The organism is Pseudoxanthomonas sp. CF125, from assembly GCF_900104085.1.
Classification (GTDB): Bacteria; Pseudomonadota; Gammaproteobacteria; order Xanthomonadales; family Xanthomonadaceae; genus Pseudoxanthomonas_A.
This window is the reverse complement of the sequence record NZ_FNLD01000001.1, coordinates 281719-339182: the sequence shown is the minus strand read 5'-3', so window position 1 is coordinate 339182 and position 57464 is coordinate 281719. Positions and strand designations below refer to the sequence as shown.

Annotated in this window: 53 protein-coding genes and 1 tRNA gene (2 of these 54 only partly in view); 30 read left to right on the top strand and 24 right to left on the bottom strand. The window is 62.3% G+C overall.

The window, feature by feature from the left end:
- The 8 genes from BLR66_RS01595 to BLR66_RS01560 all read left to right on the top strand — a co-directional run.
- Positions 1-600: the end of a S8 family serine peptidase gene (locus tag BLR66_RS01595; protein ID WP_143014521.1), read on the top strand. Its footprint begins 2193 nt before the window's first position; 600 of the gene's 2793 nt are visible here — the last part of the coding sequence; its start codon lies off the left edge, out of view; its stop codon occupies positions 598-600.
- Positions 601-763: 163 nt separating this feature from the next.
- Positions 764-1939 carry a thiolase family protein gene (locus BLR66_RS01590; RefSeq protein WP_093279881.1) on the top strand — a complete coding sequence of 392 codons (1176 nt, stop codon included), beginning with the start codon at positions 764-766 and terminating at the stop codon, positions 1937-1939.
- A 139-nt stretch (positions 1940-2078) separates the two neighbouring features.
- Positions 2079-2420 (top strand): hypothetical protein, encoded by a 342-nt coding sequence (locus BLR66_RS01585; RefSeq protein WP_093279880.1) that lies wholly within the window; start codon positions 2079-2081, stop codon positions 2418-2420.
- A gap of 152 nt (positions 2421-2572) precedes the next feature.
- The gene (locus BLR66_RS01580; RefSeq protein ID WP_093279879.1) at positions 2573-2929 is read left to right on the top strand and encodes a hypothetical protein; all 357 of its coding nucleotides are present in this window, start codon (positions 2573-2575) and stop codon (positions 2927-2929) included.
- 124 nt (positions 2930-3053) lie between these two features.
- Positions 3054-4661 carry a carboxyl transferase domain-containing protein gene (locus tag BLR66_RS01575; RefSeq protein ID WP_093279878.1) on the top strand — a complete coding sequence of 536 codons (1608 nt, stop codon included), beginning with the start codon at positions 3054-3056 and terminating at the stop codon, positions 4659-4661.
- Positions 4662-4905: 244 nt separating this feature from the next.
- The gene (locus BLR66_RS01570) at positions 4906-5427 is read left to right on the top strand and encodes a bactofilin family protein (protein ID WP_093279877.1); all 522 of its coding nucleotides are present in this window, start codon (positions 4906-4908) and stop codon (positions 5425-5427) included.
- Positions 5424-5798 (top strand): hypothetical protein, encoded by a 375-nt coding sequence (locus BLR66_RS01565; protein ID WP_093279876.1) that lies wholly within the window; start codon positions 5424-5426, stop codon positions 5796-5798. The genes BLR66_RS01570 and BLR66_RS01565 overlap by 4 nt, the downstream gene beginning before the upstream one ends.
- Positions 5799-5944: 146 nt before the next feature.
- Positions 5945-6457: an REP-associated tyrosine transposase gene (locus BLR66_RS01560; RefSeq protein WP_143014520.1), complete on the top strand. Its 513-nt coding sequence runs from the start codon at positions 5945-5947 to the stop codon at positions 6455-6457.
- 67 nt (positions 6458-6524) lie between these two features.
- On the opposite strand, the gene BLR66_RS01555 is transcribed toward BLR66_RS01560, so the two are convergent.
- From BLR66_RS01555 to BLR66_RS01545, 3 genes are read right to left on the bottom strand one after another with little or no spacing between them, the layout of a single operon-like run.
- On the bottom strand, positions 6525-6767 hold the full coding sequence (locus BLR66_RS01555) for a DUF6587 family protein (RefSeq protein WP_093279874.1): 243 nt from the start codon (positions 6765-6767) through the stop codon (positions 6525-6527).
- Positions 6764-8626, bottom strand: a complete 1863-nt coding sequence (gene feoB / locus BLR66_RS01550; RefSeq protein ID WP_093279873.1) for a ferrous iron transport protein B — start codon at positions 8624-8626, stop codon at positions 6764-6766. Before feoB ends, BLR66_RS01555 begins: the two co-directional genes overlap by 4 nt.
- Complete coding sequence (locus BLR66_RS01545; protein ID WP_093279872.1) at positions 8623-8871, bottom strand: FeoA family protein; 249 nt, start codon at positions 8869-8871, stop codon at positions 8623-8625. The genes feoB and BLR66_RS01545 overlap by 4 nt, the downstream gene beginning before the upstream one ends.
- Before the next feature lie 108 nt (positions 8872-8979).
- Between BLR66_RS01545 and BLR66_RS01540 the strand changes: the two genes are divergently transcribed.
- From BLR66_RS01540 to yeiP, 9 genes are all read left to right on the top strand, one after another.
- Positions 8980-9777, top strand: coding sequence for an enoyl-CoA hydratase-related protein (locus BLR66_RS01540; RefSeq protein WP_093279871.1), 798 nt, complete (start codon positions 8980-8982; stop codon positions 9775-9777).
- On the top strand, positions 9774-10166 hold the full coding sequence (locus BLR66_RS01535; RefSeq protein ID WP_093279870.1) for a VOC family protein: 393 nt from the start codon (positions 9774-9776) through the stop codon (positions 10164-10166). Before BLR66_RS01540 ends, BLR66_RS01535 begins: the two co-directional genes overlap by 4 nt.
- A gap of 4 nt (positions 10167-10170) precedes the next feature.
- Positions 10171-12171 carry an acetyl/propionyl/methylcrotonyl-CoA carboxylase subunit alpha gene (locus tag BLR66_RS01530; RefSeq protein WP_093279869.1) on the top strand — a complete coding sequence of 667 codons (2001 nt, stop codon included), beginning with the start codon at positions 10171-10173 and terminating at the stop codon, positions 12169-12171.
- Positions 12172-12268: 97 nt separating this feature from the next.
- Positions 12269-12886 (top strand): hypothetical protein, encoded by a 618-nt coding sequence (locus BLR66_RS01525; RefSeq protein ID WP_143014519.1) that lies wholly within the window; start codon positions 12269-12271, stop codon positions 12884-12886.
- On the top strand, positions 12883-13776 hold the full coding sequence (locus BLR66_RS01520; RefSeq protein WP_093279867.1) for a hydroxymethylglutaryl-CoA lyase: 894 nt from the start codon (positions 12883-12885) through the stop codon (positions 13774-13776). The genes BLR66_RS01525 and BLR66_RS01520 overlap by 4 nt, the downstream gene beginning before the upstream one ends.
- Positions 13773-16382 carry a sensor domain-containing protein gene (locus BLR66_RS01515; RefSeq protein WP_255402265.1) on the top strand — a complete coding sequence of 870 codons (2610 nt, stop codon included), beginning with the start codon at positions 13773-13775 and terminating at the stop codon, positions 16380-16382. Before BLR66_RS01520 ends, BLR66_RS01515 begins: the two co-directional genes overlap by 4 nt.
- Positions 16375-16875 carry a GNAT family N-acetyltransferase gene (locus tag BLR66_RS01510; RefSeq protein WP_093279866.1) on the top strand — a complete coding sequence of 167 codons (501 nt, stop codon included), beginning with the start codon at positions 16375-16377 and terminating at the stop codon, positions 16873-16875. The genes BLR66_RS01515 and BLR66_RS01510 overlap by 8 nt, the downstream gene beginning before the upstream one ends.
- 122 nt (positions 16876-16997) lie before the next feature.
- Positions 16998-17768 carry an SDR family NAD(P)-dependent oxidoreductase gene (locus BLR66_RS01505; protein ID WP_093284157.1) on the top strand — a complete coding sequence of 257 codons (771 nt, stop codon included), beginning with the start codon at positions 16998-17000 and terminating at the stop codon, positions 17766-17768.
- Positions 17769-17876: 108 nt separating this feature from the next.
- Positions 17877-18443: an elongation factor P-like protein YeiP gene (gene yeiP, locus BLR66_RS01500; RefSeq protein WP_093279865.1), complete on the top strand. Its 567-nt coding sequence runs from the start codon at positions 17877-17879 to the stop codon at positions 18441-18443.
- Positions 18444-18732: 289 nt separating this feature from the next.
- On the opposite strand, the gene BLR66_RS01495 is transcribed toward yeiP, so the two are convergent.
- From BLR66_RS01495 to BLR66_RS01485, 3 genes are all read right to left on the bottom strand, one after another.
- Entirely contained in the window at positions 18733-20478 is a 1746-nt protein-coding gene (locus BLR66_RS01495; RefSeq protein ID WP_255402264.1) for a DUF7844 domain-containing protein, read from the bottom strand.
- A gap of 146 nt (positions 20479-20624) precedes the next feature.
- Positions 20625-20924 (bottom strand): DUF2388 domain-containing protein, encoded by a 300-nt coding sequence (locus BLR66_RS01490; protein WP_093279863.1) that lies wholly within the window; start codon positions 20922-20924, stop codon positions 20625-20627.
- Positions 20925-21195: 271 nt separating this feature from the next.
- Complete coding sequence (locus BLR66_RS01485; protein ID WP_093279862.1) at positions 21196-22584, bottom strand: FAD-binding oxidoreductase; 1389 nt, start codon at positions 22582-22584, stop codon at positions 21196-21198.
- A 257-nt stretch (positions 22585-22841) separates the two neighbouring features.
- Here BLR66_RS01485 and serA point away from each other — a divergent pair, with 257 nt between their 5' ends.
- Positions 22842-24083, top strand: coding sequence for a phosphoglycerate dehydrogenase (serA, locus tag BLR66_RS01480; RefSeq protein WP_093279861.1), 1242 nt, complete (start codon positions 22842-22844; stop codon positions 24081-24083).
- A 101-nt stretch (positions 24084-24184) separates the two neighbouring features.
- On the opposite strand, the gene BLR66_RS01475 is transcribed toward serA, so the two are convergent.
- Entirely contained in the window at positions 24185-24748 is a 564-nt protein-coding gene (locus BLR66_RS01475) for an NUDIX hydrolase (RefSeq protein ID WP_093279860.1), read from the bottom strand.
- A 165-nt stretch (positions 24749-24913) separates the two neighbouring features.
- On the opposite strand from BLR66_RS01475, the gene BLR66_RS01470 reads away from it, so the two are divergent.
- The 5 genes from BLR66_RS01470 (at position 24914) to BLR66_RS01450 (ending at position 29531) form a co-directional block, all read left to right on the top strand.
- Positions 24914-26458, top strand: coding sequence for an amino acid permease (locus tag BLR66_RS01470; protein WP_093279859.1), 1545 nt, complete (start codon positions 24914-24916; stop codon positions 26456-26458).
- Between the two features lie 80 nt (positions 26459-26538).
- Positions 26539-27180, top strand: coding sequence for a methylthioribulose 1-phosphate dehydratase (locus BLR66_RS01465; protein ID WP_093279858.1), 642 nt, complete (start codon positions 26539-26541; stop codon positions 27178-27180).
- 211 nt (positions 27181-27391) lie between these two features.
- Positions 27392-27949, top strand: a complete 558-nt coding sequence (locus BLR66_RS01460) for a 1,2-dihydroxy-3-keto-5-methylthiopentene dioxygenase (protein ID WP_093279857.1) — start codon at positions 27392-27394, stop codon at positions 27947-27949.
- Positions 27946-28650: an acireductone synthase gene (gene mtnC / locus BLR66_RS01455; protein WP_093284154.1), complete on the top strand. Its 705-nt coding sequence runs from the start codon at positions 27946-27948 to the stop codon at positions 28648-28650. The genes BLR66_RS01460 and mtnC overlap by 4 nt, the downstream gene beginning before the upstream one ends.
- Positions 28651-28661: 11 nt before the next feature.
- Positions 28662-29531: an aromatic amino acid exporter YddG gene (locus tag BLR66_RS01450; RefSeq protein WP_093279856.1), complete on the top strand. Its 870-nt coding sequence runs from the start codon at positions 28662-28664 to the stop codon at positions 29529-29531.
- A 147-nt stretch (positions 29532-29678) separates the two neighbouring features.
- Here BLR66_RS01450 and BLR66_RS01445 read toward each other — a convergent pair whose 3' ends face one another.
- From BLR66_RS01445 to BLR66_RS01395, 11 genes are all read right to left on the bottom strand, one after another.
- Positions 29679-30254, bottom strand: coding sequence for a YdeI/OmpD-associated family protein (locus BLR66_RS01445; protein ID WP_093279855.1), 576 nt, complete (start codon positions 30252-30254; stop codon positions 29679-29681).
- 4 nt (positions 30255-30258) lie between these two features.
- The gene (locus tag BLR66_RS01440; protein ID WP_093279854.1) at positions 30259-31860 is read right to left on the bottom strand and encodes a calcineurin-like phosphoesterase C-terminal domain-containing protein; all 1602 of its coding nucleotides are present in this window, start codon (positions 31858-31860) and stop codon (positions 30259-30261) included.
- A gap of 121 nt (positions 31861-31981) precedes the next feature.
- Positions 31982-32587, bottom strand: coding sequence for a bifunctional phosphoribosyl-AMP cyclohydrolase/phosphoribosyl-ATP diphosphatase HisIE (hisIE, locus tag BLR66_RS01435; RefSeq protein WP_093279853.1), 606 nt, complete (start codon positions 32585-32587; stop codon positions 31982-31984).
- Positions 32577-33353 carry an imidazole glycerol phosphate synthase subunit HisF gene (gene hisF, locus BLR66_RS01430; protein WP_093279852.1) on the bottom strand — a complete coding sequence of 259 codons (777 nt, stop codon included), beginning with the start codon at positions 33351-33353 and terminating at the stop codon, positions 32577-32579. Before hisF ends, hisIE begins: the two co-directional genes overlap by 11 nt.
- Positions 33347-34084: a 1-(5-phosphoribosyl)-5-[(5-phosphoribosylamino)methylideneamino]imidazole-4-carboxamide isomerase gene (gene hisA, locus BLR66_RS01425; RefSeq protein ID WP_093279851.1), complete on the bottom strand. Its 738-nt coding sequence runs from the start codon at positions 34082-34084 to the stop codon at positions 33347-33349. The genes hisF and hisA overlap by 7 nt, the downstream gene beginning before the upstream one ends.
- Positions 34081-34683, bottom strand: a complete 603-nt coding sequence (gene hisH / locus BLR66_RS01420) for an imidazole glycerol phosphate synthase subunit HisH (protein ID WP_176943810.1) — start codon at positions 34681-34683, stop codon at positions 34081-34083. The genes hisA and hisH overlap by 4 nt, the downstream gene beginning before the upstream one ends.
- Complete coding sequence (gene hisB / locus BLR66_RS01415) at positions 34680-35753, bottom strand: bifunctional histidinol-phosphatase/imidazoleglycerol-phosphate dehydratase HisB (RefSeq protein WP_093279849.1); 1074 nt, start codon at positions 35751-35753, stop codon at positions 34680-34682. Before hisB ends, hisH begins: the two co-directional genes overlap by 4 nt.
- 160 nt (positions 35754-35913) lie before the next feature.
- A complete protein-coding gene (hisC, locus tag BLR66_RS01410) occupies positions 35914-36996 on the bottom strand; it encodes a histidinol-phosphate transaminase (protein ID WP_093279848.1) in 1083 nt (360 codons plus the stop codon).
- Positions 36993-38291 (bottom strand): histidinol dehydrogenase, encoded by a 1299-nt coding sequence (gene hisD, locus BLR66_RS01405; protein WP_093284149.1) that lies wholly within the window; start codon positions 38289-38291, stop codon positions 36993-36995. The genes hisC and hisD overlap by 4 nt, the downstream gene beginning before the upstream one ends.
- 26 nt (positions 38292-38317) lie before the next feature.
- Positions 38318-39232 carry an ATP phosphoribosyltransferase gene (hisG, locus tag BLR66_RS01400; protein ID WP_093279847.1) on the bottom strand — a complete coding sequence of 305 codons (915 nt, stop codon included), beginning with the start codon at positions 39230-39232 and terminating at the stop codon, positions 38318-38320.
- 10 nt (positions 39233-39242) lie between these two features.
- A complete protein-coding gene (locus tag BLR66_RS01395) occupies positions 39243-39569 on the bottom strand; it encodes a YerC/YecD family TrpR-related protein (RefSeq protein ID WP_093279846.1) in 327 nt (108 codons plus the stop codon).
- A gap of 283 nt (positions 39570-39852) precedes the next feature.
- On the opposite strand from BLR66_RS01395, the gene BLR66_RS01390 reads away from it, so the two are divergent.
- Both BLR66_RS01390 and BLR66_RS01385 read left to right on the top strand, forming a co-directional pair.
- Positions 39853-41616, top strand: coding sequence for a sensor domain-containing diguanylate cyclase (locus BLR66_RS01390; RefSeq protein ID WP_176943720.1), 1764 nt, complete (start codon positions 39853-39855; stop codon positions 41614-41616).
- A gap of 30 nt (positions 41617-41646) precedes the next feature.
- Positions 41647-42069, top strand: coding sequence for an LIC_13387 family protein (locus BLR66_RS01385; RefSeq protein WP_218119584.1), 423 nt, complete (start codon positions 41647-41649; stop codon positions 42067-42069).
- 9 nt (positions 42070-42078) lie between these two features.
- Here BLR66_RS01385 and BLR66_RS01380 read toward each other — a convergent pair whose 3' ends face one another.
- Both BLR66_RS01380 and hisS read right to left on the bottom strand, forming a co-directional pair.
- Positions 42079-43968: an HAL/PAL/TAL family ammonia-lyase gene (locus BLR66_RS01380; protein WP_093279844.1), complete on the bottom strand. Its 1890-nt coding sequence runs from the start codon at positions 43966-43968 to the stop codon at positions 42079-42081.
- Entirely contained in the window at positions 43968-45374 is a 1407-nt protein-coding gene (gene hisS, locus BLR66_RS01375) for a histidine--tRNA ligase (RefSeq protein WP_176943719.1), read from the bottom strand. The genes BLR66_RS01380 and hisS overlap by 1 nt, the downstream gene beginning before the upstream one ends.
- Before the next feature lie 140 nt (positions 45375-45514).
- Here hisS and BLR66_RS01370 point away from each other — a divergent pair.
- From BLR66_RS01370 to BLR66_RS18765, 4 genes are all read left to right on the top strand, one after another.
- A tRNA-Pro gene (locus BLR66_RS01370) sits at positions 45515-45591 on the top strand.
- Positions 45592-45815: 224 nt separating this feature from the next.
- Complete coding sequence (locus tag BLR66_RS01365) at positions 45816-47252, top strand: protein kinase domain-containing protein (RefSeq protein ID WP_093279842.1); 1437 nt, start codon at positions 45816-45818, stop codon at positions 47250-47252.
- A 2-nt stretch (positions 47253-47254) separates the two neighbouring features.
- On the top strand, positions 47255-48409 hold the full coding sequence (locus BLR66_RS01360) for a UvrD-helicase domain-containing protein (RefSeq protein WP_093279841.1): 1155 nt from the start codon (positions 47255-47257) through the stop codon (positions 48407-48409).
- Complete coding sequence (locus tag BLR66_RS18765; RefSeq protein WP_143014518.1) at positions 48406-49824, top strand: hypothetical protein; 1419 nt, start codon at positions 48406-48408, stop codon at positions 49822-49824. Before BLR66_RS01360 ends, BLR66_RS18765 begins: the two co-directional genes overlap by 4 nt.
- 65 nt (positions 49825-49889) lie before the next feature.
- On the opposite strand, the gene BLR66_RS01355 is transcribed toward BLR66_RS18765, so the two are convergent.
- Entirely contained in the window at positions 49890-52688 is a 2799-nt protein-coding gene (locus BLR66_RS01355; protein WP_093279840.1) for a hypothetical protein, read from the bottom strand.
- The gene (locus tag BLR66_RS01350) at positions 52681-53661 is read right to left on the bottom strand and encodes an SIR2 family protein (RefSeq protein WP_093279839.1); all 981 of its coding nucleotides are present in this window, start codon (positions 53659-53661) and stop codon (positions 52681-52683) included. The genes BLR66_RS01355 and BLR66_RS01350 overlap by 8 nt, the downstream gene beginning before the upstream one ends.
- 148 nt (positions 53662-53809) lie before the next feature.
- Here BLR66_RS01350 and BLR66_RS01345 point away from each other — a divergent pair, with 148 nt between their 5' ends.
- The gene (locus BLR66_RS01345) at positions 53810-54376 is read left to right on the top strand and encodes a recombinase family protein (RefSeq protein ID WP_093279838.1); all 567 of its coding nucleotides are present in this window, start codon (positions 53810-53812) and stop codon (positions 54374-54376) included.
- A gap of 560 nt (positions 54377-54936) precedes the next feature.
- On the opposite strand, the gene BLR66_RS01340 is transcribed toward BLR66_RS01345, so the two are convergent.
- Both BLR66_RS01340 and BLR66_RS19350 read right to left on the bottom strand, forming a co-directional pair.
- Positions 54937-55143, bottom strand: a complete 207-nt coding sequence (locus BLR66_RS01340; RefSeq protein WP_093279837.1) for a DUF4926 domain-containing protein — start codon at positions 55141-55143, stop codon at positions 54937-54939.
- Positions 55140-57464, bottom strand: partial view of an RHS repeat-associated core domain-containing protein gene (locus tag BLR66_RS19350; RefSeq protein WP_093279836.1) — the 3' portion only. It continues 861 nt past the right edge of the window; 2325 of the gene's 3186 nt are visible here — the last part of the coding sequence; its start codon lies beyond the right edge, outside the window — the gene reads right to left on this strand; its stop codon occupies positions 55140-55142. Before BLR66_RS19350 ends, BLR66_RS01340 begins: the two co-directional genes overlap by 4 nt.

Here is a 57464-nt window from a genome sequence, read left to right as displayed (position 1 = left end):
TGCACCAATGCCTGCTTCTTCGTGCGCACCGTCCGCAGCACCCTGCCCTACAAGCACCAGTGGCGCCTGAAGCTGCAGGGCTTTTCCGGCACCGTTGAGCCGGCGAGTCTGACCTTGAAGCCAGGCGAATCACGCGAGGTGCTGATCACGATCAAAAACACCACCGCACCTGCCGACGGCAGTTTCCGCTTCGGCTCAATCGAGATCGCCCCAAGCAACTCGGCCAATGGCAACTTGTCGCTGCCGTCACTGCACATGCCGATCGCACTGCGGGTTCCGCCGCCACCGCCGGCTTCGACGATTCCGCTCGCCAATGGCGTGCCGACTGCCGTGTCCGGCGCTGCGGGTAGCCAGACGTACTACAGCCTGGTGGTTCCGGCGGGCGCGGGCCAAGTCAGCTTCGTCATGCAGGGCGGTACCGGCGATGCGGACTTGTACGTGAAGTGGGGCGAAGCACCGACCTCCTCCATCGACTGCGGCTCGGAAACCGGCTCCAACAACGAGACCTGCACGCTGGTGGCCAAGCCCGGTACGTATTACGTACGGATCGCGGGCTTCACCGCCTATGCGGGCGCGACGCTCACGGGCAGCTACCAATAATCCAGAACATAACCAACATAACCAATGCGACACCCTTCAGGGCCCGGAGCAATCCGGGCCCTTTCTTTTGCGCACGACGTCCGCGGTCCGCATCCACGCCCGCGTACATGCGGGGTTGCGCCGCTTCCCGCATAATTAGACGTTCACCCCACTGGAGCTCCCCATGTCCGACATCGTCATCGCCGCCGCCAAGCGCACCGCGATCGGTTCCTTCCTCGGCCAGTTCACCGGCGTGCCCACGCCTACGCTGGGGGCCACCGCGATCAGGGCCGCGCTGGAGCAATCCGGCGTGCCGGCAGCGGACGTCTCCGAAGTGATCATGGGCTGCGTGCTGCCGGCCAACCTGGGCCAGGCGCCCGCCCGCCAGGCCTCGCTGGCCGCCGGCCTGCCGACTTCGACCGGCTGCACCACCATCAACAAGGTCTGCGGTTCGGGCATGAAGGCGATCATGCTGGGCCATGACCTGATCAAGGCGGGCTCGGCCAGCATCGTGGTTGCAGGCGGCATGGAATCGATGACCAACGCCCCGCACATGATCCCCAACTCGCGCACCGGCAACCGCTTCGGCAACTTCCAGGCCGTGGACCACATGTCCTGGGACGGGCTGGTCAATCCCTATGACGGCCAGGCCATGGGCGTATTCGCCGACGCCACCGCCGAAAAGCACGGCTTCACCCGCGAGGCGCAGGACGCCTACAGCATCGAATCGGCCACCCGCGCGCAGGCCGCGCAGAAGTCCGGCGCCTTCGACGACGAAATCGTTCCGGTGAAGGTCACCACCCGCAAGGGTGAGGTGGAATACGCCACCGACGAACAGCCAGGCAAGTCCGACATCAGCAAGATCCCGACCCTGAAGCCGGCCTTCAACAAGAACGGCACGGTAACGGCCGCCAGCTCCTCCAGCATCTCCGACGGCGCCGCCGCCACCGTGCTGCTGAGCGCCGAAGAAGCGGCCAAGCGCGGCATCGCCCCGCTGGCACGCATCGTCGGCCACAGCACCTTCTCCCAGGAGCCGCAGTGGTTCACCACCGCCCCGGTCGGGGCCATCGAAAAGCTGCTGAAGCAGGTGGGCTGGACAGTGGACGATGTAGATCTGTTCGAGATCAACGAAGCCTTCGCCGTGGTGGCCATGACCCCGATCAAGGAGCTGGGCATTCCCCACGCCAAGGTCAACGTCAACGGCGGCGCCACCGCGCTGGGCCACCCCATCGGCGCCTCCGGAGCCCGGCTGGTGGTCACCCTGGTCCATGCCCTGCGCAAGCGCGGCGGCAAGCGCGGTATCGCTTCGCTGTGCATCGGCGGCGGCGAGGCGACCGCCATAGCGATCGAAACGTTGTAAGAAAACCGCGGGTTATGTTACGTTTAACAAGGCGTTGACAAAAATAACTGCGCAACCGCTTGACAGCCCAATCCGGATTGTCATCATGTCACCGGCGCGCAATAGCGCGTTGCCAACTAAACGACGAGGAAATTCACAAATGACCATCAACAAGACGCTGATCGCGCTGGCTCTGGGCCTGGCCCTGGCTGCTTGCTCGAACAAAGAGCAGGCTGCTGACGCCGCGACCGACGCTGCCGCCACGGCTACCGAAGCCCAGGCTGCTGCCGACGCCGCCGCCGCTACCGGCGCTGCCACGGCCGATGCCGCCCAGACCTCCGCTGACGCCGCCGCTCAGGCTGCCGACGCTGCTGCCACTGCCGCTACCGACGCTGCCGCTGCTCCGACCGCCGCTGCTGCTGACGCCGCTGCCGACACGGCCGCTGCCGCTGCCGACACGGCCGAAGCCGCTAAGGACACTGCAGAAGAAGCCAAGAAGTAATACCGATAAGGTATCGCTTCAAGCTAGCGTAAAATGCGAAAGGCCGCCGGTGCATACCGGCGGCCTTTTTCAGTAACAGGCCGAGGGGATGGCTCACCAGACTCCGCCTGCATTGCCGATCTGTTGTACCCATCCACATCCGGAGATAAACCATGAAGACCAAGTTCATTGTCCTGCTCGCCGCTTCCGTTCTGGCCCTGAGCGCCTGCAAGAAGAGCGAATCGACCGACGCCGCCGCGACCGACGCCGCTGCCGCTGCCGACCAGGCCGCCGCTGAAGCCGGCGAAGCCGCGACCGCCGCTGGCGACGCCGCCACCGCCGCTGCCGATGCGACCGCCGCTGCCGCGACCGATGCCGCTGCTGCCACCAGCTCTGCTGCCGAAGCCACCGAAAACGCGGCGCAGGAAGCCACGGCGAAGACCGCCGACGCTGTTTCCGACGCTGCTCAGGCCACCGCCGACAAGGCAGCCGAAGTCGCCGACAAGGCCGAAGAAGCCGCCAAGAAGTAATCCGCCGGCTTTCGGCCGACGAACGCAACACCGACAAGGCCCGCTTCTGCGGGCCTTGTCGCACCTGGGGGTTTGATGGGAACGGGTTGTATCCTTGTGCCCTCTTTCCGCAGGCGTTGACGGCATGTCGGTACTGACTTCGCAACTCGATCCGCACTCTACCGAATTCACCGACAACGTCGCCTACCACCGCGCCCTGGTGGAAGAATTGGACCGCCGCCTCGCGCGCGCGGCCGATGGCGGCGGCGAGAAGGCCCGCAACAAGCACACCGAACGCGGCAAACTGCTGGCGCGCGACCGCATCACTGCCCTGCTCGACCCGGGCTCCCCTTTTCTGGAAATAGCTCCACTGGCCGCCGAAGGCATGTACGACGATGCGGCTCCGGGCGCCGGCATGGTGGCCGGCATCGGCCGCGTGCAGGGCCTTGAAGTGATGGTAGTGGCCAACGACGCCACAGTGAAAGGCGGCACCTATTTCCCGATGACGGTGAAGAAACACCTGCGCGCGCAGGAGATCGCGCGCGAGAACCGCCTGCCCTGCGTCTATCTGGTCGATTCCGGCGGCGCCTTCCTGCCGCTGCAGGACGAAGTCTTTCCGGACCGAGAGCATTTCGGGCGCATCTTCTATAACCAGGCGCGCCTGAGCGCCGAGAACATCCCCCAGATCGCCGTGGTCATGGGCAGCTGCACCGCCGGCGGCGCCTACGTGCCGGCGATGTGCGACGAAAGCGTCATCGTCAAGGAACAGGGCACCATCTTCCTGGGCGGCCCGCCGCTGGTGAAGGCGGCGACCGGCGAAGTGGTCGATGCCGAAGCGCTGGGCGGCGCCGACGTGCACACCAGCGTGTCCGGGGTAGCCGACCATTTCGCCGAGGACGACCGCGACGCACTGCAGATCGCGCGCAACCTGGTCGGCAACCTCAACCGCCGCAAGATCCTTCCGCTGGCGGTGCGCGAGCCGCAGGAACCGCTGTTCGCGGCGCAGGAGCTGTACGGCATCGTGCCGAAGGACACCCGGCGTCCGTTCGACATCCGCGAGGTGATCGCGCGCATCGTCGATGGTTCGCGTTTCGACGAATTCAAGGCGCGCTACGGCAAGACCCTGATCACCGGCTTCGCCCATCTGCACGGCTATCCCGTCGGCATCATCGCCAACAACGGCATCCTGTTCGCCGAAAGCGCGCTCAAGGGCGCGCACTTCATCGAACTGTGCAACCAGCGCGGTATCCCGCTGGTGTTCCTGCAGAACATCACCGGCTTCATGGTCGGCAAGAAATACGAGAATGCCGGCATCGCCAAGGACGGGGCCAAGATGGTCACCGCGGTGGCCTGCTCGTCGGTGCCCAAGTTCACGGTCGTGATCGGCGGCAGCTTCGGCGCCGGCAATTACGCCATGTGCGGCCGCGCCTACGGCGCCCGCTTCCTGTGGATGTGGCCCAACGCGCGCATCAGCGTGATGGGCGGCGAACAGGCCGCCAGCGTGCTGGCCACGGTCAAGCGCGACGGCATCGAAGCCTCCGGCAGGGAGTGGTCGGCCGAACAGGAAGAAGCGTTCAAGGCGCCGATCCGCGAACAGTACGAATCGCAGGGCAGCCCGTGGTACGCCACCGCGCGTCTGTGGGACGACGGCATCATCGACCCGGCCGACACGCGTCGGGTGCTGGGGCTGGCGATCTCCGCCTCGTTGAACGCGCCCATAGAGCCGGCCAAGTTCGGCGTGTTCCGGATGTAGGCGGATACGGAAAGTCCTGCTGGCAAACGGTCCTGTAGCCGTTGCCCAACGTGACTTCCTACTGCACCCGGTGCGTCAATCGATGAGGTCGGCCGAAGACATGCCGTTCAGATATCAGGCATTACCTGAGGTGTCGGACCCAACTGCGGACATCGCCGGGCATTTTGGTGAGCCAGATCACAGCAAAACCGTCATTTGACGGCGATAGTCTCAAATCCCCCGTACCTTGCTGGAGACCACGCCGATGTCTATTTGGAAGGATCAGAACCCCGCCCGAAAGGATTCGATCCCGCTGCCGCCCGAACCCGTGCGCGATGCGCCCGCCGTGGCCGACTTCTCCCCCACCACCACCGCGCCTCCGCGCGCCGTGCCTGCAGCGACCAATGAGCCGAAGGAATCGCTGATCGCCGCCGACCTGACCATCGAAGGCAAGATCGAAGGCACCGGCCATGTGCGCATCGCCGGCAAGTTCAAGGGCGACGTCAATGTGCAGGGCGACCTGACCATAGAATCCGGCGCCAAGTTGAACGGCGGCGTGCGCGCCAAGAAAGTCACCATCGCAGGCGAGCTGGAAGGCAACATCGAAGCCGCTTCGCGGGTCGAGCTGCTGAGCTCCGGCGTGATCATCGGCGACCTGAAGGCCGGCTCGCTGACGGTTGCCGCCGGATCGCGCATGCGCGGCCAAGCCGACTTCGGCTGGGACGACAGCAAGGCCGCTTCCAAGTCCGGCTCGAAGGATGCTGAGAAGACCGACGTCGCTTCATGAGCACCCCGCGCCCGGGCACCGCGGGCGCGACGCGCAGTTGCCCGCATTGCAAGACCACCATTCTGGAAAGCGCGAGCATCTGCCCGGCGTGCAAGCATCATCTGCGCTTCGATGAAGCGGCGGTCACCGCCAAGCGCGCAGCGGAAACCATCGTACCCCTGCGCGTGCAGGGGACGGTGCGGCATCCGGCCGAAGGCGCCGCATGGGAATACACGGTGGTGCTGACCATCAAGAACGACCGTGGCGACGAGATCGCACGCCACGTGGTCGGCGTGGGCGCGATGCAGGTCAACGAAGAACGCAGCTTCACCCTGGCGGTGGAAGCGGTGCCGCGCAACGACCTCAAAGGCCCTCGCGGCCGCAGCCACTAGCGTAGGTCGGGGCTACGTCCCCGACAACACGTAGCCCATCAGCATCCCGAGCGTCGGGGGCGTAGCCCCGACCTACGTGACCTCCTGACATGCAATCAGGACATTTTCTGATGTTCTGATGCGCCTTGGCTTGCAACGATGCGGACATGCCCGCGTATCGTCGCTACTACTCCGATGTAGATCAGACCTTGTTCCTCACCTTGGTGACGGCTGGACGGTCGCCCTGGCTGGCAAGCGAGGCGGCAAAGAGGCAGGTACTGGACGCATTGCGAGCGACCAAGGCTCTGCATCGGTTCCGCCACCATGGCCATGTGCTGCTCGACGATCACTTGCATTTGTTGATAAGCGTCAAGGTAGGCAAAAACATTCCTAGAATCGTCGGCAGCTTCAAGCAGGCCAGCCTCGCCCGCCTGGTATCGCTTCCGGAAATATTCGGGGAACGCGTATGGCAGCGCCGCTATTACGACCATATCATTCGCGACGAGGTCGATTTCTCCAGGCATCTGGACTATCTGCACTACAACCCGGTGAAACACGGGCTTGTTTCACTTGCCAGGAATTGGAAGTGGTCCAGCCTCTCCGCATGGCAGGCATGCGGTGCCTATCCATCCGATTGGGGACAGACCGAGCCCGACTCCATCCGCCACATGACCGAGTAGGTCGGGGCTACGCCCCCGACAACACGTAGCCCATCAGCATCCCGAGCGTCGGGGACGTAGCCCCGACCTACTGTTTTGGGCCGCAATTGTCGCAGCCGCCGCAGGCCGAATCGCCGACCTGGTTGACCGGCGAAACACGCAGGCCGATAGCGCGCATCCATGCCGGCTTGCCCTCGCGCAATAGCGGTAGAGCCAAGGAGACTCGCAGTCTGCGCACGCTGCCGGGAAACTGCTTCTTGGCCACCACCCAGACGCTGAGCAGCACCGCCAGCGCGATGATCAGGTATTGCAGCAGCAACGACGCGCTCACCCCGCCCCCAGCAGTACCGCGACCTGATAGGTCACGAACGAAGCGCCATACGCCAGCGCGAACAGATAGAGCGTGGCGAAGGACATCTTCTTCCACGAGTTGGTCTCGCGCTTGATCGTGGCCAGGGTGGAAATGCACATCGGCGCATAGATGAACCACACCAGCAGCGACAACGCGGTGGCCAGCGACCAGCCGTCCGAGATCAACGGCGTCAGCGCTTGCGCCGCGGCCTCGTCGTCGGCCGCGGACAAGGCGTACACCGTGGCCAGCGAAGACACCGCCACTTCGCGCGCAGCCATGCCGGGGATCAGCGCGATGCATATCTGCCAGTTGAAGCCGATCGGCGCGAAGATCGCGGTCATCGCATGGCCGATGCGTCCGGCGAAGCTGTAGTCGATGGCCGGCATGGTCGCATCCACCGGTGCGGCCGGAAACGACAGCAGGAACCACAATAGGATGGTCAGCGCCAGGATGATGCCGCCGACCCGCCGCAGGAAGATCCAGGCGCGCTCCCACAAGCCGATCAACAGATCCCGCACATGCGGGATGCGGTAGGAAGGCAGTTCCAGCAACAGTGGATGTTCGCTCTTGTCGCGACGCCACTTCTTCATTACCCACGACACGATCAGCGCGCTGACCACACCGGCGAAGTACAGACCGAACAGCACCAGCCCCTGTTGGTTGAACACTCCCCATACCTGCTTCTGCGGGATGAACGCACCGATCAGCAGCGCGTACACCGGCAGGCGCGCCGAACAGGTCATCAGTGGCGCCACCAGGATCGTGGCCAGCCGGTCGCGCGGATCCTGGATGGAGCGCGTGGCCATGATCCCGGGAATGGCGCAGGCGAAGCTCGACAGCAGCGGGATGAAAGAACGCCCCGACAATCCGGCCGAAGCCATCATGCGGTCGAGCAGGAAGGCCGCGCGCGGCAGGTACCCGGATTCCTCCAGCGCCAGGATGAAGGCAAACAGGATCAGGATCTGCGGCAGGAACACGATCACCCCGCCCAGGCCAGCGATGATGCCATCGACCAGCAAGCTGTTGAGCGGCCCTTCGGGCAACGCGCCGCCAACGACTCCGCCAAGCCAGCCGGTCGCCGCCTCGATGGCGTCCATCATCGGCGTGGCCCAGGCGTACACCGCCTGGAAGATCAGGAACATCACCACCGCCAGCGCCAACAGACCGAACACCGGATGCAGCAGCCAGCGATCCAGCGTGTCGTCCACCTTGGCCGTGCGCGTGGGCATGCCGACCGCGACGGAAAGCAGGCGGCGGGTTTCCTGGTGCATATCCGTGCCTTCGGCCAGTTGTTTGCCGGGCAGGTGCGGTTCGGCGGCCAGGCGGTCGATCTGTTCGACCAGCGCCCTGGCGCCGTTGCGCTTCACCGCCACGGTTTCCACGACCGGCACGCCGAGTTCGCGCTCCAGTACTTCCAGATCGACAGTCACGCCACGGCGCCGCGCCACATCGGCCATGTTCACCGCCAGGATCATGGGCCTGCCCAATTCGCGCACTTCCAGCGCGAAACGCAGATGCAGGCGCAGATTGGTCGCGTCGACCACGCACACCAGCACATCGGGCACGGGCTCGCCCGGCAGGAAACCGCGGCACAGATCGCGGGTAATGGCTTCATCCAGGCTGGCCGCGTGCAGACTGTAGGCGCCAGGCAGATCCAGCACGGCATAGCTGCGCCCGCTGGCGGCGCTGTGCAGGCGGCCTTCCTTGCGTTCGACGGTGACGCCGGCGTAATTGGCCACCTTTTGGCGGCTACCGGTCAGCTGGTTGAACAGCGCGGTCTTGCCGCAGTTGGGGCTGCCGATCAAAGCCAGGCGCAGGGGCACGGCGGCGGCGTTCATGCCCCTGCCTCCGGCCCACGCAGCTGCACGCGCGAGGCCTCGGCGCGGCGCAGGGCAAAACGGGTGAAACCCACCTGCACCAGCAGCGGCTCGCCGCCCATCGGGCCCTCGGCCACGATTTCCACCTGCTCGCCGGCAACGAAACCCAGCTCGCGCAGGCGGCGGGCGATGTTGTCGTTTGGGCTCTGATCGTTCACGGATTCGACAATGGCAGGGGTACGTCGGGGCAGGTCGTTCAGCGTCACGAAACGCTCTCAAATACGAATTATTCTCATTCTACCACCGCTATGGCGTACGAACGCCTGGCCCGACCGACCGGCTATCATTCAGCCTCGCCGCCGGGAAGGTTTGTGATGTCGGACATGCTGGAACAGCAAAGGGAAGGCGCCGTCCTGCGCCTGCGATTGAACAGGCCGGCCCTGCACAACGCCTTCGATGCCGAACTGATCGCCGAACTGACCGCCGCCCTGGCAGCGGCCGGCGCCGATGCGGGCATTCGCGTGGTGGTGCTGGAAGGTTCGGGAGCCTCGTTCTCCGCCGGCGCCGACCTGAACTGGATGCGCGGCATGGCCGCCGCCAGCGAGGCGGAGAACCGCCAGGACTCGCTCGCCCTCGCCCGCCTGATGCGCACCCTGGACGAATTGCCCAAACCCACCATCGCCCGCGTGCATGGTGCGGCCTTCGGCGGCGGCGTCGGGCTGGTGGCGTGCTGCGATATCGCCATCGGCGTACCCGAAGCGAAGTTCGGCCTGACCGAAAGCAAACTCGGCCTGCTGCCGGCAGTGATCTCGCCTTATGTCATCGCCGCGATCGGCGCGCGCCAGGCGCGGCGCTGGTTCGCCAGCGCGGAAATATTCGATGCCCAGACCGCGCTGCGGATAGGGCTGCTGCACGAGGTGGTCGCGGCGGAACAGTTGGACGCGACCGTGCAGCGCCAGATCGATCTATTGCTGAAAGCCGGCCCGTTGGCCGCCGCTGGCGCGAAATCGCTGATCGCCCGCGTCATCGCGACGTCTGATGGCCAAGCGCAGGACCAGGCCAACGCCACGCTGATCGCCGGTTTGCGCGTGTCGCCGGAAGGACAGGAAGGCCTTTCCGCCTTCCTCGACAAACGAAGCCCTTCATGGGCGCACAAGGGAGAAAAACCATGATCGACCATACCGGCGTTCCCGTCTCGGATTACGCGCGCAGCAAGGCGTTCTACGGACAGTTGTTCGCCCCCATCGGCGCATCGCTGCTGATGGAAGTCACTCCCGAACAGACCGGCGACGGCACTTGGGCGGCGGGGTTCGGGCGCGACGGCAAACCCAGCTTCTGGATCGGCAGCGACGCTCGCGGCGTCGCCGCTCATACCCACATCGCTTTCGTCACCGACAGCCGCGCCAAGGTGGACGCTTTCCACGCCGCCGGGCTTGCCGCCGGCGGCCGCGACAACGGCGCGCCGGGTCTGCGCCCGCACTACCACGCCAACTACTACGGTGCCTTCATCACCGACCCCGACGGACACAACGTTGAGGCGGTGTGCCATTCGCCGGAATGAGCTGATGTTCTCCAAAATCCTCATCGCCAATCGCGGCGAAATCGCCTGCCGCGTAATCCGTACCTGCCGCAGACTGGGCATCCGTACCGTCGCCGTCTATTCGGAAGCCGACGCCGACGCCCAGCACGTGCGCCAGGCCGACGAGGCCTACCCGATCGGCGGCCCCCGCCCTGCGGAAAGCTACCTGCGCGGCGATGCGATCCTGGAAGTGGCCAAGCGCAGCGGTGCGCAGGCGATCCATCCCGGTTACGGTTTCCTGTCGGAAAACGCCGACTTCGCCGAGGCCGTGGAGAACGCCGGCATCGTCTTCATCGGGCCCAAAGCCGCTTCCATGCGCAAGATGGGCAGCAAGGCCGGCGCCAAGGACCTGATGATGGCGGCCGGCGTGCCGGTGGTGCCCGGCTATACCGGCGAAGACCAATCGCCCAGCGGGTTGTCGCGCGAAGCGGCGCGGATCGGTTTTCCATTGATGATCAAGGCCGCCCACGGCGGCGGCGGCAAGGGCATGCGCATCGTGCATCGGCTGGACGACTTCATCGCCCAGCTGGAAAGCTGCCAGCGCGAAGCCAGCAACGCCTTCGGCCGCGACCGCGTGCTGTTGGAACGCTACGTGCAATCGCCGCGGCATATCGAAATCCAGGTCTTCGGCGATACGCACGGCAACGCCATCCATCTTAACGAGCGCGAATGCTCCGCCCAGCGCCGCTACCAGAAGGTGCTGGAGGAATCGCCTTCCACTTTCCTGACGCCGGAACTGCGTGCGGCGATGGGCGAGGCGGCGGTCAAGGCGGCGCACGCCATCGATTACGTGAATGCGGGAACGGTGGAGTTCATCGTGGATCCCGGCGGCGCGTTCTATTTCATGGAGATCAACACGCGCCTGCAGGTGGAGCACCCGGTCACCGAACTGACCACGGGCCTGGACCTGGTGGAATGGCAACTGCGCATCGCTGCCGGCGACGCGTTGCCGATCACCCAGCAGCAAGTGCCGCAACACGGCCATGCCATCGAAGTGCGGCTGTATGCGGAAGATCCTGAAGCCGGTTTCCTGCCGGGCTCGGGCAAGCTGGAGAAGCTGGCGCTGCCCACGCCTTCGCCGCACGTGCGCATCGATTCGGGCGTAGTGGAAGGCGATACCGTCAGCATCTTCTACGATCCCATGATCGCCAAGCTGATCGTCTGGGACCAGGACCGCAGCGCCGCCCTCGCCCGCCTGCGCGATGCGCTGGCCCAATGCGAGATCGTCGGGCCGAAATCCAACATCGAATTCCTGGAACAGCTGGTGCGCCACCCGTCGGTCGTAGAGGGCAGCATCGATACAGGTTATCTGGACCGGCATCTCGACCAATTCATGCCGGCCCATGCGGTGGACTCTTCCCTGCTGCTGGCCGCGGCCACAGCGACCTTGCTGACGCAGGAAGCCGACGCCCGCCAACAAGCCGTGCTTTCCGCGGATAGCGGCTCTCCCTGGGCGATCGCCGATGGCTGGCGCCTGGGCCATGCCGGTCGGCGGCCGCTGGCCTTCCTGCATCGCGGCGATGATCTGGCCCTGGTCGCCCACGGCGCCAATGGCCAATACGGTATCGAAACCGACGACGGCAACATCCATACAGTCGATGGCGCACGCCTGCACGCGGGAGAACTGAGCCTGCGTCTGCAATCGCAGGCGCGCCGGTTTCTGGTCCGCATCGGTCCGCGCAAAGTCACCGTGCACGATGGCGACAAACGTCTGGATCTAACGCGGGTATCGGCCTACCGGCCGAAAAACGCCTCGGTTTCCGGCAACGACGGCCGCATCGTGGCGCCGATGCCGGGCCGCGTGGTCATGGTCAAGGCCAAACCCGGCGAAACGGTCGCCGCCGGCCAGGAACTGCTGGTGATCGAGGCGATGAAGATGGAGCTTGCGATCAAATCGCCGCGTGCCGGCGTGATGGCCGAACTGCGTGCGGCGGCAGGCGATTTCGTGGAAGCCGATGCGGTACTGGCCACCCTGGAACCGCAATGACGCAATATTCCCCCGCGACACTGCCTGCAGCCGTTCGCCGGCAGTCCTGGGCCGCCGGCTTTTTACGTTCGCCTCAATCAGGAACCACGCCGACCCCATGAGCCCACGCCTCCGACCTCTGTTGATGCTGCTGCCGCTCTTGCTGGGCGGCTGCGTGGTATTCGAACGGCCTCCCGCTCCGCTGGCATGCGATGCGCGGCTGGAGGGCCGTTGGCTGCCGATCGCCAACACCCCTGAGGAAGCGGCGAAACAGACCGCAGAGGACTACGCCCTCGTCAACGCGCAATGCCATGCGACGGTCTCGATGAGCCAGATCGGCAGTAACCCGGCAAGCAAAGCCGAGATCGAGGTATCCGGCTTCGAACTCGGCGGCGAACATTACTTCGTCCTGACTGAGGAAAGCGTCGCCCAGCTGTTCGCTCGAGGGTCGGCGGGCCTGGCGCAGGGGGCCAGATTGCCCTCCACCGCCGTTACCCTGGTCAGGTACCGCATCGAAGACAATGTGCTGACCCTGGCCACGGTGGATGCCGATACCGTAAAGAAAATGAGCGAAGCGCGCGGCCTGCGGGCGAAGGCGCTCGATGAGTTCAACTACCTGATCCCGGGCGACGAAGCGACTTTGCGCAAGGTCTTGCTGGCCCACCCCGAACTTTTCGAGAACAGCGACTCTCCGCCGATGAGGATGAAGCGGGCCGCCGGGGAACCCGCTCCATGACCGATTCCGTCCGTATCGTCGAAGTCGGTCCGCGCGACGGCCTGCAGAACGAAAAGACCATCATCGCCACCGCCGACAAGGTGGAGCTGATCGACCGCCTGTCGCGGACCGGGTTGCGCAGCATCGAAGCCACCAGCTTCGTCAGCCCCAAGTGGATCCCGCAGCTGGCCGATGCGGCCGAAGTGTTCGCCGCCATCGACCGCAAGCCGGGTATTTCCTATCCGGTGCTGGTGCCCAACGAAAAGGGCTACGAACGCGCACGCGAAGTCGGGGCGCAGGAAGTGGCCGTGTTCACCGCCGCTTCGGAAGCCTTCAACCAGAAAAACATCAACGCCAGCATCGACGAATCCATCGAACGCTTCCGGCCGGTGCTCGAACGCGCCCGCGCCGACGGGGTCAAGGTGCGCGGCTACGTGTCCACCGTGCTGGGCTGTCCCTACCAGGGGCAGGTGCCGGTGGCGGACGTGGTGCGGGTTGCGGCGCGCCTGCACGCGCTAGGCTGTTACGAAATCTCGCTGGGCGATACCATCGGCGTAGGCACCCCCCACAAGGCCCGCGCAATGCTCAAGGCCGTCGCCGCCGAAGTACCGATGCCCGCGCTTGCGGTGCATTTCCACGACACCTACGGACAGGCGCTGGCCAATATCCTGGCGTGCCTGGAAGAAGGCGTGGCGGTAGTGGATTCGGCCGTGTCCGGTACCGGCGGCTGCCCCTATGCCAAGGGCGCCAGCGGCAACGTCGCCAGCGAAGATGTGGTGTACCTGCTGCATGGGCTGGGCGTCGAAACCGGGATCGACCTGGACAAACTGAGCAAAACCGGCCTGTGGCTGTCGGCCCTGCTCGGCCACGAAACGAGCAGCAAAGTAGCGAGGGCCATGTCGGCCGCATGAACGGAAAGCCGCCAGCGGATGGGGATTCGCCCGACGCTGGCGCAACGGGCTTTCTTTCCAGTCGATCGCTGCAAGAGGATGCGGCCAAGCTGCTGGAATCGCTGCGCCATGCCAGCACCGACCCTTCGCTGGACGCTGAAACCCGCCAGCTGATGAGCCACGCGCTTGAGCTGCTGCGCGCGACCACCACGCAAAAGGACTGGGCGTTGCTGCGTTACCGCGCCCTGTTCGACGCGGTCCCCGATCCGGTCAGCATCCTGGCCGAAGACGGTACCGTGCTGGATCTCAACAAAGCCGGCATGGCCGCTTACAAACGCCGGCGCGAAGAGATCGTCGGCCAGAACATCAACGTGCTCAATCCCGAATTGCCGCACGACCACATGGATCCGGTCTGGGAAAGCCTCAACCGCGGCGATAGCTACGTGATCGAAGTCACCAACATGCGCAGCGACGGCACCCGCTTCCCGGTGGAGGTGCATTCGGCCAACTTCGTCTTCGACGGGCGCAAGAGCCTGGTGGCGGTGGCCCGCGACCTGAGCAAGCGGCACGAAGCGGAAATGCGCTACCGCGAGCTGATGGAAGTGATCGACAAAGGCATCGTGGTGCAGAACGCCGCGCGCGAGATCGTCTACGCCAATCGCGCGGCCCTGCGTATCTTCGGAGTGGGCGAAGGCAAGCGCGGCAACGATCTCGATCTGGCGCACTGGCGCATCGTCGACCAGAACGGACGCGAGATGGGCAGCGACGCGCTGCCCGCGCATCGCGCCCTGGCCACCGGCCAGGTCATCGAGAGCATGCTGCTGGGCCTGTACCACCGCGAGCACAAACAGCTGCTCTGGCTCACGGTCACCTCGGTGCCGCAATTCGCGCCCGGCGGCAGCAAACCGGCGCAGGTCACTTCGCTTTTCAGCGACGTGACCGCGCTCAAGCGCGACAGCGCGCTGTTCGATCGCGCCCAGTCGCTGGCCCATATCGGCGGGTGGGAATGGGACGCCGGCCGCGACCGGGTCTACCTGACCGAGGAGGCCGTACGCATCCTGGGGCCGGCGCAGACCCCGGACAACATCGAAGCCATGCTGGCCAGCCTGCGCGAACCGGACCGGCGGCGCTTCCGCACTGCGATGGAGAATGTGGTGCAAACCGGCGGCGGATTCGACCTGGAACTGCAGGGCAGCCGCATGGACGGGCATCCTTTCTGGATCCGCGTCATCGGCGAAGCCGAAGCCAGCGATCCCACCGCTTCGCGCATCACCGGCACGCTGCAGGACATCTCGCTGGACAAGCGCGCCGAGGAAACCCTGCGCATCCAGGCGCGCACCGATCCGCTGACCGGACTGATGAATCGCGACGCCGTGCTCAACGAACTGGGCGCGCGCCTGATCGATCCGGTGCATGCGCAGGTCGCCGTGCTGTACATCGACCTGGACCGCTTCAAGACCGTCAACGACGTGCTGGGCCACAGCGCCGGCGACGAACTGCTCATGCAGGCCGCCGGCCGCATCCTGGACGCCGTAAGCACCGAAGGCCTGGTGGCGCGTTTCGGCGGCGACGAATTCCTGGTGATCTGCGACGCCAGCGGCGACCCGGCGCAACCCGAACGCCTGGCTGATGCGGTGCTGGGCGCTTTCAGCGAGTCCTTCCGCTTCGGCAAGGACGAGTTCGCCATCACCACCAGCATCGGCATCGCGCGCGCGCCCGAAGACGGGCTGCGCCCGCAGCAATTGATACAGAACGCCGACATCGCCATGTACGACAGCAAGCACCGCGCACGCAACGCGTGGCAGGCGTTCACTCCCGAGCTCGCACGCCGGCAGCAGGACCGCCTGCAGATCGAGACGCAGCTGCGGCGGGCGGTGGACAACGAGGAGTTCCGCCTGGTCTACCAGCCGCAGGTCGACCTGCGGCGCGGCCGCATCGTCGCCGCCGAAGCGCTGATCCGCTGGCAGAACCACCAGCTGGGCGAACTGCGCCCGGATCTTTTCATCAGCCATGCCGAAACCACCGGCGACATCGTACGGATCGGCAGCTGGGTGCTGCGCGAAGCCTGCCGGCAGGTGCGTGAATGGCACGACCAGGGGCTGGGTATCGTGCGCGTGGCGGTCAACGTTTCCTATCGCCAGTTCGCCGGCGATGAACTGGCCGAGAACGTGCGCGCGGTGTTGGCCGAATACGAACTTCCCGGCTCGGCGCTGGAACTGGAATTCACCGAACGCGTGCTGATCGAGGATGCTCCGGCCACGCTCAAGACCTTCGCCGAACTGCGCGAGCTGGGCGTGGTGCTGACCATCGACGATTTCGGCGAAGGCTACAGCGCGCTCAACTATCTGCGCCGCCTGCCCATCCATGGGCTCAAGCTCAGCCAGCTGTTCACCGAGGGCGTACCCAACAACCGTTCCGACGTGGCGGTATGCCAGGCGGTCTCGGCGATCGCGCGCAGCCTGGGCCTGGGGCTGGTGGCCGAGGGCGTGGAATCGGAAGCGCAGCGCCAGTTCCTGCTGCAGCTGGGGGTTCCGGTCGGCCAGGGTTTCCTGTTCGCGCCTGGGCTGTCGCCGGACGAATTCGCAAGCCGCTTGCGCGCGCGAGAGGATCGGGTTTCGAATGGCTGAAGCTGCACAGGAAAGTTATGTATTGCGTCCGATCGAAACGCGCGACGACGCGGCGATGGCGCGGATCATCCGCACAGTGATGCCGGAATTCGGCGCCACCGGCAGCGGTTTTGCCATCAACGATCCTGAAGTGGATTGGATGAGCCGTGCTTATGCGGAACCGCGTTCGGCCTATTTCGTGGTCGAACGCGATGGCCAGATCATTGGCGGCGGTGGCGTGGCGCCGCTGGTCGGCGGCGAAGACGATACCTGCGAGCTGCGCAAGATGTATTTCCTGCCCGAAGCGCGGGGCATCGGCGCAGGCGCGGCGATGATGGCCCGCTGCCTGCAGGCCGCACGCGAATTCGGTTTCAGCCGGTGCTACCTGGAAACCCTGCGCGGCATGGACGCGGCCATGCGTCTGTACGAGCGCAGCGGCTTCGAACGCCTGCAGGCACCGCTGGGAGCCACCGGCCATGGCGGCTGCAACACTTTCTACCTGCTGAATCTGTAGGAGCGGGCCCTGCCCGCGACCGGCCTTACCGATAAAGCCTCGTCGCGGGCAGGGCCCGCTCCTACAGAAGGACGCCCGGACATCGCGTAAAATGCGTGCCACCACAAGCGATGGACTTCCGCATGCAGCTTTCCGACACCCGCGCCATCGTCACCGGCGGCGTTTCCGGCCTGGGTCTGGCCGTGGCCCAGCGCCTGGTCGCCCAGGGCGGCAAGGTCGCGCTGTTCGACGTCAACGACGACAAGGGCGCGGCGGCGGTCGCAGCTTTGGGCGACGGCAACGCGCGTTACTTCCGCACCGATGTCACCGATGAGGCTGGAGTGGCGGACAACGCCGCGACCGCCAGTGAATTCCTGGGTGGGCTGAACGCGGCGATCAATTGCGCCGGCATCCTCGGCGCCGGGCGCGTGCTTGGCAAAGAAGCGCCGATGCCGCTGTCCAACTTCCGCACTACCGTGCTGGTGAACCTGGTCGGCAGCTTCAACGTGGCCAAGGCCGCCGCCAACCTGATGCAGCACAATGCGGCTGGCGAAGACGGCGAGCGCGGCGTCATCGTCAACACCGCCAGCGTGGCCGCCTACGAAGGCCAGATCGGCCAGGCCGCCTACTCGGCATCCAAGGGCGGCGTGGTCGGCATGACCTTGCCCATGGCGCGCGAGCTTTCCCGCTTCGGCATCCGCGTGATGACCGTGGCGCCGGGCATCTTCTGGACGCCGATGGTCGATGGCATGAGCGAAGAAGTGCAGAAGTCGCTCAGCGCTTCGATCCCGTTCCCGGCGCGCCTGGGCAAGCCGGAGGAATTCGCCGATACCGTCGCCTTCATCCTGCAAAGCCGCTATTTGAACGGCGAGACCATCCGCCTGGACGGCGCGGTGCGGCTGGCGCCGAAATAGTCCCTGTAGGAGCGGGCCCTGCCCGCGACCGCTCTACGCTAAAAGCGGTCGCGGGCAGGGCCCGCTCCTACAAGAAACCCTTCTTTTTATTACTATTCCCGGTCTCTCATGAAAGCTCACGAAATCAAGAAAGGCAACGTCGTCGACCACAATGGCACCGTGTACCAGGTGCGCGACATCGAGCGCAGCTCACCGCAAGGGCGTGGCGGCAACGTGAAGTTCCGCTTCACCCTGTACAGCGTACCCGGCGGCATCAAGTACGACCTGAGCGTCGGCGGCGACGATGAATTGAAGGAAGTCGAACTCAGCCGTCGTCAGGCCACTTACTCGTACAAGGACGGCGACGCCTTCGTGTTCCTCGACGACGAGGACTTCACGCCCTACACCTTCGATGCCGACGTGATCGGCGACGACGCCGGCTACATCGCCGATGGCTTGACCGGCAGCTACGTGCAGATCATCGACGACCAGCCCGTCGCCCTGCAGCTGCCGCAGCATGTGACGCTGGAAGTAGTTGAAACCCCTCCGGAGCTCAAAGGCGGCAGCGCCACCAAGCGTCCCAAGCCGGCCAAGCTCAGCACCGGCCTGGAGATCATGGTGCCGGAGTACATCGTCAACGGCGAGCGGGTGCTGGTGAACACGACCACGGGCGAGTTCGGTGGGCGCGCGGATTGATTGTGTTTCCCTTTTCCTCGATGCGAGCGGGTGGCCGAAAGCCGCTCCACGTTCCCCTCTCCCTTGATGGGAGAGGGTGGCCGGAGGCCGGGAGAGGGTGAGCCGGAGCCATTGACAATGAATTGCTGCAGGGCATCGAGTGATGCGAAGCCAAAGCACGCATCGCTCCGCTCGCACACCCTTCCCCTGCCCCCGTATCAAGTACGGGGCAGGCTCTACGGGCATCCTCTCCCACAAGGGGAGAGGAGAAAAGCATCATTTCAATCTCGTCGAGCAGCCTGTCATTCGTTCACTGCAACTGCAGTCCACCCTGTTCCTTATGCAACCGCCGCAGTCGCCCGCCCAGTGCGGCGATGTTGGCTTCGACTCCCTCAAGGGTCGATCTGCGCTCTGGCGACATCCAATTGCGCGCATCGATACGCAAGGCCGCACCCTGCCGCTTACGCTGCGCTGCATACCGTTCGCCTTCCAACTCCAACGCCTTCCGTTCGTTCGTCTGCGGCAATCCATAGCCGCCGTTCTGTAACAAGGCCGCTGGGCGGCTGAGGAAACCCTCCACACGCAGAAAATCGCGAAGCGCGGCCTCCCCATCGAAGCCATTCCCACCTTGTTGCGCCCCCTGCCCCAGATAACGGCGCTTGAGTTCGTCGCGCACCAACAACTCCTGTTGCCGCAACGCCGCTTCTTCGAGCAACAGCAATGCGGCGCTTGCGCGCAGAACCTGCGCCGGACTTGATCCGGAGTCGTCCCGCTCCAGCCATGGCGCGCGTTGCGCCGGTGCAAGTTCCAGCCATTCCTGCACACTTTGCTGCGGCAGCGACAATCCGCTGCGGGCCACCTCGAACATGGCCTGATAATGCACACCCGCCGATTCGAAGCGATAGCCCAGGCGCAAGGCCTCCGCCGGATCGTCCAGCACCGAGGCATCGGCGATGCCGGCCCTCTTCAATCGCCGCAACAAACCGGTCGGAGTGATGCTGGCCAGCGCTTCGCCGGCCAGGCGCGGTACGCCGTCGTGCAGCAGCTTGAAGGTCTCCACCGCACAGTTGTTGCTGAGGAAGTAGTAACGGCCGTCGTAGGTCCAGTGGGCTTGCGCGGCGTGTTCCAGCAGGCCGGCGATTTCCGCCCGATCCAATCGCAGCGGAATCGACTGCAGGCCACGCAGTTCGACCTTGGTGTATTCGTCTATCACCTGCCCCAGCGGCAACAGGAACAGACGCGACGGATAGGAACCGGCGAGTCCGCGCCAGCTGGAAATCTGCACGTCGTCGACGAAAGCGCGGAACGACAGCACGCGGTGATAACGCAGATCCAGACGGCAGTCCGGCCCTGGCGGACGGTCCGGCGCGCAGATCACCAGCCGCAGCATGCTGTGGCCCCAACGGCTCATCGGCTGCTGGTTGGGTTCGGCCAGCAGGTAGTCCACCGCGTACACCCGCGACGGTTCCAGTTGCAGCAATGCCGGCTCGCCCTCATCGGCATCCGCCTGCAGGAACACCTGACCCGGCGCGCAATCAATGCGAGCGGGCGCCCAATCGAAATGCTCGGAGAAATAGCGATACAAGGCCGGCCGCCTGCATGCGTAATCCGGATCCAACAGGAAATGCTCGAGGTTGACGGCAACGAATTCGGACGCGCGGCTCAACTCGTACGGGTCCGGACTGCGATCGCTGAAAGCATTGCGGGAAGTCCGCAAGCCCAGTCGCAAGGGACTCACCTGCCAACCCGCCAGGTCCAGCAGGCGCGGAGCCCGCGACAATCCGCCCTGCTTGGTGCGATCGTAGAAATGCGCCAGCTCGTGGAGCACGGCCGATAGCGCTGCGCGCGTGGCCGGCTCATCGATCCCCGCGCCCGCCGGGCGCGCCATCCAGCCATCGAGCAACGCGCGATTCAGCAGCAATCGCTTCGCCTTTGCGCGTCCGTGGATCTGCGCGGGAAGATCGTCACGCCAAGCCACTGGAATAGGGCCCAAAGCAGCCACCCAGGCCGGCGGCAACCGCTGCACTGCCGAGGCCAGCAGTTGTTGCGTGGCCAAGGCTTGTTCCGATGTCAGCGGTCCGGTCTCAGGCTGCAACTGCAATCCGGCCTGCGCGTTCCCGGCACAAGCCAACAGGCACAAAGCCAGCCATCTACCCGGCCCGCGAAGCGAGCCCCTGCAAAGCGAGCCCCTGCAAAGCGAACTCACAAAGCCAGGATGGCCTGCGCGAGTTGCATGTCGCTGGCTTCGCGCGCGGCCGGGTCGCGCTCGCGCAGCTGACGCAGAGCCGCCTCCAACCGGGCACCGCGGATACGTCCTTGGCTGGCGACGAAACTGGCGGCGTCATCGCGCGCCTGCCGCACTACTTTGTCGTCGCCCGAGGCGCTGCCGGAAGAAGCCGAGGAGCCGGCCGAGGACGCGCCAGCGGATGAGCCGGCGAAACTGGAAGCTAATACCGGAACAGAAACCGCGAGCAACAGGCACAGCGTGACAATTCGGATCATGGTGGGATTCCAGATAAAAACGGAGAGGAAAGAAACGACGCTCCGCAAGATTAACCGCCTGCGTGCCCGGCAAGCTGAATCGTCGCAGCACGCGACCAACGCCAACGCCAGGAATCCAGCCTCCCCCTTTGAAAAAGGGGGATCGAGGGGGATTTGCTCTTGCTCTAGTGCAAAAACAAAAGCAAAAGCAAAAGCAAATCCCCCGTAGCCCCCTTTTCCAAAGGGGGCAAAGCAACGGCCGTGCCGCCATAGCCCGACCGCATGACCATGCTCAACTATCGAACAGCTTGCCCGGATTCATCAGCCCCTTCGGATCCAGCACCCGCTTGATGCCGCGCATCATCTCGATCTCGGCCGCACTGCGCGTGCTTTCCAGATAACCCTTCTTTACCAGACCGATACCGTGTTCGGCGGAAATGCTGCCCTGGTGGCGCTTCAACGACTCGGCCAGCAGCTTGGTCACCTGCTCGCACTGGCCGACGAACTCCGCATCGCCCAGGTCGTCAGGCTTCAGCACGTTGATGTGCAGGTTGCCGTCGCCGATGTGGCCGAACCAGACCACGTCGAAATGCGGGTAGGCCTCGCCCAGCAGTTTCTGGGTTTCCTCCAGGAATGCCGGCATCGCCGAAATACGCACCGACACGTCGTTCTTGTACGGCTTGTAGCGCGCCAGGCTCTCGGTGATGCCTTCGCGCAGCCGCCACAGCTGCGCGGCCTGCGCATCGCTCTGGCTGATCACGCCATCGCTGACCCAACCGTTCTCCATGCAGGCCTCGAAGGCAGCCATGGCGGCCGCTTCCTGCGCGTCGTCGCCGGAAGCGAACTCGGTCACCACGTAGTAGGGATGCACTTCCTCGAACGGCCTCTGCGCGCCATGCGCCAGCACGTGGTGCAGCGCGCGGTCGGTGAAGAATTCGAAGGCCTCCAACTGCAATCTTTCGCGGAACGCGGCGAATACCTGCATCAGCACTTCGAACGAAGGCAGCGCCAGCAGCATCACGTTGGAAGGCGGCGGCGGGTCGGTCAGGCGCAGGGTCGCTTCCACCACGATGCCCAAGGTCCCTTCCGAAGCGATCATCAGATGCCGCAGGTCGTAGCCGCTGGAGTTCTTGATCAGGCCGCGATTGAGGTCCAGCAGTTCGCCGGTGCCGGTCACCACCTTCATGCCCGCGATCCATTCGCGCGTGTTGCCGTAGCGGATCACGCGGATGCCGCCGGCATTGGTGGCGATGTTGCCGCCGATGGAACACGAGCCCCGCGCGGCGAAATCCACCGGGTATTCCAGCCTATGTTCGCGGGCCGCGTTGTGCACCGCTTCCAGGGCGATGCCCGGCTGCACGGTGAGGGTGCGGTCCACCGCATTGAAGTCCAGCACCCGGTTCATGCGTTCCAGGCTCAGCACCAGCTCTCCGTTCGCCGCCACCGCGCCGCCGGACAGGCCGGTACGGCCGCCGGAAGGCACCACCGCGACCCCATGTTCGTACGCCCAGCGAACGGTCGCCTGCACCTCCTCCACCGATCCCGGCAGCGCTATCGCCAGCGGGGCCGGCGTCCAGCGCCGGGTCCAGTCGCGGCCGTAGTGCTCCAGGTCGGCGGGATCGGTTTTCAGGCGCAGCGCCGGCACGGCTTGCAACAAATCGGTCAGGCGCGGATCGCTCATGGGAGGCCGGTATGTGAGGGGCTGCCAGCGTGCCAGCGATGCCGCCGCGCGTCCAGAAGCCTGGCGTCGCTTGGCTTCCCCCTTTGTAGAGGGGGATTGAGGGGGATTTGCTCTTGACTCTTGCTTCTTTCGAAGATCAAACCGAATTCCGAATAGCCCCCTTTTTCAAAGGGGGGCAAACGCAACTACCGCAGCGCAGCAAAGCCCCGCCCCTTCTGGCATAGTGACCGCCCCGCCACCGGACGCCCGCCTGCCGCATGTCGAAGAAGAAGACCTCGTACCCCAAGCAGGACATCCGCATCCTGTTGCTGGAAGGCGTGAGCCAGACCGCCATCGACACTTTCAAGGCCGCAGGCTATTCGCAGATCGAGCTGCACGCCAAATCGCTGCCCGAGGACGAACTGAAACTGCGTATCGCCGATGCCCATATCGTCGGCATCCGCTCGCGCACGCAACTGACCGAAGAAGTGCTGGGCGGCGCGCGGCGGCTGATGGCCATCGGCTGCTTCTGCATCGGCACCAACCAGGTCGACGTGGACGCCGCGGAGCTGGCCGGCATTCCGGTCTTCAACGCGCCCTACTCCAACACCCGCAGCGTGGCCGAACTGGTGATCGCCGAGGCGATCATGCTGATGCGCGGCATTCCGCAGAAGAGCGCCGAATGCCATCGCGGCGGCTGGTCCAAATCCGCCGCCGGCAGCCACGAGGCGCGCGGCAAGACCCTGGGCATCGTCGGCTACGGCCACATCGGCACCCAGGTGGGCGTGCTGGCCGAGGCCATCGGCATGAACGTGATCTTCCACGACATCGAAACCAAGCTGTCGCTGGGCAATGCGCGTTCCTCGCTGAGCCTGAACGATCTGCTGGAACGCTCTGACGTGGTCACTCTGCACGTGCCCGAGACTGCGGCGACCAAGGACATGTTCGGCGCAGCGCAGATCGCGAAGATGAAGCGCGGCGCGCACCTGATCAACGCCTCGCGCGGCACCGTGGTGGACATCGACGCGCTCAGCGCGGCGCTGGAATCGGGCCAGATCGGCGGCGCCGCCGTGGATGTGTTCCCGGTCGAACCCAAGGGCAACGACGATGCTTTCGTTTCGCCGCTGGCCGGCAAGGACAACGTGATCCTGACCCCGCATGTGGGCGGCAGCACGCTGGAAGCGCAGGACAATATCGGGATAGAGGTTGCGGCCAAGCTGGTGCGCTACAGCGACAACGGCTCGACCCTGTCGGCGGTCAACTTCCCGGAAGTGACCCTGCCCGAGCACGCCGCCAGCCACCGCCTGCTGCACATTCACCGCAACGTGCCGGGCGTTCTGTCGCAGATCAACGATATCTTCGGCAAGCACGGCATCAACATCGACGGCCAGTTCCTGCGCACCGACGCCAAGGTGGGCTACGTGGTGATCGATGTGTCGGCCACCGACCTGCAGGCGGTGGACCTGAAGGAAGCACTGATGGCCATTCCCGGCACCTTGCGCACCCGCGTTTTGTATTGAATGCGGGGGCGTGCGGGCGGGATGGCGTAGGAGCGACGTGAGTCGCGACTAATATTCGCCGGCAATCTTCCATCGCGACTCACGTCGCTCCTACGACCCTCCTACGCGGCTCTCACGGTGCCTAACCACTTCCTGGCCATGCGGCTCAGGGATTCGTCGGGGTCCTGCGCTACTTCGGCGATCGGCCGCCAGGCCAGATCGTGCGATTCGTCGCTGACCGAGTAATTTTCGTCGCTGCCGGCGCGCACCACGTAGCGCACGTCGTAATGCCAGTGGCCCGGTACGTCCTTGCGCTCGGGAATCCAGTGCCGGTCCAGGTCGAAGATCGCATCGGCATCGACCGACAGCCCCGGCAAACCGGATTCCTCCTGGGCCTCCTTCAGCGCCACCTGGGCCATGTCGCGGTCGCCGTCGGCATGCCCGCCCAATTGCAGCCAGCGTTCCAGTTTGCGGTGATGGGTCAGGAGGATGCGGGCACCATCGGCGCTCACCAGCCAGGCCGCGCCGGTGAAGTGGCCCTGCAGGCGTTCGCGCAGAAAGGGATCCTGTGGCTCATTAAGCAGAGCACGGAACGATTGCACTGTCTCGGCCTCGCTGGGCCAGCATCGCAAGTAATCGGCGAGCTGCTGCGCCAATAAAGGCGCGGCCTGTGTCGGTTGCGGCATGAGTGGACCCCGCTCTCTCTATCCCTATTCAGGCTGGCATTATCGCCTGCCACGGGCCCGTGGCGCTTGTGCGACTAAAGTGTGACGGGTAAGGTTCGGCAAACCCGTTCCGGCCATTCGCTGCCGGTCACGGCCTGCAGATCAACGGCACTGGGGAATCACCGAATGTCATCTTGGCGTGTAAAACCGCTCGATCAAATCCTTGCCACCGCCGAGAAAAAGTCGCTCAAGCGACAGCTCGGCGCCTTCCAACTGACCATGCTCGGCATCGGCGCCATCATCGGCACCGGTATCTTCGTGCTGACCGCCGAAGCGGGCCAGAAGGCGGGCCCGGCCATGATGGTCGCATTCGTCATTGCCGCGGTGGTCTGCGGTCTGGCCGCATTGGCCTATTCGGAACTGGCCGCGATGGTTCCGGTCTCCGGTTCCGCCTACACCTACACGTACGCGGTTCTGGGCGAGGCGCTGGCCTGGTCCGTGGGCTGGGCGCTGGTGCTGGAATACGCGATCGCCGCGGGTGCGGTGGCAGTGGGCTGGTCCGGCTACATGAACGGCCTGCTGATGAGCGCCGGATATCCCATTCCCGAAGCGCTGCGAACGGGTCCTTACGCCGGCGGCACCTTCAACCTGCTCGCCTTCCTGATCTCGCTGGTGGTCACGTTCCTGCTGGTCATCGGCACCTCCAAGTCGGCCAAGGTCAACGCGGTGCTGGTGACCATCAAAGTGGTTGCGCTCACTGCCTTCATCATCATCGCGGTGCCCGCCGCGCAAGACGCCAACTTCAAGCCGTTCTTCCCCACCGGCTGGGGTAGCCCGCTGGGCGGCATCGGCGTTCTTGGCGCAGCCGCGTCGATCTTCTTCGCCTATGTGGGCTTCGATGCGGTCTCCACGGCGGCCGAAGAAACCAAGAATCCCAATCGCAACATCCCGATCGGCCTCATCGCCTCGCTGGGTGTGTGCACAGTGTTCTACATGCTGGTCAGCTACGGCGCAGTGGGCGCCGGTGGCGCGCAGCCGATGATGGGCGCCAACGGACTCGCATTGCATCCGGGCACGCCCGAACTCGCCGCGGCCTGCAAAGGCAGCACGGAACTGGTCTGCAGCAACGAGCCATTGGCACACGTGTTGCGCATGCTTGGGTTCGCCAAGTGGGGCAATGCCATCGGCATCGCTGCTGCGCTGGCGCTGCCGTCGGTCATCCTGATGATGATCTTCGGCCAGACCCGCATCTTCTTCACCATGTCGCGCGACGGCCTGCTGCCGCAGATCCTGTCCAAGGTGCATCCGCGTTTCCACACGCCGCACGTGGTCACCATCATCACCGGCCTGTTCGTGTCGCTGTTCGCGGCCCTGTTCCCGGTCGGCATCCTGGCCGACATCTCCAACTCGGGCACGCTGTTCGCCTTCATGATGGTTTCCATTGGCGTGCTGGTGCTGCGCAAGACCCAGCCCGACCGTCCGCGCCCGTTCCGTACGCCCCTGGTGTGGGTGGTCTGCCCGCTGGCGGTGTTCGGCTGCATCCTGCTGTTCCTGAACCTCTCCACGTACACCATCAGCTTGTTCCTCGGCTGGGCCGTGATTGGCGCGCTCGTCTATGCGTTCTACGGCTACCGCAGGAGCGAACTCGCGCCCGGCAGCGTTGCCTACAAAGCAGCGGCGGACGCCAAGCTGGAGCCGGAACCCTCGTTCCACGAAGGCCCACAGGCCTGAGTCGATCCTGCAACAACAAGAAAACGGCGCGGACTTCCGCGCCGTTTTCGTTTGTCTTCCCGATTTTGTAAACTCGGCGCATGAGCGCACTGCCGTACAACCCCGCCCGCCTGCAGGAACTCGCGCAGGAAATCATCGCCAACGTCCGCGAGCTGTCGCAGGCCGGCTGGACGCCTGCGACCAGCAGCAATTTCTCCGAACGGCTGGACGAGCGCCATGCGGCGATCACCGTTTCCGGGCGCGACAAGGGCCGGCTTACGGTCGAGGACATCATGGTGGTCGACTTCGACGGTCAGGGCGTAGCCACCCAGCACCGCCCTTCCGCCGAAACCCTGCTGCACACCCAACTCTACCGCCGGTATCCGGAAATCGGCTGCGTGCTGCACACCCACTCCCCGGTGCAGACCATCGCCTCGCGCCTGTATGCAGGCGCCGGCCACATCCGGCTGGAAGGCTACGAACTGCTGAAGGCCTTCCAGGGCAACACCACCCATGACGACACCATCGATGTGCCCGTGTTCGCCAACACCCAGGACATGCACACCCTGGCGGCCCAGGTCGATGCCCTGCTCGACCAGAAGACGCTATGGGGCTACCTGATCGACGGACACGGCCTGTACGCCTGGGGCCGCGACATGGCCGAAGCGCGCAGGCACCTGGAAGCGTTCGAGTTCCTGTTCCACTGCGAGCTGGAACTGCGCAAGCTGGGCTGCCGCGGCTGATCCAGAGCCCCTCTCCCCTCGGGAGAGGGGTTGGGGTGAGGGTACGGCGAAGTAACTACGTCTGAACTATGGCTACTTCGCCGCACCCTCATCCACCCTACGGGCACCCCGTATCAAGTACGGGGCGAGCCCTTCTCCCGTAGGAGAAGGGCTCTGGTTTCCTCTTCGTTTGCTACGCTAAACCCCTTCCACGACACTCGAGCCCCCCGCCATGAGCCGTCTGCGCATCTTCGACGAAAAAAACCCGCATACGCCGGAATTCGCCAGCTTCGACCCCGACTTCATCGCCACCGAGCTGTACAAGATCGGCGTCACTTTCGAGCGCTGGAAGGCATCTCACCCGCTCGCGCCCGGCGCCAGCCCCGAGGAGGTGATGGCCGCCTACAAGACCGACATCGACCGCCTGATCGCCGAACGCGGGTTCAAGACCGTGGATGTGGTCAGCATCGCGCCGGACAATCCGCAGCGCGAAGCCATGCGCGCCAAGTTCCTGGACGAGCACTACCACAAGGAAGACGAAGTGCGCTTCTTCGTCGCCGGCTCGGGCCTGTTCACCCTGCACGTGGGCGGCAAGGTCTACGAAGTGGAATGCGTGCAGGACGATCTGATCGCGGTGCCCGACAGCACCTTGCACTGGTTCGACATGGGCGAAGAGCCCAGTTTCATCGCCATCCGTTTCTTCACCGAGCCCGACGGCTGGGTGGGCCATTTCACCGGCGAGGAAATCGCCAAGAAATTCCCCCGCTACGAACCGAGCAAGCCGTCCTGAACACTCCACGCGCCATCCTCACCGATATCGAGGGCACCACCAGCAGCATCTCCTTCATCAAGGATGTGCTGTTCCCGTACGCGCGCGAAGCCCTGCCCGGCTTCGTCTCCAGACACGGTAAAGAAGAAGAGGTGCGGCGCTGGCTGGACGCGGTGGCGATCGAACAAGGCAGCATCTGCAGCGACGCAGTGATCGTGGAAACCCTGCAGGGCTGGATAGACCAGGACCGCAAGCACACCGCGCTCAAGGCCTTGCAGGGCATGATCTGGGAAGCGGGCTACCGCGATGCCGAGTTCACCGCGCCCATCTATGCCGATGCCGCGCCCGCCTTGCGCCGCTGGCACGATTCGGGATTGCCGTTGTACGTGTACTCGTCCGGTTCGGTGCCGGCACAGAAGCTGTTCTTCGGCCATAGCGACGCGGGCGATCTGACTCCGCTGTTCTCCGGCTGGTTCGACACCGAAGTGGGCGGCAAGCGCGAAGCGGGCAGCTACGAGACGATCGCCGAACGCATCGGCCTGGACGCCACGGAAATCCTGTTTCTCTCCGACGTCGTCGAAGAGCTGGACGCCGCACGGATCGCCGGTATGCAGACGGTACTGGTGGATCGGCGCGAGGACTATCCGCAACCGCGCGAAGGCGCCGCCGCGCACGACCATCCGCGCGTTGACAGTTTCGCCGACGTCCTGCTTCCCTCTTGAATTCGCCCCCGATGGCGTCCCCCAAGGCGGCGACGCTGAGCGGCTTGTTGGCCATCGTCCTGTGGTCGTCGCTGGCGCTGCTGACCACGGCGACCGAAGGGTTGCCGCCTTTCGAAGTCCTGGCGCTCGGTTTCGGCTTCGCGGCCCTGTTCGGCTTCGTGCGTATTGCGCTTGGCGGTCGCGATGGCTGGCGGGAGCTGCGGCAGCCGTGGTCCGCGCTTGCGCTCGCTACCGCGGCGCTGTTCGGTTATCACGCGCTCTACTTCATCGCGCTGAAACGCGCACCGGCGGTGGAAGCCAACCTGCTCAACTACCTGTGGCCACTGCTGATCGTTGCATTCGCCGGCTTCCTGCCGGGCGTGCGCGTGCGTGGCGTGCAGATCGTCGGCACGCTGCTGGGATTGGGCGGCGCTATCGTGCTGGTCACCCGCGGCGGCGGCATCGACATACAGCCGCAGTACCTGCCCGGATACCTGGCCGCCTTGAGCGCGGCGGTGGTCTGGGCCGCCTATTCGGTACTCAATCGCCGCCATGCGCAGGTGCCGAGCGAGGCGATCATCGTGGCCTGCGCATTGGTCGCGGCGTTAGGATTGTTGGCGCACGTTGGCTTCGAACAGACCATCGTGCCGAACCTCAAACAGTGGCTGGTACTTGCAGCGATGGGCATCGGCCCGGTGGGCGCCGCGTTTCTGCTGTGGGACCACGGCACCAAGCATGGCGACATCGCGGTGCTGGGCAGTTTGTCCTACCTGGCTCCGTTATTGTCTACGTTGTTGTTGGTGCTGGCCGGGCGCGCCCAGCCGCATTGGTCGCAAGCGGTCGCTATCGGCCTGCTGATGGTGGGGGCGTGGCTGAGTCTGCGCAAGTCGAATCCGGCCTAGAGCCGACGCCATTTATTCCGTTCGTGGTGAGCTTGTCGAACCACGCTTCTTGCATGTCGCCGTGAACGGCCTACAGCTGAAGTAATTCGCGAAAGGCGTGGTTCGACAAGCTCACCACGAACGTAATCCTCATATCGGCATCGATCCTCAATGAATTTTCTCGCCTTTGGCGAGCATCTCGACGAATTTCTCCGCACGCGCCACACGCGTTTCCGGCTTCTTCGCCGTGTGCACGCGCCAGCAGAACGAATAACGGTTGGTCTTGTCCAGCTGATCGAAGAACGCTTTGGCCTTCTTGTTCTTGTCCAACGCGGCGGCGAGCTCGACGGGCACTTCCATATTGGAAAAGCTGTGATAGGCGGCCTCCCAGCGGCCATCGGCCTTCGCCGCTTCGATCTCGCGCAGGCCGCCGGATTGCATGCGGCCCGCGGCGATCAACCGTTCGGCATGGTCTATGTTGATCTTCGACCACAGACTGCGCGATCTGCGTGGCGTGAAGCGCTGCAGGAAGAATTGCTCGTCGTAGCCGCGCTTTTGCCCATCGATCCAACCGTGGCACAAGGCTACCTCCAGAGCCTGGGCATAATTCACCGAAGCGATGCCCGAATCCTTCTTGGCGATCTGCAGCCAGATCCCCTTCCCGCCCGCGTTGGCGACCAACCACTTCTCCCAGGCTTTCTGGTCCTCGAAATGCTGGATGGGTAAGTCATCGGGCATGGGCATGGCGTTACTCCACAGCTTCCTGCAGTCGATAAATGGTGGTGGCCGTCTGTTCGCCGCGCCCTTGATCCTGCAGGCGTACTTCGACTCGATGTTCGCCCACGGTCAGTTCGGTAGGCAAGGCGCCGCGCCACAGGTGCCGTGACGGTACGGCTTCGGGGGAACGATCATAGCCGCGCAGCGCGTCGGCGCTGTCGTCGCGGATGTTTTCCGCCAGCAGACCCGGATCGGGTTGGCGCACCTGCGACATCGGTTTCCATTGACCCGCATCGACCCGGTATTCCACCTTGCTGTCGTCCTGGCCCATGAACACGTTGGCGTAGATCGCGAACGCGGGATAGGCGCCCCTCCTCAGCACCTTGGGCGCGTACAGGGACAGGGCGCGGCCGGGGTCGCGGGCGGGATGCCAGGCCAGCGAATAGGCGCCTGCCGCACGCAACTGCAGGCTGGCGTAGCCGTTCGGCGTGCCATCGGCCATGGTGGCATCCGGGATGCCTTGCGCATCCTTCACGCCCGACCAGAACGCCCCGCACACCGCGCCGACGTTGTATTCGTGCAGCGGGGCGCTGCCGTGCCAGCCGCTATCGGCGCCGTGATACACGTGCTGCTGGGTATGGCTGTGGCCGCTGAGCAGCAATACGTGCGGGAAATCCTTGAGCAATGCGAACAATCGCGCACGATCGGCATGGCGAAAGGTTTCCGTATCGGGTTTGGCGTCGAAGAACGGGATATGCACGCCGAGCACCAGCAAGCGGTCCTTCGGCACCGTGGGCAGATAGGCTTCGAGGAAGGCGAACTGGTCCTCGCGCAGGCCGCCGATGTAGGACGGCTTCTGCCCCGGCTGATGGATCACATCGTCCAGGCCGACGAATACTGCTTCTCGTTCCTCCCAGGCGAATGTGTCCGGGCCGTACGTGTTGCGGAAAGTGAGCAGCGAATCCTCGTCGCGTGCGGCATCGAAATCCAGGTCGTGATTGCCGGCGATATGCAGCCAGGGCACGCCCAGCTGCCGGGTGACCTCGTTCAAGGCGGGATACAGCGACAGGTCGTCGTTCACTACATCGCCCAGGGTCAGCCCCAGCGTCGCTGCGTGCTTTCCGGCCAGGGGTTCGACGATGTCGCGCCGGTAGTAACCGATGTCGGCGACACTCTTGGTCTGTGTGTCGGCGAACAGCAGGACTTCCAGCTCGCCCTTGTCGCGGCGGGTCTTTTGCCGAAGCAAGGGAAAACCCATGCAGCGCGGAACGCCGTGCGCCGAAATCGGAATGCCGCCGTATTTCAGTTTCGGCTGCAGCGAAGGCGGATCGTTGATCCAGAACGAGGGCAGACCGTCGCTGCGCGCGGGAAAGTCGTAACCGGGCGGTTTGATCACGAACAACGTGCGCCCTTCGCCGGCCGGCAGGGGCAGATCGTATTGGCCATGCGCATCGGTAACCACTACGCGCCGCCCATCGGAAACCTTCACCCCAGACAGTCCTTTCTCACCGTCGTCCCGCTGGCCGTTGCCGTTGCTGTCCACCCAGACCACGCCGCCCGTGCAGGCGTTGTCCTGTGCATTGGCAGGCAGGACGAAGGCGAACAGAAGCGGCAACAAGCAGAGGTAATGCATGGCTATGTTCCGGTGGGGATGACCGATTGTAGGCCGGACCCGCGTCGTAGATCGTGTCGTAGGTCGGGGCTACGTCCCCGACGCGCATCGCGTCTCCCGTCGTCGGCCACGTAGGGCCGACCTACATCACGTTGTGCCGTTCCTGTAACAACGACGACACATCCTGCAACGACAGCCCTCTGGCTCGCAGCAACACCAGCAAATGGAATACCAGATCCGCTGATTCGCCGAGCAAACTCGCGTCGTCCTGGATAACCGCAGCCAACGCGGTCTCCACACCTTCTTCCCCCACCTTCTGCGCGATCCGGCGTATGCCTTCCTCGAACAAACCAGTCGTATAACTTCCAGAAGGACGTTCGCGCTCGCGTTGCGCGACCAGAGCATCCAGGTCGGCAAGGAACGAAGCCGGGGCGTCGGAGAAACAGCTGTCGCGCTGCAGGTGGCAGGTAGGCCCATGCGGATGTGCCAGGACCAGCAGAGTGTCGTTATCGCAGTCGGCCTGGAGGGATACCAGTTCCAGCACGTTCCCGGAGGTTTCGCCCTTTCTCCACAAGCGCTGCTTGCTGCGGCTGTAGAAGGTGACGTGGCCGCTGGCTCGCGTGGCCGCCAGCGCCTCCGCATTCATGTAGCCCAGCATCAGCACGCGCAGGTTGCTGGCATCCTGCACGATCGCGGGCAGCAGGCCATCGCCCTTGGCCCAGTCCAGCGATTGCAATTCATCCGACATCGCGCACCTCTATTTTCTGCGAACGCAAATAGCGCTTGAGTTCCGGGATTGCGATCTGGCCGCTGTGGAAAACACTGGCCGCCAGCGCGCCATCGGCATCGGCCTGCTGGAAAACCTGTGCGAAGTGCTCCGGTTCGCCTGCGCCTCCGGACGCCACCAGCGGCACCGCGCACAGCGCCCGCGCCGCTTTGAGCTGCTCGACATCGTAGCCCCGTCGCACGCCATCGCTATCCATGCAGTTCAGCACGATCTCGCCAGCGCCCAGGCGTTGCGCCTCGACCACCCAGTCCAGGGTGCGTATCGATAGCGCTTGCGTCTTCGATGGATCGCCCGTGTTGCTGCGCACCCGCCATTGGCCGTCGGCTTCGCGGACCGAATCGATACCGACCACGATGCATTGCACGCCGAATGCGTCGGCCAGTTCCGAAATCAAAGCAGGCCGCTCGAGCGCGGGACTGTTGATCGATATCTTGTCCGCACCCGCATAAAGCACGGCACGCGCGGTCTCCACATCGCGGATGCCGCCCGCGACGCAGAACGGAATATCCAGCAATGCGGAAACGCGATTGACCCAGGTCCGGTCCACCGAACGTCCTTCCGGACTGGCGCCTATGTCGTAGAACACCAGTTCGTCCGCGCCTTCGTCGCGGTAGCGCAGCGCCAGTTCAGCGATGTCGCCCATGTCTACGTGATCGCGGAAGCGCACGCCTTTGACCACGCGGCCGTCGCGCACGTCCAGGCAGGGGATGATCCGACGGCTCAGCATGCCAGCGCCTCGGCCAGATCGAGCTTGCCTTCCAGCAAGGAGCGCCCCAGCACGATGCCCGCGCAACCCTGGTTCTTCGCCGCCGCGACGTCGGCGACTTCGCGAACGCCTCCTGAGGCTTGCACCCGCAGCGAAGGCGCGATTGCCTGAAGATGCGCATAAAGCACTGCGTTGGGTCCGGACAACATGCCGTCGCGGGCGATGTCCGTGCTCAACAGGTGCTTGAGGCCGCCGTTGGCGAAGCGCACCGCAAGCTGATCCAGAGTGGAGGCCGCGGTTTCGGTCCAGCCATGGACCGGCAGCCGCCACACGCTTTGTTCGTCTTGGCGCGCGTCGAGCGCCACGGTGATCCGCTCGACGCCGAATTCGGCGACCCATTCCAGCACCTGCTCCGGCTGCTGCACCGCCAGCGACCCCACCACCACGCGCGACGCGCCCGCCGCTAGTATGCGGAACACGTCGTCGCGCGAACGCACGCCGCCACCGGTTTGCACCTTCAAACCCGTGAAAGCGCAGATCTCCCGCAGAAGCGGCGAAAGCGTGTAGCCTCCGGCCTTGGCGGCATCCAAGTCGACCAGGTGCAACCACTGCGCACCTTGCGCGGCATAGCGGACCGCCGTATGCAGCGGGTCGTGTCCGTAAGTGGTTTCCCGCGCGTAGTCGCCCTGCTGCAACCGCACCACGCGGCCTTCGCGCACATCGATGGCCGGGTAGACAGTGAATCCGTTCATGCCACCCCCCGCTCAAGGAAATTCCGCAGCAGCCGCGCACCGACCTTGGCCGACCGCTCCGGGTGAAACTGTGCGCCGGCGACGCGGCCACGCTGCACCACCGCGGCGAAAGCGAGGCCGTGGTCGCTGGAAAGCACGCAGTCCGCAGTCACCGGCGCCGCATAGCTGTGCACGAAATAGGCGCGGTCGCCCGCTTCGATTCCCTCGCTCAACGCGCTGGCGCGCAGCGGCTGCAGGGTGTTCCAGCCCATGTGCGGGACGCGGATCGCGCTGCTTGCCGGCAGCTTCATGACCTTACCGGGAATCAGCCCCAGGCATTCCACATCGCCTTCTTCCGAGCGTTCGTACAGCAACTGCATGCCCACGCAAACGCCCAGCAGCGGCCGCTCCAGCGTACGCAAGGTTTCCACCAGGTCGAGTTCGCGCAGCCGGCCCATCACCATCGCCGCGGTGCTGACGCCGGGCAGGATCACGCGATCCGCCTCACGGATAAGCTGGGCATCGCCGGTCAGCGTCGCTTCCACGCCAAGGCGCTGCAGGGCGAACAGCACCGAACCGATATTCGCCCCACCGGCATCGACCAGCGCCACCCGCATCAGAGCGCGCCCTTGGTGCTGGGCAATTCGACGCCTTCGCGCCGGATCGCCTGACGCAGCGCGCGGGCGAAGGACTTGAAGCAGGCTTCGACCTTGTGGTGATCGTTCTCTCCGTTTACCTGCAAATTGAGATTCAGGCCGGAGGCGTCGCAGACGGAGCGGAAGAAATGCGGCACCAGCTCGGTGGGCAGATCGCCGACGCGCTCGCGTTTGAACTCGCCGGAGAACACGAAGTACGGCCGGCCGCTGAAATCCAGCGCGGCGCTGGCAAGGGTCTCGTCCATCGGCAGGGTGAAACCGTAGCGGCCGATGCCGCGCTTGTCGCCCAGGGCTTCCTTCAAAGCCTGGCCCAGCGCCAGGCCGGTGTCTTCCACCGTGTGGTGTTCGTCGATGTGCAGGTCGCCTTCGGTCTTCACTTTCAACGCGAAGCCGCCATGCTTGCCGATCTGTTCGAGCATGTGGTCGAAGAACGGCAGACCTGTCGCAATTGCCGGTTCGGCGACGCGATCCAGATCCACTTCCACCCGAATCTTCGTTTCCTTGGTATCGCGCTGCACGGAGGCGCGACGCGGTGCGTCCGCCAGTTCGTGGGCGATGCCGGGCCAATCCCACTCGCCGCCGAACTGCGCGGTCCGCAACCGAAAGCCGCGGATGCGCAGGTTCTCGGCGAACGCGATGTCGGTGGCGCGGTCGCCGACCATAGCCGAACGCGCCCAGTCGATGCTGCGGTCCTGCAAGTAGGGCAACACCAGCCCGATGCCGGGCTTGCGGGTCGGCGCATTGTCCTGGGGCCAGCTGCAGTCGATCAGCACTTCGCGGAACACGATGCCCTGGCTCTCGAATATCTGCAGCATCAGATCGTTGGGGCCGTCGAATGACGCTTGCGGATACGCCTCGGTTCCCAGGCCATCCTGGTTGGTGACAATTACGAACTGGTAGCCGGCATCGCGCAGCTTCAGTAGCGCAGGCACCACGTCCTTCACGAAACGGATTTTTTCGTAGGCGTCGATCTGGAAGTCGGAAGGCTCTTCGATCAGGGTCCCGTCGCGGTCGATGAAGAGGATGGGGGTCATGGGGCCTCACCGTTACCGCAAAGAGCAAATCCCCCCTGCCCCCCTTTTTCAAAGGGGGAGAACAAGCCACTCATTGCAAAGGGACGCAAGGACCTCCCCCTTTGAAAAAGGGGGATTGAGGGGGATTTGCTTTTGCTTTTTCTTGTAAACGAAGATGTATTCATGCCGCAATCTCGATCTTTCGCAATGCCAAAATCACCCTGTCGTTCTGTTCCGGCGATCCAACCGTGATGCGCAACGCGTCGCCCAATTGCGGGGCGGCGCGCTGGTCGCGCACCACGACGCCAGCCGCCAGCAGCGAACGGAAAGCGGATTCGGCATCGCGGAAACGCGCCAGCACGTAGTTGCCTTGCGAAGGATAGACACGCCTCACTTCCGGCAGGCCGGCAAGTGCCGCTTGCAGGCGGGCACGTTCCGAACGGATCAACGCAACGCGCTTTTCCGTTTCGGCGAGCGCTGCTGGCGACAGCCCGGCAAGCGCCAGCTCCGCACACGGCGTGGGAATCGGATACGGCGTCTGGCAACGGCGCAGCACCTCGATCAGTGCCGCATCGGCGATCACCACGCCGATGCGCACTGCCGCCAGCGCATGCGCCTTGGAGAGCGTCCGCAGCACCGCGATGTTCTGCTGGCGCGCTTGCAAAGTGGCTGCCGAGGGAAGGTCGGAGAACTCGCCGTAAGCCTCGTCCACGACCAACAGCGCGTTTCCCTCGATGCGCTTGGCCAGCCGTTCGATCTCCGCCAGGGGAATAGCGGAACCCGCCGGGTTGGAAGGCGAGCATAGGAACACCAGTTTTGCGTTGCTCTCCACTGCCATCACCGCGATGGCGTCGAGATCGGCCACGAAGCCATCGGCCCCGTCGCGCAAGGGAACCTCGATGACGGGTGCATTCTGCAAACGCGCGCAGACCGCATACATGCCGAATACCGGCGGGGTGACGATCACTGCGTCGCGGCCCGGATTGCACAGTGCGCGCACCAGCAGATCGATGGCCTCGTCGCTGCCCCGCCCGATCAGCAACTGCGATTCCTCGCAGGCGTACAGGCCGGCCAGAGCGCTGCGCAACGCGGCCGGCTGTGGATCGGGATAGCGCCTGCTGGTGGCCTTCGCATCGGCGGGATTGGCCCAGGCCGACTCATTCGCGTTCAACCAGACATCGCCTTGCAGCGACTCGCTGCGTGCGGATTTGTAGCCCGCGAAATCGCGAAGGTCCTCGCGCACCAGCTCCAACAGTCCGCTCATGCCGCCGCCTCCCGCATCCGCAGCACTACGGCATTGGCGTGCGCATCCAGGCCTTCGGCCCTGGCCAGGGTCACCGCGCAAGCGCCGATGCCGGCGATGCCCACGCGGCTGGCCGACTGCACGCTGACGAAATTCTGGAAGCTGGAGACGCTGACCCCGCTGTAGGCGGCGGCCGCGCCGCTGGTGGGCAGCACGTGGTTGGTGCCGCTGCAGTAGTCGCCCAACGCCTCCGGAGTGAAGTCGCCCAGGAAAACCGAACCGGCGGCTTCCACTTTTTCCAGCCATGCCCGTGGTTCGCGCAATGCGAGGATCAGGTGTTCCGGAGCGTATTCGTTGCTGATGGCGAAAGCCTGTTCCAGCGATTCCACCTTGATCAAGCGCGAGGCCGCCAACGCATCGCGCGCGATCGCCGCACGCGGCAGCATGGCGAGCTGCGATTCCAATTCCAGTTCGACGGCCGACAGCAGCCGGGCATCGTCGGACAGCAGCAATACCTGCGAATCCGGGCCGTGCTCGGCCTGCGACAGCAAGTCCGCCGCCACGAAGGCCGGATTGGCGCCCGCGTCGGCGATCACCAGCACCTCCGACGGCCCGGCTGGCATGTCGATGGCCACCGCGCCGCTGCGGGCGACCTGCTGCTTGGCTTCGGTCACGTAGCTGTTGCCGGGGCCGAATATCTTGTCGCACTTGCCGATCGTTCCGGTGCCGAACGCCATCGCCGCGATCGCCTGGGCGCCACCGAGCTTGAGTACGCACGACACGCCGGTCAGCCGCGCCGCGACCAGCACGGCCGGATCGGCGCTGCCATCGGCGCGTGGGGGGGTGCACAGCACTACTTCGCCACAGCCAGCCAACCGCGCAGGAACTCCGAGCATGAGCGCGGTGGAAGGCAGCGGCGCGCTTCCCGCGGGCACGTAAAGACCTACGCGCCGTACCGGCCGCACGATGCGCTCGCAGACCACGCCCGGCGCGGTTTCGACCGCATACGGCTGGGCCATGCCTGCGCGGTGGAAGGCTTCGATGCGCTCGGCGGCTTCCCGCATCGCGGACTTCAGTTGCGCGGGCACTGCGGCTTCGGCGGCTGCGAACTCTTCTTCGTCCACCTCGAAACTTTCCAGCGCGACCTTGTCGAATCGCGCGGTTATTTCCCGCAGCGCCGCATCGCCGCGTTCGCGCACGTCCGACAGCAATCCAGCGACCGCATCGCGCGTAGCCGCTGATACCTGCTGTACCGGCCGCAACAGCGCGGCACGGCGCGATTGCGGGTCCAGCGAAGGCCACTCGAGCCTGTTCACCACCGACGCGTTGATAGTAGGCGCGCTCATGCCAGCGATCTCTCCACGGCGAGCACCATCAGACCCTGCGCGCCCGCGCGCTCCAGCTCCTCCAACCGCTGCCACGTCACCAGCCCATGGCACATGGTCTGCAGGGAGAGCGGCCCACCGGCGTCGGCCTGCAGATAAGTAGGCGGGTCGGCATCGGGCAGCAGACGCAGCAGTGCGGGCACGGTGGCGCGTTCGGCACGGAACATCAGCAACTTGCTGTCCTTGAGCTTGAGCACGCCTTCCATCCGGCGCAGCAGCATCGCGGCCAGATCGGCGCGCTGGTCTTCCAGCTCGCGCGCCGGCCCCGCCAGCACCGCCTCGCTTTCCAGCAAGGTCTCGACCGGCTTGAGCTGGTTGGCCAGCAAGGTGGCGCCGCTGGAAACCAGATCGCAGATCAAGTCGGCCGTACCCAGCTTTGGTGCGATCTCCACCGAACCGGACAGCTCGACCACACTGGCGCGCACGCCCTGCTTCTCCAGCCAATCGCCCAGAATCGCCGGATAACTGGTGGCGATGCGCATGCCCTCCAACTGCGCGGGACCTTGCCAGTCCCAGGTGTCGGGAATGGCGAGCATCAGGCGGCAGCCGCCGAAACCCAGCGCGTGCATTTCCCTGTAGGCGTCGGCCAGGCCGAAGCGCGCACGGGCCGCGGCCTGCTCGTTCAGTTCGTTGCGCCCCACCACGCCGAAATCGCAGACCCCGTCGGCGATCAGGCCCGGAATGTCGTCGTCGCGCACCAGCAGCAGATCCACCGGCAGCGATTCGCCATAGCAGAACAGCTTGTCGCGACTTTCGCGCCAACTCAGGCCGCAGGCCGACAGCAGCGCGCGCGCCGGCTCGGCCAGACGTCCGCTCTTTTGGATGGCGATGCGCAGGCGATCGCGCGTCGCGCTGGCGGCTATGGAACTCATATAGGGCGACTCACTGGGAAGCGGCGGAGGAACGGGACTGCTGGCGTCGCAAGGCGGAGGCGTAACCGCCGGTACCGCCTTCCAGCGTGCGGGCGACCCGCCCGATGGTGGTGACGCTTACTTCGGTCAGGTCGTGGATTTCGCGGTAAGGCACGCCTTTGAGCAGCAAAGGCACCACGCGCCAGCGATCGGCCATGGCCTCGAGTTCGGCGGGGGTGCACAGATCCTGCAGGAAAGCCCTCACGTCTTCCGCCTTGGCCAGGCCGGCCAGAGCTCGGGACAGGGCCTGCAGCGAAGCGGAGGCGGCTTGCTCGTTGGCGGCGGGACGGCGTTTCATGGGCGCGTTCGTATTAATGTATTAATGTGCTATTACATTAACCCATGGCCGGAGGACCCGTCAATCCTGCAGGCTGGGCGATCCCTGGCCCCGGCAACCCGCTTATTGCGTTGAAGTGATGAAACGGAAAATGAGAAGGAATCCACGAGTGGCGCGATCCGGCGGGAGTAGACTTCCGGAGCGGCTCTCATGGGGAGCCAGTCACGCGGAAACGCGCATGGGAGCGGGCAGGATGCGGTATTGGCGGAGCCGATTGATTCGGGTCTTTTTGGTGCTCATGGCTATGACAGCCGCGGACGCGTTCGCGCGAACGGCACTGGAAATCACCACCGATTCCTCCCAGCTGTCGCTGGCGCCGTACACCAGCTTCTACCATGACGAAAAAGGCGGCGACGATCTGGTCGCCGCCAACGGCCACCTTCAGCAAGGCGCGTTCAAGCCCCTGCCCGGCGGCGACGGCACCACCTTCGGTTTCCAGGATGGCGCGTACTGGTTCCATGCCGTAGTCGCCAACCGGGACAATCCCGAGGACAAATGGTTGCTGGTGCAGGAATACGCGCTGAGCGACCGCATCGACGTCTACGCGAAATACGGCGATGGCCGCGTGGTGCATAGCGCCGGAGGCGACCACCTGCCCTTCGACCAGCGCAACATCCGCTACCGGCAACCGAACTTCTGGCTGAACCTGCCGCCGGGCCAGTCGGTGGACCTGTTGGTGCGCGTACAAAGCGAAAGCTCGATGCAGGTGCCGCTGACGCTTTACGCGCCCGATGCCTTCATCGAACAGTCGCGCGATGCGCAGTTCGCCATCGGCCTGTACTACGGCATCCTGCTGGCGCTGTTCACCTACAACCTGGTGCTGTGGCTGACCCTGCGCGACGCCAGTTATTTCTGGTACCTGTTCCATATCACCGCCTTCGGCCTGGTGCTGTTCACCTTGAACGGGCTGGGTTTCGAATACCTGTGGCCCCGGTCGGCGTGGCTGGCCGACCACATGGTGCCGCTGTCCATCTGCCTGGCGTTGATCGGCATGCAGCAGTTCGCGCGGATATTCCTGGAACTCAAACAGCGCTGGCGGTTCGGCGACCGGGTGGCGCTGGGGATCATCGTATTCTTCGTCCTGCTGGGCATCGCCGCCACGCAGCTGCCCTACCGCACCGTGGTTCCGCTGGCTTCGGCCGCGGTATTCCCCAGCATCTGCTGGATCCTGGTGGAAACGGTGGTGGTGCTGCGCCGCGGCTACAAGCCGGCAAAGCTTTTCCTGCTGGCGTGGTTTTTATTCCTGCTCGGCACCGGCATGTTCTCGGCCATCGCCTTCGATCTGCTGCCCAAGAACTTCGTCACCGAGTACGGCGTGCAGATCGGTTCTGCGCTGGAGATGCTGCTGCTGTCGGTCGCCTTGGGCTACCGCTACGCCGCTTTGCGCAACGAGAACGAGCGCATCGTGCGCGAAGCGCGCGACCAGTTGGAACACAAGGTGGAAATGCGCACCTCGGAACTGCGCAGCGCACTGGGCCAGCTGGAAGACGCGCACCACCGGCTGAGCGAATCCAGCCGCCACGACGGCCTTACCGAGCTCTACAACCGCACGCATTTCCGAGAAGCTTTCGAGCACCTGCTGTCGGAAGCCAGGAACAGCCGCCGCCCCATCTCGCTGCTGATGATCGACCTGGACCATTTCAAGAAAATCAACGACACCTACGGACACCTGGTGGGCGACGACTGTTTGCGCTCCACCTCCAACACCATGGCCGAAGCGCTGGCCCCCTACAACGCGCTGCTGGCCCGCTTCGGCGGCGAGGAATTCATCGCCGCCCTGCCCGGCATGGACCTTGCGCAAGCCAGCGTCGTTGCCGAGGAGTTGCGCCAGAGCCTGCATCAGCGGCCCTGCGTGAGCGGCGATCTGATAGTGCCGGTTTCGGCCAGCATCGGCGTGCATTCGGTCGATATCGCCGCCAAGAACAGCATCGAATCAGCGTTGCAGGTGGCCGACCAGGCCTTGTATGCGGCCAAGGCCGAAGGACGCGATTGCGTGCGTACGCTGTGAGCCGCGCACGATGATTCGGCGGACCCTTGCGTGACCAGCGACCTCGCCGCCTGGCTGATAGCCATCAGCGCGGCGATCCTGCTGTTCCTGGGCCTGATGCATCTGCTGTATACGTTCCGCGGACGCAAGCTGCATCCGCGCGATCCCGCGCTGGAAGAAGCGATGAAGCAGGGTCATCCGGTGCTGACACGGCGGACGACGATGTGGAACGCCTGGGTGGGATTCAACGCCAGCCACAGCATGGGCGCGATCCTGTACGGACTGCTGTACGGCTATCTGGCGCTGGCGCACCAGGCGATGCTGTTCGCATCGCCTTTCCTGCTGGGAACCGGGCTGGTGCTGTTGATCGGATACACCCTGGTCGGCAGGCGTTATTGGTTCAGCGCGCCCAATAGCGGCATCTTCGCCGCGACCGCGCTGTACATTGCGGCCTTGATCGTCGCATTGTTCTGACTACGCCGGTCAGGAAAGCACGCGCCGTGTCGCGTCCAGCAGGCTTCCCGATTCGACCAGCCGCACCATTGCAGCGACTTCGCCGTCCATCGCGCGATCCCGGTCCAGGAACGGTATTTCCGCACGCAGCGCCGCATGCGCCGCAGCTACCGCGTGTCCGGGATGGAACTCCTCCGATTCCGCCAGCTCCGCGCGCAGTCCTTCGACTTCCTCCAGGAACGCGGGATGGGTCGCGGGCGCGCCGCCCTGCACCTTGACTGCGAAGGCCGTCGCGTCCGCGCGGGCGGCAAGGTCGCGCGCTGCATTGATCATGTCCCGACGCAGATCCAGAGCCTGCGCTGCTGTGTAGAGCTCCAACGCCAGCACCTTGGCCAGGTCGCGGGTCATCGCCAGCACCTGACGCGCCTCGTTGGCACCCATCGACACGTGGTCTTCCGCATTGGCGCTAGTGGGAATGGAGAACACCGAAGCCGGATGCGCGCGGCTGGCCAGGTCGTTGACGATGGCCGCGGCGGTGTACTGCACGATCATGTGGCCCGACTCGGTGCCGTCTTCGTTGCCGATCAGGAAGGCCGGCAAACCATCGTTGGTGGCCGGATCGACTAGCTTGTTGAGCCGACGTTCGCTGATGGAGGCCAGCACCGGGATCGAAGCCTTCACGTAACTCATCACCAGCGCCAGCGGCATACCATGGAAATGACCGGCCGAGATAACCTGTTCCTCCACGTGCGCGGCATCGGCCTTGTCCGGGAACACCAGCGGATTGTCGGTGACCGAGTTCAGCTCGATTTCCAGCACGCGCTTGGCCTGCGCCACCGCATCGCGCACCGCGCCATGCACCTGCGGGATGCAACGCAGCGAATAACTATCCTGCGGCTGGTGCTTCTTGCCGCCGCGGAAAGGGCGGAAGCGCTTGTAGAATTTTTCGCGGCCATGGCGCTGGTCGCTAGGCACCCAGTCCCAGCCGATATCGAAGCGCAGTTCGCGCGAGTCGTCGGTGTCCCAGCTGTGCGGCAGCCATTGCTTGAACTTGGGCACCAGATGGTAAGGAATATCGGCCAGCGTGGAGCCGGACAACAGGTCGCGCAGGCGCGAGGCCACATGCACCTGGCCGGGATGCGGGCGCAAGGCATGCACTTCCTCGGCGAAGGCGCCCAGACGGCCGGCGAAGGCGTCCAACGTCATCGCCGCGGCAAGATCGGCGGTGTCCAGCAACGCATCCAGCTTGTGCACGGCCAGCACGCCCATCGCCAGCATCTGCGCGGTGCCGTTGTTCAACGCCAGGCCTTCCTTGTAGGAAAGTTTCACCGGCGTCAGGCCCGCGCGTTGCAGCGCCAGCGCGCCGGGCATGCGTTCGCCTTCCAAGAAGGCTTCGCCGCCACCCAGCAATACCAACGCCAGATGCGAAAGCGGCGCCAGGTCGCCCGAGGCGCCCACCGATCCCAGCTCCGGCACCACCGGCACGATGCCCGCGTTGAACATCGCCGCCAGCGCTTCCAGGGTCTGCACGCGGATACCCGAGTGCCCGCGCAGCAACGTATTGATGCGGATGCCCAGCATGGCACGCACCACTTCCGGCGCCATCGGCTCGCCCACGCACACCGCATGGGTGATGATCAGGTTGTGCTGTAATTCTTCGTGCAGCGAGCGGCCGGACTTCACCGCGCCCGGCAGCTCATCGCGCAGCGGGTGCGCGCCCAACAGCTTGTCGGCATTGCTGCCGAAGCCGGTGGAGACGCCGTAGATAGGCTCTTCGCGACGCACTTGTTCGGCGAGGAAATCGGCGGCGCGCGCTACCGCTTTCAACGCTTGCGGATCCAAGCCGATGCTGGCGCCATAGGCGATCTCGACCAGCTGGTCGCGGGTCAGGGATTGTCCATCCAGACGGATCGGTTTCATCAGCGGCCCGCCAGTGCGCGGGTCTGCTCGAGCTCGACACGCAGAGTGGAAGCGAGCTGGTCGCGGGTGGTTTCGAACTGCTGCTCGCGCGCCAGATCCTTTACCGTAACCACGCCACGCGCCAGTTCGTCCTCGCCGGCAAGCACCACGAAACGGATGCCCGCCCGCGATGCGTACTGGAACTGCTTGGCCAGTTTCTTCGGTTCCATCTGCACTTCCGTATTGATGCCGCCCGCGCGCAGACGCCGCGCTATGTCCAGCGACTCGGTAAGCTGGTTCTCTTCCATCAGGGCCACCATCGCCTGCACCGAGCTCTCATCGACGCCCGCCACCAGCCCCGCTTCGCGGAGCTGCCAGAACAGACGGGTCAAACCGATGGAAATGCCCACGCCGGGCAGCTTCGATTTGCTGTAGTGGCTGGCCAGATCCTCATAGCGCCCGCCCGAACAGATGGAACCGATCTGCGGGTAGCCGTCCAGCTGGGTTTCGTAGACGGTGCCGGTGTAGTAATCCAGGCCGCGGGCGATGGAGAGGTTCAGGCAATAGGCGGACTCCGGTACGCCCAACGCCTTCACCAGTTCCAGCACTTCGCGCAGTTCGGCCGCGCCCTCGCGCAAGGTCTCGTTGCTGGTCGGGTGCCGATCGAGGAGATCGAGCATTCCAAGCGCATCGGCATGGCTGCTCGATTTGAATCCAACGAACTCGAGGATCTTTTCGACCTGCGCGAGCGGTATGCCGAAGTCCGGCCCGGTAAGCGTCTCGCGCACGTAGTCGGCGCCGCGCTTGTCCAGTTTGTCCACCTCGCGCAGCACCAGCGCCTGCTGCTGGCCGTCGGTCACGCCCTGCACTTCGAAGAATCCGCGCATCAGCTTGCGGTTGTTCAACTGGATAGTGAAGTCGCCGATGCCCAGTTCGGAAAACACCGCATGGATCACCGCCAGGATCTCGGCATCGAAGCGGATGCTCAGCGCGTCCTTGCCCACCACGTCGATATCGCACTGGTAGAACTCGCGGAAACGGCCGCGCTGGGCGCGTTCGCCGCGGTACACGCGCTGGATCTGGTATCGGCGGAACGGGAAGGCCAGCTCGTGCTCGTGTTCGGCCACGTAGCGCGCAAGCGGCACGGTCAGGTCGAAACGCAGCGCCAGTTCGGGCAGTTCATGCCGGGAGACGCCCTCGGCGACCTTCTCCAGCGCGCCGGTCGACTGGGCGAAATACACCTGCCGCTCGGTCTCGCCGCCGGACTTGGTCAACAGCACTTCGGACAGCTCGAATACCGGCGTTTCCACCGGCAGGAAGCCGAATCGCTCGTAATTGCGGCGGATCGTGTCCAGCATGCGCTGGAAGGCGATCTGGTCGCGGGGCAACAGCTCCATGACCCCTGGCGGCGTGCGCGGCTTGATCAAGCGAAAAACTCCCGGGTGGCGGCCGCTGGGCGGCAAACGAAGGCAGGCCGCCATTTTAGCGGCTGAACGGCCAATGCAGGCGGTCGGACACGCGCTACTTGCCCGGACAGGGGGCGACTGAATACAATACGCGGCTTCATCGGGGTGTAGCTCAGTCTGGTAGAGCGCTACGTTCGGGACGTAGAGGTCGCAGGTTCGAATCCTGTCTCCCCGACCACTAAAACAAGCTGTAAACGAAGAAACCGGCCTAAAGCCGGTTTTTTTGTGTCTGCACTTTGTCAGCAAAAAGCGATGCGCAGCTGCCTTCGCCGCGTACCCTCCCTGCCACTGCCGGGTTCGCAATTGGAGCGTGGGCGGGCTAAGAGGTCGCCGGAATTGAGGGGTGCGTCGAACGGAGCTTGGAAGCTTGTAATATCCAGCTAACGACTCTGGGGCCGCCCAATGACAATGTCTACCACTGTGAAGGCAGATATTGACACGCGCCTGTCGTGTTACCTGAAAGACCGAGTTTCGTATTCCAATGCAACTTTTGTAGACGCTGGCGGTTCAGCAGCACTGTACCGGGTCACCTCACCACAGGGGCCAATCGCCATAAAAGTGTATGACCCGTCCTTTCTGACCGGAACAATGGCCGTCGCTGAACGGCGGCGCCTTGAACTTCAGGCCACCTTGATCGGACATTCGTGCCCCTCTCTGGTCAATATATTTCATGTCGAGGAAGCACATGGCACAGCGTTCGTGGAAATGGAGTTTATCGAATGGCCCCAGCTCAAGAAAAACCTCGCTAACGTCCCAGATTCAAAAGTACCCCGCCTTATAAATCAGCTTATCGAAGCGGTGACGTATCTTGAAAAGCAAGACATAGTTCATCGGGATATAAAACCAGAAAACATCCATGTTTCGCCCGACTTTGACTACCTCAAGCTGATAGACCTTGGAGTCGCACGTGAGCTGGCACTTGCCGAAGAGGAAGGCGTGGGCGCCACTGATCATGGGGCCAAGCGCCCCTTCATAGCTACTGCTCAATACAGCTCGCCGGAATATCTATTTCGACTCGATGCACCCTCACCGACTTTGTGGAAGGGGCTATCCATATATCAAGTCGGTGCGGTTCTGCACGATTTAATTCAGAAGGTTCCCCTTTTTAACAGTGAAGTCGAAGCGGGAAATAGGTGGCTCGTCGCAAGGGCGGTGCTTTCAACGGTCCCTAACTTCAGTGACGCAGACCCTACAAGACTAGCGACATACAAATCATTGTCATTGCGGTGTTTGACAAAGGAACTCGCTACAAGGATGGCTCTGGTTGACTGGGCGGACTTTGCCCTAGAGAGCGGGGACGATCCACTCACCGCGCTACACGTTCGGCTGCTTAAGCAGGGTGGCAATGCGGGCGCAAACGCCATCACAGCGGACCAGACAAGACTAACCTTCGATAGATCGACATTCTGCCGGCAACTTAGTCAGAACGTGCGTACAGCACTAATCGCAGTTTGCACTAATAAAATTCCTGTCGTACTCCATAGCTCCGACGTTTACACCACGCCGCATTTCATCTTCGACTTCGACCTGAGTACGACCACCAAACTATCGATTAAACTCAATTTTGCGTGGCAAGAGGGTCTGCATCGGCGATCTTGCAATATCTCCTTATCCGGGGTGCTCAAAACAACGGAGGAAGCTACAGTCCTCACTCCACAATCATTCTTAGTCGCAGTCGGCACTATCGGTCAGGCTGAAGAGCTGGTCGCCTCAGAAGTCGCGGCAAAAATCGCTCTCTCGATTGGAAAAGCCATCGACGTGCTGGATGCGACTCACGATCCTTCCGCATTGAATGGCACAGATGTCGCAAAACTTGTACTCAACGGACACGAAGGGTAGCGATGGACACGAGTTGGTGGCGCAAAGAAGATGATCTGGATGATGATCAGAAGGCCTTTATTCTGTTGCCTGCCGTTGGGCGGCTCATGCTAGAAGGGCCTCCGGGATCAGGAAAGACAAACCTGCTTCTGCTAAGAGCACAATTTATCGCCGGCGAAGGCGAGAAGAACGTGTTAATTGTCACCTACACCAAATCCTTAGCTGACTTCATGCGAAGCGGGGTGGCCGGCAAGGGATTAATTGAAGGAGACCAAGTACGAACGTTTCATTCTTGGGCCAATGAACACATTCGCATGTACCTTGGCGTGCAGCTCGTTGCGGATGGAGCAGACTTCAATGAGGAGACGCGTGCTCAAGCCCTCAAGCTACTTCGGGAAGCAAATACGAAATTGCCGTCAACAAAACTTTTTAGTGGTATTTTTGTGGACGAAGCACAAGACTTCAGCGCAGATGAACTCGAATGTTTACTTATTCTTTCGGACAAAATATGCGTGTGCGGAGATATAAGGCAAGGCCTGTATCGGAAGGATGGTTTAGCTATCGCAGACCGCATGGGCCTTGATCGCTGCACATTGAAGAAGCACTACCGCACAGGCCAACGGATAGCTGAAGTGGCGGATAGGATTCTTGCCCCAGCTACTGGCGAGCAAGCATTGGCCGCTACCGCCAACTATGACGAGACCATCTTCGGAAAACCGAGTGCTCGTCTTCATGTTCTGCCAGATAGAGATGCGCAATTCAAAAAAATGTATGAACTCATAACTGTACAGCTCGACGCCTTCAAAGATGACGCAATTGGAATCCTATGCGTTCGTAAGACAACTCCGATGGAGGTCTACGAACAGTTTGTTGGCACGCCCCTTGAGGACAAAGTATGTGTCCACGGCGCGGGAGGCACATTTGGCGGAGAAAGAAACATTCACATAATGACTGTCAATGCGGCAAAAGGGGCAGAGTTTCGAGCGGTGCACCTGTACGGCAGTGAGGATTTCAAAAAGTTTCCTATGAATCGGCGGGAACTTGCATACACAGCGGTGACGCGAGCAAAAACCGCATTAAACGCATACAGAACAGGTCCGACAAGTTCTGTTATCGAATCAGCATTTGCAGAACCCACCCATATGAACTTGAAGAAGCTATTTTCGGTGACGCCTTGAACACACAGCAGCTTTTCTGGTATGGCGTCAGTAAGGACGAAATTCCTGCGATCGCTTTCGGTGGGGGTGCGGGTCGTGGCCGAGACCTGCTGGCGCCTAGTGACTTGCTTACTGACAACGCTATCGCGGTCGGATATGCAGCAACGACATCCTACGCGTACACCTACAAACCACCCTCCGTCTTCGTAATGAGAGAGTCTGACGCGATTGAGAGTTTGTCGTGGATTAGGGTATATGCGCCTGACACATTCCCACTCAGCCAGTTTGCCCGTGTCGTTTCAGACAATGAATGGCCTCTGTTTGAAAAGGACCTGCTTTCGGAAGTCTCTGGAAGGCCTGATCGGTGGGCGAGCATAGTGCTAGGTGAAGTACTAGCACAGGGTGAACCCGATTCTGAAATTGGCCGGATTCCACTTTCACGAGGTTCGGCCACGTTCTCGATGCCACTCGCAAGGTGTTTAACACTGCACGACAATGAAAAGCTTGCGGTCCTATGTCGCGAGCGTCTGCGCATGGCCGAAACAGACCGCCGGTTTGTTCGCAGGCCGGTTTCGACTACTGATTTGGAGCCAGTATGGGCACTAGCCCAATCGTCGATTGATCACGCGCTTAGCGCAAAAGATGCGGTCGAGGTTGTTGTCAACTCAGCTCACGCCTATCAGAGAAACGTTGAATCTCGGACAGGCACTTCGTCTCCAAAAATCACCGATTACAAAGAGCTGTATGGCGACTCGGCTGAAGAAAGAGTATTAGCTTTCCAGAAGCTGGTTGCATCCATAGAGGCAAGTCGATCCACGTCAGTGACGACTGTGGCGACACTTGCCGCTGCGGCATTCCTAGTCGGCCGGGGAACTAGCCATTCGTTTCTCCTTCGTAAAGTCCCAGCCCTTGCGCCGCGCGCGTTCGCTTGGTTCGGATTGATTGCTTCGTATGTCGGGGTGCGTGGTTGGGACCCACAATGGACACGAGCAGCGAAGGGGCTTGAGAAACAAATTCGCGCAGGTTTTGATTGGGCTGACCCTCCCAGCGCAGACATCTGTTGGATTGAGTATTCGTGGCTCGCTAATAAGTTCAGTAACGCGCAGCCGTACGCCGAAATTGCGCAGACGACCACGAGAACACTTTCAATTGAAGTGGTCCCCGGATCGACCTGCCAATTCAGGCTCGTCGCTACAGAGCCGACTAAGGTTCCCAAGAACGAAACGAACCCATCCGCTGCAAGGTCCGTAAGAGAGACAGAATTGCAAGCCATATTGGATCAGTTCATGAGCCTCGCCACCAAGGCAGGACAAATTCTCGGGACGTCGACCTCCAAACCTGCCTCGTCCCAAGGATCCTTGCCTCTTTCCAAGACGACGCCACCTAGTAAGCCCAGTAGGAGCAAAAAAAGTAGCCCGAAGTATCCCGACAGTTAACCGCCTTTCTATATCTTACTTAGCGCACATGCTCCAATGAGCGTTGTAACTTAGTACGAACAAATCTAGTCAACCAAATCCGAGTATAGCTTTCTTAATTTTTCACTTGGACTGCTCTGAATCAGACGAATCAATACATCTATGACTTGCAATCGAAATCCTTCTCGCGACAACCTTTCAAGGATCGAAGCCATCGTGCCTGCGTAGTCGTTCATGGACTGGTAGCCGACGGCAAAAACTTCAACCAATTGCATGGCTTCAGCAGGTCGCGTGTCGACTATTCTCCCTATGCCTTCCAGAAAATCACTAGCGCCGTAGCGCCTGTGCGCGTAAGGGGCCACGGCCAACAACCATCCCATTTCATGTGCGTCAGGTATCGACGATAGAGAAATAAGCTTTGAAGAAGCGTTCAAAAGGGATGATCTCGCACCCGGATGCTCTAATCCGAACTTGATTGCGTGCTCAGCAAAGACTTTTGCTCGGCCGAGATGCGCATCTTTAAGTTCTGATCCCCATCTGGCTATCGTGACAACCAGCTCTTCGATGTCCGCTAGTCGCTCGTTAGAGAAGATGTCTGCAAGCGCGGCGTCATCCAATAGCTCCTCTCCTCGCAAGTAGGCGATCGCAATTCGCTCCACCAATCTCTCTCGTGCACTCTCCTTAAGATCGTCCAACTGAAGCGCCTGCCGTGGAACGTCGGCGGCCTTCAGAATCTCGTATACGGTTGGGTGCGTCGGTGCGAATGCAAGCCCAGCAACAGTAGAAACAAAATTCCTGCGGTGCTCCAAGGGAAAAATGGCGCGAATGTTGGTCCTCACCCATTCCTCATCGACGTAGATCATCTGGGCAACCATACAGCCGAGAAGAGTTGAGACTTCAAAATTGGCATCAGTACAGCCTGCCAGCTCGGCTTCCACCGTAGGCCGGCTTCTGAGCCACTGCTCTATGTGGCCACCCCCAACCTTGTCTGCATCCCTGCAATCTCGCAGCAACGTTTGCAGTATCCCCTCAAACGCCATGCCCCTCGGGTTATTTATCGCCGCCGTCATAGGGTCATCAACGGACTCTACCCCAACGCAATTGGCCATTATCACGCGGCAGATACGGCGCAGGCTTTCGGTATCTTCCCCTGACAGTGGAATTCGATCTGCTTCCGCCAAAGTCTTAACGAAGGTCGCCGCTACGGGTGGCAACCAGTTTTTATCCGGCTCAAAATCGCCTGACACTTCCGCTTCTTCTTGCCAAAACTGTGCCGGTTCGAGAATGTCCAAAAACCACTGCGTGACTGGCGGTACTAATCTCCTGATGGTATCGATTTCACCCGCAGTCGCTTGTGAGCCGAAGAACTTCGTATACCCATTGCTTACGGCGTACTGTAGGCGCCGGGACATGCGCTCGGGGTCGGCCAGCATCCACTCGAACGAGTTCGGCTGAGCGACAATCGCATCGCTCACAGCGTCCATTAAACTTTTCCTGGATACCTGCCTTTCGGATTTGCTTGGGACATAATCGTCTACACGTTTGATTAACGTTTTGTCCTCAGAAAAGGCTAAAAGCTCTTCTTGCGAAAACGGACTCGATCCGAATCCGACCCACGACGTACTATATGAGATCAGTTCAGCGTGGTCTCGCATTGGGCCTAAGGCATCAACGAGCACCTTGTAACGCTCATCCGCGCGGGGACTACCTTTTCCTTGAGTTGCATGGAGCCAATTCCTCTGTTGGTGTTGCAAACGTAGTTCGCCATCTTCGTCATCGTCCGCTGTTAGCCCAAGAATGGCATCCAACACCAGTTCCTTCTGGTCCGCCGTCATCTGCTGAAAATGCTGATCCAGCAACAAGTACATCTCGTGGAGATGTCCTATCTCGAATAACGCTGGCGAAAGAGATTCAAAGAAGACAGTTGAGGCCACGCTCCAATGCTGTCGCACGGTGTGTATCGCGATCCGTCGAACTATTTGGGATTCCGAGAATAGAGCTGCACGTACGTACCGCGTTGCTGAATCAGACTCAGCACTGATCCATGCACTTAGCGAGTCTCGTGAAGCGTCGACAAGTGCATTAGTTGCGTGGTCCCAATCATGGTTCTGTTGGTGATCCTCGATCGCCGCTCTATGAAGATAGGTGTTAGACGCTAGAAACTCCTCACCAAAAAGCTCTGCCACTCTTTCAAGCAGGAGCGCGACAGCAACCTCACCCAACTTGGAACCAATTTCGTCGCGACGCTTCTTAAGTAGCTCTTCCAGCCAATAGTCATCGGCGATCGGTTTGTACGGCCGAGTTGACTCCTTGCCATCATTAGGGACCAGTTCGGTGCAGTGGCGTAGTAGACGGACCGCTTTTTCCTTGTCCTCCTCCTCATTTGAGGAAAGAAGATGTTCAAACAAACCGCTGTTCAACGTGGGTAACAAGATGGAGTTGTTCCAGTCTGCCCGCAACCAATCTTGAACTAGGTCAACATCAGCGAGGCTCACGCAAGTAGTTGGCACAGCACCCATTACTTGGGCGAACGCGTGATTGGTGTGATAGTTCTCAATTCCAGATGTCGCCGAGACTGAAGCAATTGCCCTAAGCAATTCCATGACCTTGTTTCCCAATCGAACGTCGCCAGCCTCACCGGACAATTTTGCAACTTGAATAAGATAGTCCAACGCAGGCCAGTACGGCACCCAGTATCCGCCGTTCTCCTGCAACTGTGGTGCGGGATTCATCGAAGGGTCGAACATCCCTGCATCGACAAGCGGATCGAGAAAATCGAGGCAGAACGGTGACTTCAGAATGAGGCCAAATCCGTGCGCTGCATGCTGATCGCTTTCCTTCATGAAACCGATAACGGAAAGCTGATTTGAGGTCAGACTAGCCAAGAATAAGATTCTCCATTTCCTTCAACTGCTGGGCGGTACTACCCTTGTTCTTCGGCAATTTCTTCGCGAAAGCATCGACGACATTTATAAGTTGATGCCAGTCATTGTTGTCTCTGAGGAACGGTAGCATCACAATTCCGCAATTGTCTCGATAATACGATTCAAGCGCGGCGCATAGCTCCGCTTCGAAAGAAAAAAATCCATGAAGCAAATAGTGCTTGGCCTCATGCGGTCGGGCCTTCCTCGCATCTCTCGCCTTCATAACTACGTACTCAAGGATTTCCATCTCTTCTAAGCCATAACCAAGAAATAAAACGGTTTTGTCTCGAAATAGGTCCTCCAAGAACGTAAGCAATCTATTTTCGCCATCTCCGCCTGTGCGATGCCGGTCGGTTGCATAGTGAGTCACGTAGTCGCCGGTCGACAAGATCATCCTGTCTGGCTGTTCCAAAGCTCCGTGAAGATGCACTACGGTATTTGGTGCCTTGAACTTCTCGGCGGTCATATCTTCCGAAAGGAAGATTTTGTTGCGCTTCGTCGGAGGACTACCACTCGCCGAGGCGAGCGGCGGGTGGTCGAAATCAAGCCACTCATCGTAGTTGGTAGTTACGAATCGGTCGCTCAGGGCTGATATATGCCCATATACCTCACGACCTTGCTTGTTCTCTCGCCAGTCCGATTTTGGGTGAAGAATATTCTCGTAGTTGACCCGTTTTCCTTTTGCCACCTCTGTCAACTTAACGACCGACAGTTTTACGCGCGGGGATAAGGAGGACAGCTGCGACCTTTGAGCAGGACTCAACGCATCCTGATCCACCAACGAATCAATCGCCTTGTTCGCGAATTCAACCCATGTCGGACAGTCTGCAAGTCTTGACACGCCAGCACCGATGAATGGCACCAAAGTGTTCCGAATCGCAGCCTCGACCAATCCATCCGGCAAATCGGGGATGAGCTGGATAGGTAGGGTCATTAGTGCTCCGTAAATGTCGATTCATCCAGTCGCCAAGTGTCGCGGCTCGATTTCAATATGTATACCTCTTGGAACGCTCCAAAATGTGTGTCACAAGTCATTCCAAAATGATATAATCCCATCCTCTAGACCTTCTGGGACAAGTCTTATGGAAATCGTTGGCTATGCCCGTGTCAGCTCGGCCGGACAGTCGTTGGATGTCCAACTCGATAAGCTCACCAAAGCGGGCTGCACCAAGGTCTTCAAGGAGAAGCGCTCCGGTAGGCAAGCAGAGAACCGCCCCGAGCTTTTAGCCTGTTTGGAATTCGTGAGAGAGGGGGATGTGCTGGTCATTAGCAGACTCGACCGCATGGCTCGTTCGGTGCTCGACCTAGCTAAGATTTCCGATCGTATGAAGCAGAAGGGAGTCAGCCTGAAGGTCTTGGACCAAGGCTTGGATACAACCACGTCCGAGGGACGATTGATGTTCTCGCTGCTGGGGGCCTTCGCTGAGTTCGAGGCGGATATCCGTATGGAGCGCCAAAGGGACGGTATCGCACTCGCACAGAAGAAAGGTATCAAATTTGGCCGCAAGAACGCTCTGAATGAGGCCCAGATGGCTCGTATCCGCTGCATGCGGCATGAGGATGGATTCAGTATCGAACAGCTGACAGAGCGCTTCTCTGTGAGCCGTAGCAGCGTATACCGCGCACTACAGGAGCCTGTCCATGGCTAAGTATGAAGTAACGCTGGGCAGAGCTGGTGGAGGATCAGGGACGATGGCCGTTGAGGTCAACGCAGCGACACCAGACGACGCACGCCGAATCGCTCAGGCTCAGTACGCCGGTTATGTCGCTCACGCCGTCCGGAGGGTGTCCAACTAGAACTGCGCCCGCTAACGAACGTCTCAGGCTTTGTCCTACAGCTCGAAGGGCAGTCGGCCGGATTACGAGCGCAGGGCCGTACCAGCAATCTGTACATCCCCCGGCAGCACGCCTTTGCACCAGCAGTGAATGCCACTCAGCAACAGGGCGCGACCCTGAGTAAGCCGTGAAGCTGGGTCGGGGGCATCCTCTTTAGGCTGAGCTGACTTTGAATGCTGTGTTCTTCGTAAGCATTCCGGCTATGCACGACGGGGACCTGTACCCAGGGATGGAGGGGCACGGCCGGTTCGCCAAGTGGGGTGACGCTTTGGAGGCCGCCGACGTAATGGCCGAAGACCGCCACGATGCGGCAGGCATCCCCACCTCAGTTGTGGTGGAAGTACGCAATCGGCAAGCGGCATCCTTGTTAGAGCTAACCCAGCTTACGGCCCTGGAGATTTTCTCCATCAACGGTCATCACTTCCAAGGTAGCCCCATGATCGTCCACGAATTCAACCTCATAGACTCCGCTCTCTTGATCCAAAACCAAGAGAATGGCGCCCATGGTCCCTGCTTTCACGTTCTGGCCCAGATCAACCCGGGCCACGACAACGTCATATTCGTCGAACTTTTTAATCATTGCTTTGCCGGAATGATTGTTACGAGCCTAACAACGTCGTCTTTACTCGATTTTATCCAAGCGGTGACGACTTCAATCTTCTTGCCATTGGCTCCGGTGATTGTGATTGATTGGTTGTATTTTGTTCCGTACTGGGTTACTCCGGTGCTAACCGCTTTCTTTGAGTCAAATACAATTTGCTTAGCCAGCCCACTCATATTTGCTCTGGTAAAGCCAAGGGCTTTCTCGAACCATTGAGCCTTCGCGCCACCAACGGCATGAGCAGGGTTGAGAAGATACCTGTCAAGCTTAGTGACCACACTGAGTCTTGTTAGACGGGCCGCCTGCGCAATCCGGAGGACACCCAGCAATCCAGTAGCGGCTCGCTCGACAGGTATGAATGAACCAGCAGCCTCTGCATATGGCTTTTCCGCGCGAGCAATGTTGTCTGGCACGTCCATTGGGCCGCAACCGGCTCGCTGGGCACATGCTTCATAGGCATCCTGATATTTGGATGCATAATCCAGGCCAGTGCGTCCATCCGGATCGGTGAACCTATAAGGATTGTTGTTTGCATACCAATACCGATTGAAGTTCGCCCCACTGCCACCGTTGGCAGTGACGGGATCAACGGACAAGAACCTTCCCAGCAATGAATCGTAATAGCGCTGCTGCATATACGTCAGCCCCGTCGCCGCATCCTGCACATGCCCTGTGAAGCCAATGCCCTCGTAGCTTGGCTTACCGATCGCCGCGCCGTACGGCTCCCAATCGGTTCGCTCTGTTACCTGACCGGCAGTGTTCGTCACGGCGACCGGACTGCCCAACGCGTCTGTATGGTGATACTTGGATGTGAAGGTACCTGCGTCCCAGTCGAATTCGCGGGTACCTACCAAACTTCCTGCCAGATAGACGTTTTCCACGGCGAGCGATTTGGCGGCGTACTCTTGGTACCAAAGCTGGCCTGCTTGACCATACAGGAAAAAGTCCACCCCGCCATCGGGACGCCAGCTCAATATCCGACGGCCGTAACCATCGTAAAAGTACCCTTCGCGCTCTTCCGCTTCGCGAAGGCGATTTCCGTAGTCGAAAAGATAACCTTGGCCGTTCTTATTCCTTAAATTTCCCTGCTGGTCGTAGCCCAGGCCTACCACGGTGGCCCCAGCCGTATTTTTAATGTTGGTCAGCTGGTTGCTTGTGGAGTCGTAAACATAATCGGCGTAGTCTTTCACCCCTGCCAGCTTCCATGACCTAATGTTATCTAGCGCGTCATAGGTGAAACGGTGCCATGTATCGCCGCCAAATACTCCTGACCCTACAGCGGTCAGCCTGTCTAGGCCGTCATACTGCATATGCCGATTGTAGTGCGCACCTCGCGCCACATCGTAGATGTCGCTGACGTTGCCGTTGGCATCGAAACGCGTATCCAGGCCCAGTACTCCGCCGCTGTCAGTGCTTAGGGCCGGCAGTTGACGAGCGTTCTGGGTCATCTTGTGCACGACGCCGTTGCCATACGTGAACTGCTTGATGGCGCCATTGGGGTAGTACTGCACTCCCGTAGCGAAGTTCCCCGCTCGGGTAGGCTGACCCAGGGCGTTGACGCCGTATTCCACATATAGGCCGTTGGGATACAGCTGCCCAAACATATGGGCGTTGCGGTTGTAGTCGTAATCGACGGGCCAACTATACCAGCCTGGCTGACTGAGCGTCTCGCGAGTCAACAGACGGCGCCTGTTATAGAAATAGTCATTGACGACAGTGTCCTGACCTTCGCTATTGAGGGTAACAATGCGCTGCGGCAAACCGTCAGGCGTATAGGTCCAGGTCTGATCGCCGTTATGGTCCGGAAACGTTAACGTCTTTATACGGTTGCGGACGTCATACGTGCGCAGGGCATAGTGCGCCATCTGCGGCGGGTTGCTTCCACCAGTAGGCGGTACTTCCATCGCTGTCATCGCAGGCTCGTCGCAGGGGCCCGGAGGGAACGCCGGCATACCAAAGTCGGTGCGAAGCAAGTTGCCGGCGTCATCGTATTTGTACAGCGTTGTTCCGGTCTCTGGTTCAATGCTCTTACAGAGCTGCTGATGACTGTCGTAGACAAGGTGCCGTTGCACCTGCAGGCTGCTGCTAGCATTGCGACGCGTAAGCGTCTTCGGTTTTCCAAACACGTCTCTGACGATATCGGTGTAAGCCCCTTCCGGATGGCTGATATTCACCGGCCAGTCGTAGGCCGGCTGGTCGTAGGCCATGTAGCTGGTCGTGGTCACCTGCCCCTTCGGATTAGTCACCCTCGTCTGGAACCCGTTTAAGTACTGCGTCAGCGTGGTAAGCACGTTGTTTGG

Bases quoted from the DNA above. Each gene is read 5' to 3' on its own strand.
- BLR66_RS01530 (WP_093279869.1), top strand. From the start codon at position 10,171: ATGTTCTCCAAAATCCTCATCGCCAATCGCGGCGAAATCGCCTGCCGC.
- hisF (WP_093279852.1), bottom strand. From the start codon at position 33,353: ATGCTGAGCCGTCGGATCATCCCCTGCCTGGACGTGCGCGACGGCCGC.
- hisC (WP_093279848.1), bottom strand. From the start codon at position 36,996: ATGAGCGGACTGTTGGAGCTGGTGCGCGAGGACCTTCGCGATTTCGCG.
- BLR66_RS01560 (WP_143014520.1), top strand. From the start codon at position 5,945: ATGCCCGCGTATCGTCGCTACTACTCCGATGTAGATCAGACCTTGTTC.
- BLR66_RS01585 (WP_093279880.1), top strand. From the start codon at position 2,079: ATGACCATCAACAAGACGCTGATCGCGCTGGCTCTGGGCCTGGCCCTG.
- BLR66_RS01580 (WP_093279879.1), top strand. From the start codon at position 2,573: ATGAAGACCAAGTTCATTGTCCTGCTCGCCGCTTCCGTTCTGGCCCTG.
- BLR66_RS01565 (WP_093279876.1), top strand. From the start codon at position 5,424: ATGAGCACCCCGCGCCCGGGCACCGCGGGCGCGACGCGCAGTTGCCCG.
- feoB (WP_093279873.1), bottom strand. From the start codon at position 8,626: ATGAACGCCGCCGCCGTGCCCCTGCGCCTGGCTTTGATCGGCAGCCCC.
- BLR66_RS01490 (WP_093279863.1), bottom strand. From the start codon at position 20,924: ATGATCCGAATTGTCACGCTGTGCCTGTTGCTCGCGGTTTCTGTTCCG.
- BLR66_RS01345 (WP_093279838.1), top strand. From the start codon at position 53,810: ATGGAAATCGTTGGCTATGCCCGTGTCAGCTCGGCCGGACAGTCGTTG.
- BLR66_RS01350 (WP_093279839.1), bottom strand. From the start codon at position 53,661: ATGACCCTACCTATCCAGCTCATCCCCGATTTGCCGGATGGATTGGTC.
- BLR66_RS01485 (WP_093279862.1), bottom strand. From the start codon at position 22,584: ATGAGCGATCCGCGCCTGACCGATTTGTTGCAAGCCGTGCCGGCGCTG.
- hisA (WP_093279851.1), bottom strand. From the start codon at position 34,084: ATGAACGGATTCACTGTCTACCCGGCCATCGATGTGCGCGAAGGCCGC.
- BLR66_RS01575 (WP_093279878.1), top strand. From the start codon at position 3,054: ATGTCGGTACTGACTTCGCAACTCGATCCGCACTCTACCGAATTCACC.
- BLR66_RS01380 (WP_093279844.1), bottom strand. From the start codon at position 43,968: ATGAAACCGATCCGTCTGGATGGACAATCCCTGACCCGCGACCAGCTG.
- BLR66_RS01535 (WP_093279870.1), top strand. From the start codon at position 9,774: ATGATCGACCATACCGGCGTTCCCGTCTCGGATTACGCGCGCAGCAAG.
- BLR66_RS01515 (WP_255402265.1), top strand. From the start codon at position 13,773: ATGAACGGAAAGCCGCCAGCGGATGGGGATTCGCCCGACGCTGGCGCA.
- hisIE (WP_093279853.1), bottom strand. From the start codon at position 32,587: ATGTCGGATGAATTGCAATCGCTGGACTGGGCCAAGGGCGATGGCCTG.
- BLR66_RS01520 (WP_093279867.1), top strand. From the start codon at position 12,883: ATGACCGATTCCGTCCGTATCGTCGAAGTCGGTCCGCGCGACGGCCTG.
- BLR66_RS01510 (WP_093279866.1), top strand. From the start codon at position 16,375: ATGGCTGAAGCTGCACAGGAAAGTTATGTATTGCGTCCGATCGAAACG.
- BLR66_RS01475 (WP_093279860.1), bottom strand. From the start codon at position 24,748: ATGCCGCAACCGACACAGGCCGCGCCTTTATTGGCGCAGCAGCTCGCC.
- BLR66_RS01450 (WP_093279856.1), top strand. From the start codon at position 28,662: ATGGCGTCCCCCAAGGCGGCGACGCTGAGCGGCTTGTTGGCCATCGTC.
- BLR66_RS01360 (WP_093279841.1), top strand. From the start codon at position 47,255: ATGGACACGAGTTGGTGGCGCAAAGAAGATGATCTGGATGATGATCAG.
- BLR66_RS01465 (WP_093279858.1), top strand. From the start codon at position 26,539: ATGAGCGCACTGCCGTACAACCCCGCCCGCCTGCAGGAACTCGCGCAG.
- BLR66_RS01570 (WP_093279877.1), top strand. From the start codon at position 4,906: ATGTCTATTTGGAAGGATCAGAACCCCGCCCGAAAGGATTCGATCCCG.
- serA (WP_093279861.1), top strand. From the start codon at position 22,842: ATGTCGAAGAAGAAGACCTCGTACCCCAAGCAGGACATCCGCATCCTG.
- BLR66_RS01505 (WP_093284157.1), top strand. From the start codon at position 16,998: ATGCAGCTTTCCGACACCCGCGCCATCGTCACCGGCGGCGTTTCCGGC.
- BLR66_RS01365 (WP_093279842.1), top strand. From the start codon at position 45,816: ATGACAATGTCTACCACTGTGAAGGCAGATATTGACACGCGCCTGTCG.
- BLR66_RS01395 (WP_093279846.1), bottom strand. From the start codon at position 39,569: ATGAAACGCCGTCCCGCCGCCAACGAGCAAGCCGCCTCCGCTTCGCTG.
- hisB (WP_093279849.1), bottom strand. From the start codon at position 35,753: ATGACCCCCATCCTCTTCATCGACCGCGACGGGACCCTGATCGAAGAG.
- hisG (WP_093279847.1), bottom strand. From the start codon at position 39,232: ATGAGTTCCATAGCCGCCAGCGCGACGCGCGATCGCCTGCGCATCGCC.
- BLR66_RS01590 (WP_093279881.1), top strand. From the start codon at position 764: ATGTCCGACATCGTCATCGCCGCCGCCAAGCGCACCGCGATCGGTTCC.
- BLR66_RS01390 (WP_176943720.1), top strand. From the start codon at position 39,853: ATGACAGCCGCGGACGCGTTCGCGCGAACGGCACTGGAAATCACCACC.
- BLR66_RS01445 (WP_093279855.1), bottom strand. From the start codon at position 30,254: ATGCCCATGCCCGATGACTTACCCATCCAGCATTTCGAGGACCAGAAA.
- BLR66_RS01540 (WP_093279871.1), top strand. From the start codon at position 8,980: ATGTCGGACATGCTGGAACAGCAAAGGGAAGGCGCCGTCCTGCGCCTG.
- BLR66_RS01440 (WP_093279854.1), bottom strand. From the start codon at position 31,860: ATGCATTACCTCTGCTTGTTGCCGCTTCTGTTCGCCTTCGTCCTGCCT.
- BLR66_RS01470 (WP_093279859.1), top strand. From the start codon at position 24,914: ATGTCATCTTGGCGTGTAAAACCGCTCGATCAAATCCTTGCCACCGCC.
- BLR66_RS01525 (WP_143014519.1), top strand. From the start codon at position 12,269: ATGAGCCCACGCCTCCGACCTCTGTTGATGCTGCTGCCGCTCTTGCTG.
- BLR66_RS01340 (WP_093279837.1), bottom strand. From the start codon at position 55,143: ATGATTAAAAAGTTCGACGAATATGACGTTGTCGTGGCCCGGGTTGAT.
- BLR66_RS01460 (WP_093279857.1), top strand. From the start codon at position 27,392: ATGAGCCGTCTGCGCATCTTCGACGAAAAAAACCCGCATACGCCGGAA.
- yeiP (WP_093279865.1), top strand. From the start codon at position 17,877: ATGAAAGCTCACGAAATCAAGAAAGGCAACGTCGTCGACCACAATGGC.